Origin of the sequence: Mastigocoleus testarum BC008, assembly GCF_001456025.1 — a bacterium.
GTDB classification, from domain to species: Bacteria; Cyanobacteriota; Cyanobacteriia; order Cyanobacteriales; family Nostocaceae; genus Mastigocoleus; species Mastigocoleus testarum.
Genome location: NZ_LMTZ01000111.1, coordinates 57,672 through 98,881, shown reverse-complemented (window position 1 = coordinate 98,881; position 41,210 = coordinate 57,672). Strand labels below are relative to the sequence as shown.

General features: G+C 37.7%; 25 protein-coding genes and 1 CRISPR repeat array. Of the genes, 13 read left to right on the top strand and 12 right to left on the bottom strand.

Going from position 1 to position 41,210, the window contains the following annotated elements; translation table 11 throughout:
• Window positions 1-212: 212 nt before the first annotated feature.
• Window positions 213-2,219 (top strand): NB-ARC domain-containing protein, encoded by a 2,007-nt coding sequence (locus BC008_RS27795; RefSeq protein ID WP_321170095.1) that lies wholly within the window; start codon window positions 213-215, stop codon window positions 2,217-2,219.
• 323 nt (window positions 2,220-2,542) lie between these two features.
• Here BC008_RS27795 and BC008_RS27790 read toward each other — a convergent pair whose 3' ends face one another.
• Window positions 2,543-4,210 (bottom strand): arginine deiminase family protein, encoded by a 1,668-nt coding sequence (locus tag BC008_RS27790; RefSeq protein WP_027846522.1) that lies wholly within the window; start codon window positions 4,208-4,210, stop codon window positions 2,543-2,545.
• 315 nt (window positions 4,211-4,525) lie between these two features.
• Between BC008_RS27790 and BC008_RS48685 the strand changes: the two genes are divergently transcribed.
• Both BC008_RS48685 and nagZ read left to right on the top strand, forming a co-directional pair.
• Window positions 4,526-4,753: a hypothetical protein gene (locus BC008_RS48685; protein ID WP_161938070.1), complete on the top strand. Its 228-nt coding sequence runs from the start codon at window positions 4,526-4,528 to the stop codon at window positions 4,751-4,753.
• Between the two features lie 282 nt (window positions 4,754-5,035).
• Window positions 5,036-6,154: a beta-N-acetylhexosaminidase gene (gene nagZ / locus BC008_RS27785; RefSeq protein WP_027846315.1), complete on the top strand. Its 1,119-nt coding sequence runs from the start codon at window positions 5,036-5,038 to the stop codon at window positions 6,152-6,154.
• A gap of 282 nt (window positions 6,155-6,436) precedes the next feature.
• Here the strand turns inward: nagZ and BC008_RS27780 are convergent, their stop codons facing one another.
• Window positions 6,437-8,038 carry an iron uptake porin gene (locus BC008_RS27780; RefSeq protein WP_027846316.1) on the bottom strand — a complete coding sequence of 534 codons (1,602 nt, stop codon included), beginning with the start codon at window positions 8,036-8,038 and terminating at the stop codon, window positions 6,437-6,439.
• Window positions 8,039-8,442: 404 nt separating this feature from the next.
• Here BC008_RS27780 and nblS point away from each other — a divergent pair, with 404 nt between their 5' ends.
• Window positions 8,443-10,332: a two-component system sensor histidine kinase NblS gene (gene nblS / locus BC008_RS27775; RefSeq protein ID WP_027846317.1), complete on the top strand. Its 1,890-nt coding sequence runs from the start codon at window positions 8,443-8,445 to the stop codon at window positions 10,330-10,332.
• A 263-nt stretch (window positions 10,333-10,595) separates the two neighbouring features.
• On the opposite strand, the gene BC008_RS46790 is transcribed toward nblS, so the two are convergent.
• On the bottom strand, window positions 10,596-10,784 hold the full coding sequence (locus BC008_RS46790) for a hypothetical protein (protein ID WP_072207688.1): 189 nt from the start codon (window positions 10,782-10,784) through the stop codon (window positions 10,596-10,598).
• Between the two features lie 354 nt (window positions 10,785-11,138).
• On the opposite strand from BC008_RS46790, the gene BC008_RS27770 reads away from it, so the two are divergent.
• On the top strand, window positions 11,139-11,789 hold the full coding sequence (locus BC008_RS27770; protein WP_027844948.1) for a peroxiredoxin-like family protein: 651 nt from the start codon (window positions 11,139-11,141) through the stop codon (window positions 11,787-11,789).
• A gap of 1,080 nt (window positions 11,790-12,869) precedes the next feature.
• Window positions 12,870-13,655: a pentapeptide repeat-containing protein gene (locus BC008_RS27765; protein ID WP_058183217.1), complete on the top strand. Its 786-nt coding sequence runs from the start codon at window positions 12,870-12,872 to the stop codon at window positions 13,653-13,655.
• Between the two features lie 514 nt (window positions 13,656-14,169).
• On the opposite strand, the gene BC008_RS27760 is transcribed toward BC008_RS27765, so the two are convergent.
• From BC008_RS27760 to BC008_RS27745, 4 genes are all read right to left on the bottom strand, one after another.
• Window positions 14,170-14,541 (bottom strand): response regulator, encoded by a 372-nt coding sequence (locus tag BC008_RS27760; RefSeq protein WP_027844949.1) that lies wholly within the window; start codon window positions 14,539-14,541, stop codon window positions 14,170-14,172.
• Window positions 14,542-14,695: 154 nt separating this feature from the next.
• On the bottom strand, window positions 14,696-16,204 hold the full coding sequence (locus BC008_RS27755; RefSeq protein WP_027844950.1) for an ATP-binding response regulator: 1,509 nt from the start codon (window positions 16,202-16,204) through the stop codon (window positions 14,696-14,698).
• A complete protein-coding gene (locus tag BC008_RS27750; protein WP_027844951.1) occupies window positions 16,197-18,797 on the bottom strand; it encodes a GAF domain-containing protein in 2,601 nt (866 codons plus the stop codon). Before BC008_RS27750 ends, BC008_RS27755 begins: the two co-directional genes overlap by 8 nt.
• A gap of 92 nt (window positions 18,798-18,889) precedes the next feature.
• A complete protein-coding gene (locus tag BC008_RS27745) occupies window positions 18,890-21,475 on the bottom strand; it encodes a response regulator (RefSeq protein ID WP_027844952.1) in 2,586 nt (861 codons plus the stop codon).
• A gap of 656 nt (window positions 21,476-22,131) precedes the next feature.
• Between BC008_RS27745 and BC008_RS27740 the strand changes: the two genes are divergently transcribed.
• A complete protein-coding gene (locus BC008_RS27740) occupies window positions 22,132-23,115 on the top strand; it encodes an RpnC/YadD family protein (protein ID WP_027844953.1) in 984 nt (327 codons plus the stop codon).
• Window positions 23,116-23,269: 154 nt separating this feature from the next.
• Window positions 23,270-23,431: a hypothetical protein gene (locus tag BC008_RS51580; RefSeq protein WP_235595792.1), complete on the top strand. Its 162-nt coding sequence runs from the start codon at window positions 23,270-23,272 to the stop codon at window positions 23,429-23,431.
• A gap of 87 nt (window positions 23,432-23,518) precedes the next feature.
• A CRISPR array of direct repeats spans window positions 23,519-23,923; the repeat unit is 38 nt; unit sequence AATTGCAATTAACATTAATCCCTATTAGGGATTGAAAC.
• Between the two features lie 35 nt (window positions 23,924-23,958).
• Here the strand turns inward: BC008_RS51580 and pruA are convergent.
• From pruA to BC008_RS27720, 4 genes are all read right to left on the bottom strand, one after another.
• The gene (gene pruA, locus BC008_RS27735) at window positions 23,959-26,979 is read right to left on the bottom strand and encodes an L-glutamate gamma-semialdehyde dehydrogenase (protein ID WP_058183219.1); all 3,021 of its coding nucleotides are present in this window, start codon (window positions 26,977-26,979) and stop codon (window positions 23,959-23,961) included.
• Window positions 26,980-27,246: 267 nt separating this feature from the next.
• Window positions 27,247-27,567: a hypothetical protein gene (locus BC008_RS27730; protein WP_027845397.1), complete on the bottom strand. Its 321-nt coding sequence runs from the start codon at window positions 27,565-27,567 to the stop codon at window positions 27,247-27,249.
• 589 nt (window positions 27,568-28,156) lie between these two features.
• Window positions 28,157-28,405, bottom strand: coding sequence for a type II toxin-antitoxin system TacA family antitoxin (locus BC008_RS27725; RefSeq protein WP_058183221.1), 249 nt, complete (start codon window positions 28,403-28,405; stop codon window positions 28,157-28,159).
• Between the two features lie 142 nt (window positions 28,406-28,547).
• Window positions 28,548-31,415, bottom strand: coding sequence for a protein kinase domain-containing protein (locus tag BC008_RS27720; protein WP_058183223.1), 2,868 nt, complete (start codon window positions 31,413-31,415; stop codon window positions 28,548-28,550).
• Window positions 31,416-32,403: 988 nt separating this feature from the next.
• On the opposite strand from BC008_RS27720, the gene BC008_RS27715 reads away from it, so the two are divergent.
• From BC008_RS27715 to BC008_RS27700, 5 genes are all read left to right on the top strand, one after another.
• Window positions 32,404-33,201 carry an RNA ligase family protein gene (locus tag BC008_RS27715; protein ID WP_027845396.1) on the top strand — a complete coding sequence of 266 codons (798 nt, stop codon included), beginning with the start codon at window positions 32,404-32,406 and terminating at the stop codon, window positions 33,199-33,201.
• A 94-nt stretch (window positions 33,202-33,295) separates the two neighbouring features.
• The gene (locus BC008_RS27710; protein ID WP_036267302.1) at window positions 33,296-34,429 is read left to right on the top strand and encodes an AAA family ATPase; all 1,134 of its coding nucleotides are present in this window, start codon (window positions 33,296-33,298) and stop codon (window positions 34,427-34,429) included.
• The gene (locus BC008_RS46785; protein ID WP_072207775.1) at window positions 34,398-34,583 is read left to right on the top strand and encodes a hypothetical protein; all 186 of its coding nucleotides are present in this window, start codon (window positions 34,398-34,400) and stop codon (window positions 34,581-34,583) included. The genes BC008_RS27710 and BC008_RS46785 overlap by 32 nt, the downstream gene beginning before the upstream one ends.
• A gap of 104 nt (window positions 34,584-34,687) precedes the next feature.
• A complete protein-coding gene (locus BC008_RS27705) occupies window positions 34,688-37,981 on the top strand; it encodes a poly(A) polymerase (protein WP_058184075.1) in 3,294 nt (1,097 codons plus the stop codon).
• Between the two features lie 87 nt (window positions 37,982-38,068).
• A complete protein-coding gene (locus BC008_RS27700; RefSeq protein WP_058184074.1) occupies window positions 38,069-38,545 on the top strand; it encodes a hypothetical protein in 477 nt (158 codons plus the stop codon).
• 395 nt (window positions 38,546-38,940) lie between these two features.
• On the opposite strand, the gene BC008_RS27695 is transcribed toward BC008_RS27700, so the two are convergent.
• The gene (locus BC008_RS27695; protein WP_027845826.1) at window positions 38,941-40,254 is read right to left on the bottom strand and encodes a sensor histidine kinase; all 1,314 of its coding nucleotides are present in this window, start codon (window positions 40,252-40,254) and stop codon (window positions 38,941-38,943) included.
• Window positions 40,255-41,210 lie beyond the last annotated feature (956 nt).

Genomic DNA, 41,210 nt, shown 5'->3' with positions numbered 1-41,210 from the left:
GTGGTAAAAAGTACTTTTTTACTCTTTTATTATTGATTTATTTAAGTAATTACCGATTGTGACAGTTAGAGTGCGGAAGATGGGTTTTAACAGATACACGCCAAAATCAAGGTCAAGGAAATAACAGTTCCAACTGGACATTCCAACTCAAGTTAAAAGGCAAAGAAGCTCAATTACAAGGTAATTTCGAATATTTTAAAAAAGAATTAGGAATTCCCTCACCCCAAACCCACTTACCTATTGCTGTACAAGAACTTAAAATCTTCCAAGCCCCACCCCTCCCAACTTACTATGTAGATCGTCCCGAATACGCTCAAGAACTTAAAAAACGTCTACTCACAAATTCTTCAGATCCACGGACTTTGGTCGTCACTGCGATTCATGGCTTGGGTTCTATTGGTAAATCAACTCTAGCAACGGCTTTAGCACACGATCGAGAAGTGCAAGAAAAATATTGTGATGGTATCCTTTGGGCGACTTTAGGTCAAAAACCTAATCTATTATCCCTGCTTAGTGGCTGGATACAAGCATTGGGAGACCACAGCTTTAAAGCGACTAGTGTGGAAGCTGCTTCCAATCAATTACGTACGCTACTTTATGATAAAGCTGCGCTGCTAGTAGTTGATGATGCTTGGAATACTTCCGATGCACAAGCTTTTAATGTTGGTGGAACGCGTTGTCAAGTTACGATCACAACCCGCGAAGGTGCGATCGCTGATGCATTAGGGGCTAGTAAATATTCTTTGGATGTAATGAAGTCATCCGAAGCGATGGAACTGCTGACCAAAAAATTAGGACGTAAGCTCACTGACGCAGAAACTAAAAATGCGAAAAAATTAGCGAAAAGCCTTGGTTACTTACCTTTAGCATTAGAATTAGCTGCTGCTCAAGTTGCTGGTGGTACTTCTTGGACGGTTTTATTGCGTGATATGCAGCAAGAGGTGGCTCGGTTAAAATCATTAGATTGCAAGTCAGCCAGAGATGTTAATGATGAAGCAAGTTTAAAAAAACTCAGCTTGAGAGCATCGTTAAATTTGAGCGTACAACAATTATCAGATGAAACGCGATCAAATTTCATTTGGCTAGGGGTATTACCAGAAGATGTAAGCATTACTCCCAAGATGACTGCAACCCTTTGGGATATGGATGATGAGCGGGATGCAGCAGATGAGTTGGGCTACTTGCATTCCAAGTCTCTGCTATTATCCGGTGTTCCTTTGCCGGATAAAACACCAACCTACCGTTTACATGACTTATTTCATGACCTCGCGTGTAATTTATTAACTGCTCCACAAAATCCTAAGCGTAAAGGTAATTTAGCAGGTTTGGGAATAACTCTTCCTCAAGCTCACGCCACATTTTTGGAGAATTACAGAAAATTAACCAGTAACAACCTTTGGCATACCTTACCCGATGATGGTTATATCCATCAACGCTTAGTTTGGCATTTGGAAAAAGCTGAAAAGATAGAAGAGATTCACAAGTTGTTCGCTGAAGAATCAGAAAATGGTGGAAATGGTTGGTATGAAGCTTGTGATCGCTTAGGACAAACAGCAAACTTTGTCACCGGTCTTGCTCGTGCTTGGGAACTTGCAGAAGATGATAAACAGGTCAAGACGAACCGATCTCAAGTTATTGGCTTGCAATGTCGCTATGCTTTAATTACTGCGTCCCTTAATAGTTTAGCAGCTAATCTACCAGTAGAATTGCTGATTGCGTTGCTCCACAAAAAAGTATGGACTCCCGAACAAGCACTAGGTAACGCACTACAAAGCTCAAATCCAAAACAGAAAGCTCATTTGCTTACAGGGCTAGCCAATCATTTGCCGGCGACCTTAAAAAAACTAGCACTCTCCGAAGCTCTGGCTGCCGCTAGGGAGATTCAGTCTGACTATTATCGCGCCTATGCCCTAAGTTCTTTAGCGGACAAACTGCCGTCCGAATTGTTACCAGAAGCTCTGGCTGCCGCTAGGGAGATTCAGGATGACTATTATCGCGCCTATGCCCTAAGTTCTTTAGCAGAAAAAATATCACAAATGCAAAAACCTCAACTTTTCGATCTCTGGCGAGAAAATTTTCACATTTTATCTCGTCGCACTCGCCCAAACTTACTCTCTGATATAGAAGCATTAACTCCCGTTATATTTGCCTTAGGTGGTGCAGAAGCAATTAAAGATACAGCTTGTGCGATCCAATATGTGTCGCGGTGGTGGAAATAGAGCCGCTGCGCGGAAGTCATTAGCGCAAGCGTGTCCGTAGGACATAAGTAAAAAGTCAAAAGTCAAAAGTGAAGACAGACCGTGACTACGAAGGTAGTGACTTGTTCCTTGTCTCCGGCAAGGAATACATTATCGGAGGCTCCGCCTCCAGTCTAGATAGGAGGGGGAGCCTCAAGCAATATGTTATGTCATGTCCGCCAAATTACCCATAGTATGTCGTTGCGAGCGTTCGCCGTAGGCGCGTCAAAAGCGAAGCAATGACGGTTATTTAACCGGACATAATATTACTAGCCTTCTTACTGGTAACAAGAATAAGTTAATCCCTAATTTCTACGAATCGGCATAGTCATACACCTTGCTCCACCACGACCGACTACCAGATCCGAACCGGAAAACTCCATTACACGAATCCCGTTTTCCCTTAAAGCCTGATTAGCTTTAGGATTGCGGTCATAAGCAACTGCTGTATCGGCCTTAATCATGAAAACATTTACAGCATCGTCAAACTGTTCGCAAGGATCTGTCACCTCAATAATATTTTTACCGAACTGACTGCGAAGAACTGTGATAAAATCTTTCTGCAGAGATTCCGGTTCACCTCCAGACCGGAAAGTTCTATCGCTCCAGCATAAAGTATCCCCATAGGCGCTAACAGCTTCGGGATGAACCACCATATGGTTGGGACCAACTACAGAGCAAACAGTATCCAAGTGAATGAAGGCTCGTTTTGCAGGAATCATCGGTTGAAATACCCGCTCTGCACCTCTTCCAATTAACTCTTGAGCCACTTTTCTTACCGCTTGACGGCTAGTTCGTTCGCTCAAAGCAATGGCGAAATTATTTGGGGCTATGACCATGACATCTCCCCCCTCGATAAAGAATTGTTCTCCGGAATCTAAATTCCAATCGATCGCTTGAGATTTAGCGTTCTTCATAAATGGGTGGTAATTTATTACCGTGCGAATAATCGAAGGTTCGCGACGTCGAACTTCCCAATACATTCTGGATAATACCAGCGATTCTCCCAGAGCAAAACCCGGATCGCGCATGAAATATAAATTGGGAACCGGTGGAACAATTTGAGAATCTCGTTGCTTGAACATTGGGTGTCCTGCATCTTTAGCAAGTAAGTCAGCAATATTCAAACCACACATTAACTGGGAAGTTATTTGCTTGAGGTCGCTGCTGCAAATTTCATCGACCTTTTCTTTAAGCAATGGACTTAATTCAAGGTTGTGATTCCCAAACCGGTGTTTCAGACTCTGAAATTCCCGATCAAACAGAATATTTTCTACCACTTGTCGCAGTTGATCGCCTTGGAGAGATTTAATTACGTCATATAACAAAAGCGCAATATCCAAAACGATGGGACGCAAACTATTTTCCTTGATTACTCGAATGAATTCACGGTGTTGCTGCTGTGCTAGGTGCAGTGCGGGACGAGAATCAATCAAATACCAAGGGTCGTTTGGTTCAATTCGATCTATTTCATCAGATGGGGTATGTACCAAAACTGTCTGCAACTGACCATACTCACTTTGGATGTGGGGAGTACACATCTCTACCATATATTGTTCATATTCAGCTTTGATTTTTGCCCTTACTTTGTCAGGATTGGTGAGACAATTACTTTTATTAATCAAAGCCAGCGCTCTGTAAGTTTCTGTATCTCCAAAATCGAAATTTTTAGAAGAAGCTGGATCGAACAATAGGAATATGGGAATGTTTTGATCGATTTGTCTGGCAAAAGTTAGAAATTCCCGTCCACTTTTGGAACCAATTTGATAACCAGATATTATTAGATCGAAATTGCAATCATCCCAAAATTTTTGCTTTGCTTCCTCAATAGTAGTAGCAAAGGTAATAACCCAGTCCGCGTCGGGAAGTAGCTTAGGAAATCGCGACTCCCAAAACGCTGCATTATCTTCTACTACAAGTGCATGTCTGCTGAATCTGCTTGTTTGCGAAAAATTTCTACGAGTAATAATCATTCAAAGTCTCCGTGACTTGACATATTCGTATTGAAAACTTGGGATTTAGCCCAAGCAAATTTCCCAAGCAGTAGAATTATTCGTGCAAGTGAAGACCTTGAAGTATATTCCTCCCTTGGGGGAGGTTAGGAGGGGGTTAGCCTTGGGGGAGGTTAGGAGGGGGTTAGCCTTGGGAGGTTAGGAGGGGGTTAAGACTTGTGGGAGGTGAGGAGGGGGTTACTCCTATCTCTCATGGGTAGGTATTTCGTATTTGGTCATTTTTTGGACGTTTTAGGCGATGTTTAAATCCTGAAACGACCAAACCACCTTAAGCAGTTGAGAAAATTATCAACTATTTCCGCAATACCAAAAAACCTACCCTTGAAAGGTTACTCCTATCCCGGTAGAAGATTACCTAATCGAGTTAGAGGGGGAAGTGTGGGAAGAAAAGGAGAAATTTTTATAGGTAATCTGATAAACGGGAAGGGAGTAGAATCGTTTCTACAAGTCGATAACGAAATCGATCCAATACAGAATTATTTGCTTGAGAACAAAAGCGATTAATTTCTGAAGCGATTATCACAAGGTATTTATAATCATACTTGTAACGCTTAGGACAAGCATCTCAAGCACAAAACATTACGAAGTGTAAAGTTTTGTTACGGTAGTTTTTTTAATTCTATCAGTCTGCCCCATTAATTTTAAAGCGCGTAGTGTGGCGTTAGCGATGGGATTTATTTGTGGTCAGAATCCCCGTAGAAACGTAGCAATGCTAAGTCTCTACAGCTATTGTTATATGATTAATGCCGAAAATTTATTAGGTAGATATTAGGTAAATAAATTACTATGACACCATTACAGAAATTTCATAGCTTCGGAAACCACGTCATCATCGGCGTTTCCGGAACAGTCCTAAACGACGAAGATAAACGCATCCTGAGCAAATTAAAACCAGTGGGAATTATCTTCTTTGCCAAAAATTTCCGCCAAGACACCCACTACGAAGACTGGTTAGACACTTTCAAACAACTAACAGAACAAATCCGGGAATATACCGAACGCAAATCGATGTTAATGAGCATCGATCACGAAGGAGGAAGAGTAGTTCGTACACCTTCACCAATTACTCGATTTCCCTACGCCTTTTTGCAAAGTAAAGCAGCAACAAAAATCGCCAAAGCTACAGCACTCGAACTAAAATCTTTAGGTATAAACCTATCTTGGGCTCCCGTTGCAGATATCTTCTCCAATCCCAATAATCCAATAATTGGACCCCGCGCCTTTAATACTACCCCCGAAACAGCCGCAAAATCCGCTTGTAAATATTTTATTGGACTGAAAGAATCAGAAATCATCGCTTGTGCAAAACATTTTCCCGGACATGGAGATACCAGCACCGACTCTCATTTAGAGCTACCAGTGCTCGATCTAAGTTTAGAACAACTGAGAAACCGAGAACTAATTCCTTTTCAAGCTTTAATTGAAGCAGGAATTCCCACCATTATGACCGCTCATATTCTCTTTCCCCAGATAGATAAAAACCTACCTGCAACCTTATCTCAAAATATCTTACGTCAAACACTTCGAGAAGAACTCGGCTTTGAAGGAGTTGTGGTATCTGATGACCTGGATATGAAAGCAGTCTCAGATATGTATGCAAATAAAAATATTAGTGCAAATAATGCAAATATTAGTACAGTCGCCCAAACATTTAACGCAGGTTGCGACCTATTAATAATATCTGGAAATCTTCCCGCATCATCCCCAGAAAAAATTTATGGTATCGCTGAGGATTTTGTTACCTCTCTGGAAAATGGTAGCTTAAGTGAAACTGTAATTGCAGCAGCGAAAACCAGAATTGATAAATTGCTAGCGATCGCACCCCAATATTCACCCCATATTCTCGATCGCAACACACTTTTGCAACACGCCGAACTCGCAATTTCCTGTGCTTATGGGGGATAAGCGACTAGGGATTAGGGATCGGCGATTAGGAACTTCCAAGAAATAATTTACACCACCATTTGTTTCATGTAGGGACGCACATTGGTGCGCCCTGATGAGTTTTTTGGCGTTGCTGTTAAATGATTTGTTCCTTGTCTCTGGCAAGGAATACTGTATCGGAGGCTCCGCCTCCAGTGTATCTAAGAGGCAGAGCCTCAGGCAACTGGTTACCAGCCGGAGACTGGTAACAAGAACAATCGTCTATCACCAATCCCCAGTCGCTAGTCGCCAATCGCCAATCGCCTAAAAACTCAAAGTAGTTCTCAGGGTTCCAATCACAATATCATCGTTATCGCTATCGTGATCGGGAGCAGTTAACCAAATTACACCAGGAGTAATGCTGATGTTATCGTTAAGCCGATACTGATAAAACGCCTCTAGGTGAAGTGAAGTATCATTATCTTCATCTAAACCATCGATACTAGAATCAGTAACTTTTGGCTCCATACCGACAACGATACCACCTAAGTTACCTTTTTTACCCAAATCAGGGAAACCTGCTGTAACAGCCCAGTTCCAAATATCAACATCGCCGCGATCAGGGAAAGCAGCTGAAGTAGAGAGGTTGCGAGCATTTGTATAGCCAACCCAACCACCTAAAACAATATTCTTGGTCACACCGACGGATGCTTGGAGACCGTAGGAATTACTAGATACTGGTGTATCTATATCCTGGAAACCAACCCCAGGTAATTCGGCACGGAAGTTCGCTGAATTACTACCAGTAGTCAAAAACTGATTGTAAGCATTCACATAAGTCAAACCAACCTTGAAACGATCGCTTGGTTTAAAGGTAACTTGTGCGATCGCACCATAATCCCCATTGAATAAACCACCATCTTCACCAGGATCGCTGGCTGTGGTTCCGATGTATCCCAAACTTACTTCTAACTTTTCACCAAACTCGTGCTTAACTGCTAAGCCAGCACCTTCTTCTACTTGGTAATAGATAGGGTTACGAGTACCGAATGCTGAGATGGAACCACTTCCACCATCACCATCCAAAATATTTACTGTATCAACGAATTCATCAGGCTCAGCTCCAGTTGCGAAAGCATATACATCTGTGCTCTTCCCAAGAGGAAACTCGTAAAATAATGTGCCAATTTCTACATCTGCACTAGGATCGTCCTCTGTCGCAAATGATAAACCCCCTTCAAGAGTACCAATCTCAGGATTGACAGCGTTATTTGCTTCCAATCTGGTAACTAAAGAATCTTTCCCGGTAAAACTGGTAACTAAATCTAAGCGAACTCTGGCTCCAAGGGCTGCATTAGTATCTTCAACATCTTCACCATTAACTTGATCGCTTTCTAACACGCTAGTTAATCCAGCAACAACTTCCCCTTCTAGTTTGGTGGTAGTAGAAAATTGATTTGCTTCTAATTCTGCAGTTCTAGCCTCTAAAGCATCTGTACGACCGCGTAGGGTCGCCAATTCCGCAGAAAATTCTTCCTGCAGCTTTTGTAAAGTCGCTAGATCGTCCTTAGTTACTAAGTCTGATGTTGCGGTTGCAATTAATTCGTTAACTCTATCCAAACAAGCATTTAAACCAGCTGCAAACTCATAGCGGGTCAATGCTCGATTTCCACGATAGGTGCCGTTAGGATATCCGGCAATACAGCCGTAGCGTTCCACTAAAGATTGTAATGCTTGAAATGCCCAACTAGTTGTTTGTACGTCAGATAATTGAGAAACTGAGGTTACCTGCGCCATTTTCTTCTGTGGAGTTGGGGAAGCCATTGCATCCGTTTGCGCAAGAGCAGCTTTTCCACCAACTGATAACGCCCCAAAAGCCAGGGGACTAGCCAAAAGCAATTTCAAAAATATTTTTCTTTTATTCATTTTTCCTCACACTTGTTGTAATACGCACGGCTATACTTTCTTTTACATCAGCCACATCTCAAAATAAGAGCAGCTAATGAGAAGATGTTACTCCACTGGCGTTATTATCAGATATCTTGGTTATTTGTTCCACCAATTAAAAAAAGATTAATTGGGCTTTACAGGCATATTTCTGAATAATCGTGTAAATTACAACTTCTCAAGTTGCTTCGTGGAAAGGCGTGCTTGGATAATAAGAATACACCTGTTACAAGCGATTAAACGGAACAAATATCAAAAATATTGGCCCAAAAAAATAATTAACCATGACAATTGACTGCACAACCGATTTCCGATTTGCGATAATAACTGTTAATTTTTAAGTTGTTGGGGTTGATCGCAAAACTGCTAACAGCTCACTTGAAATGCTTTATATTTTTAAGACAATCCGAGAAGCGATCGCCAATTGGTGGTCGGAATTCACCCTCCAGACAAAATTATTAGCTGCCGCAACTTTAATTGTGTCATTAGTCATGAGCGGTCTAACCTTTTGGGCTGTTAATACAATCCAACAGGATGCACGGCTCAATGATACTCGTTTCGGTCGCGATTTGGCATTATTACTAGCAGCCAATGTCGAACCTTTTATTGCCGATACTAATCTTACAGAGGTAGCAAAATTTTCTCAGCGTTTCTACAGTAGTACTTCTAGTATTCGCTACATGCTCTATGCTGATGAAGCCGGAAAAATTTATTTTGGTATTCCATTTTGGGAACCAGAGGTAGAAAATTCCCTTACCATCCAGCGCAGCATCCAGCTACCTGAAGATTATGCATCCAATACGCGCAAGCCTTTAGTACGCCAACATCAGTCACCGGATGGAGAAGTTACTGATGTATTTATTCCTCTGCGCGCCGATGGTAAATATTTGGGTGTTTTAGCAGTTGGGATCAATCCCAATCCTACAGCAGTTATTTCTACTAATTTTACTCGGGATGTCACCATTGCCGTATTTATTACTATTTGGGTAATGGTAATTTTAGCGGGGGTAATGAATGCTCTAACTATTACTAAGCCGATTAAGGAATTACTTGTAGGTGTAAGGCAAATTGCAGCAGGATATTTTAAACAACGTATCGATCTACCCCATGGGGGCGAACTGGGGGAATTAATTTCCAGTTTTAATGAAATGGCTGAGCGTTTGGAAAGTTATGAAGAGCAAAACATTGAAGAACTTACCGCCGAAAAAGCTAAATTAGAAACTTTAGTTTCAACTATTGCAGATGGTGCAGTATTAATTGATAATGATATGCAGGTGGTTTTGGTCAATCCCACAGCAAAACATATTTTTAACTGGGATGACATTGAAGTTATTGGCAATAATGTTTTGCATCACCTTCCGACAGCGCTACAAACCCAAATTACCCGCCATCTTTACCAAATGGCTGCAGGAGAATGTGAGAGTGCTGAATTTCGCATCCTCCTCAACGAACCGAGCAAACGTACTATTCGCATTCTTCTCACCACGGTTCTCAACCAACCACGGGAAAGTATTAAAGGTATAGCCATTACCGTGCAAGATATTACCCGTGAGGTGGAACTCAACGAAGCGAAAAGTCAATTTATTAGTAACGTATCCCACGAATTGCGGACTCCTTTATTTAACATTAAATCTTTCATCGAAACCTTGCATGAATATGGTGAAGAATTAGGAGCCCAACAACGTCAAGAATTTCTGGAAACTGTCAACCACGAAACCGATCGACTCACCCGCTTAGTTAATGATGTATTGGATTTATCGAAACTAGAATCCGGTCGTACCTATAGTTTAGATGCTGTTGAATTGGGACAAGCGATCGAGCAAACCTTGCGGACTTATCAACTTAACGCCAAAGATAAAGGAATAGAAATTATTCAGGATGTCGCTGCACATCTACCACTAGTTAAAGGTCACTATGATTTATTACTGCAAGTGCTAGCCAATTTGGTAGGTAATTCCTTGAAGTTCACTCAAACAGGTGGTAAGGTTGTTCTCCGTGCTTATCCAGTAACATCAAGTTCTAATCCTCAAACCGCCCCATTGCAAGTTCGGATTGAAATTTCTGATACTGGTATTGGTATTGCACTAGAAGACCAACAAGCCATTTTTGACCGATTCTTCCGGGTAGAAAATCGCGTTCACACCCTTGAAGGTACTGGTTTGGGTCTATCAATTGTGAGAAATATCATTGAAAAGCACCACAGTAAAATGAATTTAGTTAGTGAAGTCGGTGTAGGGACGACGTTTTGGTTCGATCTAGAAGTTTATGGGTGAATTTTAAAGGTAACTGTTAATTAGCCTCTATTTACCAACTAAAATCAAGAGCAAAATTATCATACAATCCCGCAAAACGACGCTAAATAAAAGTAAGGAACGAGAATTTAATAACCTGTAATTCTGAAATTTGGAATGGTGCGTTACGTGATGCTAACAACACCCTAACTTTTGTACTTTATTTCATTCACATTCCTTAAGTAAAGTAGACCTAAAAAATCAAAAACTAAGTGTGAGATTATTACACTCCTGACTCCTACTCCTTACTTCTGACTCCTGACTCCTGACTCCTGACTCCTACTCCTGACTCCTGACTCCTGACTCCTACTCCTTACTCCTGACTCCTGACTCCTACTCCTTACTCCTGACTTCTGACTTCTGACTTCTGACTCCTGACTTCTGACTCCTGACTCCTGACTCCTGACTCCTGACTCCTGACTCCTATCTCTCATATTCTGCGATAAAATCTTTAAATAAATATTTGAACATTAATTCCAAATATCAGTGTACTTAGCGACTGAATTACAAAATACTGAAAATTTATGATGTGAAGTATTGCTCAGAGCTAAAAACAAAGGAGAAGCCAGCCAAAATAAAAATATTCGTGCATTAGTCCACACTTAAGCTCTAATTTACAAGGTTTGCACGTCATTTATAAGATCATCCAAACAAATAAGTCTTGTTGGATGTGACAATGGTAACTCTTTGTGTGCTGAAGTGACTCAATTATTTTTTTGAGTTTTTTTGGAATTATCGTTCAATAATTTTACAGATCGGTTATCTAGTGAATACACAGGAAATATTTTATGAATTTAACAGAAGAGCTACAAAACTATCGCAACCAATTTTTAACCAAAGTTTCTGAAGAAGTCCAAGCCACGATGAGTCAAGCAACTCAAAACTTAGCAAGTTCGGGAATCTCAGATGGTAGTTTAAAAGTTGGAGACAAAGTTCCTGATTTTTCCCTACCTAACGCAACGGGTAAGAGAGTTAATTTACAAAAACAACTTCAATTAGGTCCAGTCGTAATCTCTTTCTACCGAGGTCAATGGTGTCCCTATTGCAACTTAGAACTACGGGCTTTCCAGAAACGTTTACCAGAGATTCAGGCTTTAGGGGCTTCTCTCATCGCAATTTCACCCCAAACTCCCGATAATTCTCTATCTACTGTTGAAAAAAATGAGTTAACCTTTGAAGTTTTAAGCGATGTAGGAAATCACATCGCTAGACAATTTGGTTTAATATTTACTCTTCCAGAAGATTTACGCCCAATTTACGAAACATTTGGAATCGATCTTCCCGCACACAATGGCGATAAAACCTTTGAATTACCTATCCCAGCTACTTACGTTATTGCGTCTGATGGTACAATAGTACTCTCTTTTGTTAATGCTGATTATACTCAGCGCTTGGAACCACAAGAGGTCATCAACACTCTGCAAAAAGTGAATAAATAATGAATTAAAAATAAATAGATTATCCTAAATCTCTCAGCTAACTTTCACTTACTCATCACCATTTCCTTAGAGTCATAAGCAATACTATTAATTAAGAAAATATAAAGAAATAGTTTTCTGCTTATGACTATAATTTTTATTGCTCAATAATTTATAACTGTTATGTCCAGCCAAAATTAAACTTGGATCTTTTCCAGTCTGTAATTTCCAGGAATCAGATTTTTCCAGGAATCAGGTTGTTTTTCCAGGAATTAATTTTTTCAGATATTTGAACTAAACGTAATTTTAATTCATTAAAAGTAATACTATTTTCGTAATACTTAATTTAATTTGCGATTAATACTCTAGAATATTTAAAGAAATATTTAGGAATTTTTTTGTGTATTAACCACATTTCTCAGTTAGACTTTAATAAGTACTTAGACAAAGCTAAATATATATTTGTTGCGATTGAACTAGCGTTAGTGCTTATAAAGAGTGCATGGGGCTTAGGATAAAGCGGTTATTCCTACCATGTGGAGTAAAATATAACCCATCTATACTCTCTGCTTGTAACATCACAGAGACTGCGTAAAAGCCTGACAGTATGACACTTTATAGTAGTAATAAGTTCATATTAATAGTTAGTAATCACGCTAGCATTTGTAACGAAATAAATATTTTTGTCCCCCTACTTAAATACCCAAACTCAATACTATAATGAGTGGAAAGCACAATTCTTTGAACTGTAAAGTGGTGAGATTATTTCAAAGCTGGATAATCACTAGTTTTGTTTGATTGTATCTGATTTACTCAGTAATTAAAGACACACGTAGTTGTTTACTCATTCAGAGAAACCTGTGGCGAACATTTGTCCTAGACAACTACTAAAAAAACAACACAATAAAACTTAGAATAACCATTGCAACCATCAGAAAGGCTTGTTATACTGTTGTTCTATTACGAACTATTATTTCGGCATCTAATTCAATGTGTTGCCTATAGTTAGATGTCTGCAAAATATTAACAGTGTTATATACTTGTATTGTATTGACATCTGCCGCCTAGTTCAATTAGCAAATAAAATTCAGGAGTAATAAAATGAACCGCATTTTAAGTAAAATTTCGTATAAAAAAGATATTGATTTAGAAACAAAGTTTCAATTAGTAAAAGAGATTCTCAAGCGACCAACTGAAGGTAGGAAATTAAGCGGTGTTGACTTGAGCGGAGCCGAACTTAGTGGTGCAGATCTTAGTAGTGCGGACCTTGGTGGTGCTGACTTGAGCGGTGCGAACCTAAGGGGTGCAAACTTAATCCACGCGAACCTTTGGGGCGTGAACTTCAACGGCGTCAGAATTGATTTTGCAACAAAAATCGATAGTAAATGGCGTCTAGTATGGCAAATCGTCAATACTAAAGCTTATGGAAGAGGTCTAGATGGTGAAAACCTGATAGAAGCTAATCTTGCTGGCGCTTATCTTTACTGCGCCGATCTGAGAGGAGCGTTCCTCAATGGTGCAAATCTTGCAAAAACCAATCTCCAAGAAGCAAAGCTTAGAGGCGCAACTCTTACAGATGTCAACCTCAACAATGCGGATCTTAGGTATGCCGATTTGAGGAATACAAACCTAAGTCGGGTAGATTTTAAGGGAGCAGATCTCAGAGGTGCGGACTTAACCGGAGCTAATATGACAGGGGTAAGCCTTGATTGTGCGTCTGTTGAAAATGCAAGATTTGGTAACAATCAAGGAATGTCTCAAGAAATGAGATATGACTTAATTGCTCACAAAGCAATATTTGTGATGCAAGGTAACGACGGAGAAGATATTTTCCATCGTTCTACTCCCTTGGAGGTAAAGTCTGAAGTTCCTGTTGCTGTTGGCTAAAAGGTCTTCTGTACCGAGATAAAAAATGTGTACTGTTTAAGGCGGTATGATTAATCTTTAAACCCAAAATTGCGAGACAAAAAACTCCAAAGTCTCTCGATTTTGGGTTATTTAGAGGCAATATGGAAGAAGTAAGGAGTAATAAGTAATAAGTAATAAGTAATAAGTAATAAGTAATTAATAAGTTAATAGTTATAAGCAATAGATAACAGTTAATGATTATTAATACTCACAGATAATAAATTTATTTTAAAGTTGCTAAACTTCTTAATGTCGCACTGCGTAATTAGATTCGGATATTACATGAGCCTAAATTTCTTGTTATGGACGAAAGAGGCTAATGCTAACGCCGCAGGCTCAGTCAGGTTCCAGAACATGCTTATTTGTTTCAAAAATTCTTAACCGAACTGTATTGACTCATAACCGTTAATTCACCCCTCACTCATTACTGTGCGCTATCGCGCCCCGCTATAGCTGCGCTACCTACGGATCCGCTAACATTACTCATTACTCATTACTCCCCGATCACATCGATAATTTGCTGTGAAAGATTAAGGGGTCGAAGGGGTTTAGTAAAAATTGCTGCGACATCCAATCCTGCAAAACTTTCTTCTACAGAATATTTAGACTTAGCAGTCATCATAATTACGGGAATATTTTCGGTCTTGGGGTTAGATTTTAACTTTTGTAGCGTTGCTTTACCATCCATATCTGGCATCATTAGATCTAATAAAATGACCTCAGGTTGTTGACTTTCAGCTACATCAATAGCTTCTATTCCAGAGGTTGCATTAATAACATTCCAACCTCCATTCATTTCCAAGCCTAACTGAATTAGCGCCCGGACATCTTCTTCATCATCAACTACTAAAATAGATTTTGTCATGGTGATTAGGGATTTACGATTGGGGATTAGGGATTGGGGACTAGGGATTGGGGACTAGGGATTAGGGACTGATAACTGTTAACTGATAACTGATAACTGTTAACTGATAACTGTTAACTGATAACTGTTAACTGATAACTTCATCACCCAGTCGCTAGTCCCCAGTCCCCAATCCCTCATCAACCGGTAACCGAACATAAAAAGTACTTCCTTCACCTAGAGAACTTTCAACCCAGATACGTCCGTTGTGTTGCTCGACTATGGTACGACAAATGGGAAGTCCCAAACCCGTACCTCCTTTAGCGCGAGAGTCGGAAGCGTCTACCTGTTGGAAACGCTCAAAGATTAGTTGTAATTTGTCTTGGGGAATTCCCCGTCCTCGATCCTGAACTTCAATTTGTAGATACTCACAATTCAAACTACTACGCAACGAAACAGTTTCTCCTGGTTCGGAAAACTTAATTGCATTGCTTAACAGGTTTGTTAGGGTTTGCAATATCCGATCTGGATCTGCATGAATTTGAACTGGGGTAGGCTCCACCGAAAGGTTTACTTGGGCAGAATCTGCCATTGCTTGCATTGCTTGTGTTGCCTCAATCAACAACTTATCTGCTTGACATTCAACATAGCGCATGGCTATTTTACCCGATTTAATTCGCTCTAGATCGAGAATGTCATTGACTAAACGAATCAAACGTTCCATATTATTGGTCGCAATATTGATGGTTTGCTGACCTAGCTCAGTTAAAGTTCCCAATTTTTGGGTTCCTAACAGGTCTAATGCACCAATAATAGAATTCATCGGCGTGCGTAGTTCATGACTAACGAGGGAGATAAATTCATCTTCCATCCGTTTGCGCTCGGTAATATCATTAATGATGCTTAAAGTACATTGAACGCCAGCAAGTTCAATTAATTCGGTAGAAACCAAAACCACTCTGGGTTGACCTTCCTTGGTATAGATTTCATATTCTTTGTTATGTAAAGAACCATTTTCGAGTAAATATTGAACTGCGCTATCGTATATCTCTGGAGTAAGAGAAGGATTTAACTCGGTGATCGTTCTACCAATAACTTCGGTTTGGGAATAACCGGTTAACTTCGAAAAACAGGGGTTTATATCTAAAAAGCGACCCTCTGTGAGAGTTGCGATCGCAATTGGATTGGGACTAGAACGAAAAATAATTCCAAATTTTTCCTCTGCGGCGGTACGTTCTACAATTTCTTGCTGTAATTGCTTATTTTGAGCCTGGAGTTGTTTTTGGAGATTACAAATAGTTAGGTGTGTTTCTAAACGAGCTAAAACCTCTTCTACTTGAAATGGTTTAGTAATATAATCTACGCCGCCAACCTCAAAGGCTGTAACTTTGTCTAGAAGTTCTCCTAATGCGCTAATAAAAATAATCGGGATATCGTGGGTACGTTGGTCGGCTTTGAGACGTTTACAGACTTCATAACCGTCCATTTCCGGCATTTTAACGTCTAGCAAAATTAAATCCGGGGGTGCGGCTTGAGCACCTCGTAAACCCGTGGAAGGCTTGGTTACACTACGAACTTTATACCCTTTATCTTTAAGGATTTGTGACAGCAGCGCCAAATTTTCTGGAGTATCATCAATTACTAAAATATCCGCTTTGGGGGTAGCAATTGGAGAGTTAGACATTTTCATGACCCCCGCTCAGTTCAAGAATTGCATCAAAGTCATAGTTTTGGAGCAAATTTGTTAACTCTTTAGCCAAGGCTACATATTCTTGGGGAATTTGTCTAATCAGGCGAGAAATTAAGTCAGCATCAGCTTCAATCCCTGCTTGATATAGAGCTGCAATCCATTCTGGGGGCATAATTTTCAGGCTATTATTGGTCAAAGATTGGGATTTATAAACCTTTGATAGTTGACTGTTCGTCCGATCGGTAGACTGATTGTTTGGAGTATTATCGAGGGAATCAAATTCAATAAAAAAGCAAAAAATACTACCAGAATTTAGAGTACTACTTACCTCTAAGTCTCCCCCCATTAATTGAACGAATTGTTTGCTAATTGCTAGTCCCATACCCGCACCTCCTCCTGCTTTAAGACCACAACTAGTTTGAACGAAGGGTTGGAATAGTTTATTCATTTCTTCCCTTGCAATTCCTAAACCGGTATCGGAAATTTCAAAATGTAGATAATGGGGAAAATGGGGAAATGAAGAATATAAAGTAGATTTGAGAGTAGAATTCCCTGAGGAGATCGGAAATATTTCTGATGTTAGTCGAGCACCATTAATCGGTAACTGACAACTATTAGCTGTTAATTGTTTACTAGCTGGTGACTGTGAAGGTGAAGTGCTTGTCATGAATTGACAACTAACCTTTAATTTAACAATCCCGGAATGGGTAAATTTGATCGCATTATCTAATAGATGAATTAAAACTTGGCGAAGTTTAGTTTCATCGGCGATGATGTGTTGGGGTAAGTTAGAGGCTAAGTCAAATTGAAGAGACAAATGTTTGACTTTTGCTTTTGCTTGGAAGGATTCCCATAAATCTTTCAGTAATTGATGAAAATCAAAAGGAATTGGCTGCAATACAGTTTCTTGGGTTTCGATTTTAGAGATTTCCAACACTTCTTCAACTGATTTTAATAGGCGTTTGCCACTACGGTTAACGATCGCCAAAGCTTCTTTTTGCTGAGTATTGAGAGTTGGATCCTGTCCCATCAACTCGGAAAAACCAAGAATTGCATTGAGAGGTGTGCGCAATTCATGGCTCATATTGGCTAAGAATCTGCTTTTAGCAAGATTTGCAGCTTCTGCTTTATTTTTTGCTGCTTGTAATAGAGATAATTGTTGTTTTTCCTGCTCTAAAAGTTCAGCTTGACCTAAAGCTATACCGACTTGAGCTGCAACTGCTTCTAAAAATTTGATTTCTTCTCCTGTCCAATGACGAATGTGATCGCACTGATGTAAAACAATAACTCCGTTAGCTTTCCCCTGATAAGATGTACGAACAACCAGAAGAGATTTTAGTTGTAACTGGCGACAAATATCTTCAACTGGTTGTAAAAGCGGTTCTTGGTAAACATCATCAGTATAAACCGCTGTATCTTGCACCAAAACTTTTTGGACGTGGGGGTTACCATCAATGGGAATTTCTATTCCTAACATGGATGAGTAATCATCCAAACGATATTCAGCAACTAAAGGTACCTTTGGTTCTGGAGAATTAATATAAGTATGAATATGACAGCGACTAACGTTAAAAATTTTCCCAACTTGATTGACTGTTGTTTGAAAAATTTGCAGACTGTCTAAATTATTACGAATTTTTTGAGTAATTTCATTTAATAAAGCATAACGTTCAACTTGTTTTGCTAAAGCAGTTTCTACATTTTTGCGTTCTAGCTCTGCTCCTGCTCTAGCAGCAAAAATTTTTAATATTAATTCTTCTGTATTATTATTTTCTGATAATGGTTTTATATCTACTACCCCAATGTGACCGATAATTTTTCCCTGCTGGTCAAATACAGGTGTAGCAATATAGCTTTCAGCATTTAAGGCTTGTAAAACAGGAACATCTGGACAGTAAGTTTGTACTGAGTGGGGGTACCTGAGGGTTTCACCATTCAGAACTCTTTCGCAGGGGGTTCCAGGGATATCGTATTCAAAGTTTTCCGCAAAATCTTCTCCACCCCAAACAGCTAAGGTACGTACTTTATCTTTACTATCTGGAGAAAACTCAGCAATTAAAGCATAACGAGCTTGGAGTACTTCGGCTAAACAACGAACGCAGGAGCGGAAAAATTCGCTACCGATTTGAGTACTCGTTCCTTCAACAATGAACTGTAATGCTTCTTCCCGTTGTTTGCGTCCTGTGACATCTCGAAAATTCCAAATTCTTCCGTAGTATTCTCCTGTCTCTGACTTCACTGGACTGGAATAACGGTCGAAAATTCTGCCATCTTTTAAATAAATTTCATCCTGACTGATTTCATTGGGGTGTTCATACAGGTAATTTACTTTACTCAAAAACCTTTCTGGCTCGGAAACTTGAGATACTGCGTAGGTAAGTACATGGGGAGAATTACCTTCATCAACAATTTCTTCTGGTATTTGCCATAGTTCGCAAAAACGTCGATTATGGGAAACTATTTGGCGGTTTTCATCTACAACCAAAATTCCATCAATTGAAGCCTCTTGTTGTGCTTTTAGTAAAGCAATATTACGCTTCAGAAGTGCAGCACATTTATTATTCTGATTTTTTTGTTCATCATTCATACTTAATAAAATGTATAAAATTAATCTTAAAGTTTTAAGGTGTTAATTTAAGTATCTTGAACCTAAATATTTTGAACCTAAATATCTTGAATTTAAATTGATCGCTTGAGAGTTTGATACAGTGAGTGTATCGTGTGACCATCTCTGGGATATTCCGCAACCGACCAATTACACGGAACTTGAAATCTATTTCCATCTGGTGATGTAAATATCTGTTGTCGCAGCACAGCAAGGATTTCGCCAAGTCTTTCTGTAGCTTGTATTTTATTTAACCCTGGCATCCCAACTATAAATTCTCCATTACCCCAGTATCCTAAAACTTCTCGGCTGCGAAAAACTGATTTAATTAGGCGTCCCCATTTTTGTAATACTTGACTGCTAATAGGGTGACCGTATTGAAAATTTAGTCGATTTAGCTCGGCGATACTCAACATTGCCAGACACATGCTATTTCCATTGTGGGTAAATCTTGCAAATAAGTGATTTAATTCTTGAGTTGATTCAGTATAATTACTAATGCCTGTTTGGGGATCTTTAGTGGAAAGAGTTTGTAATAACCGACTTCTTTCTAAACGATTATTAATTCTAGTTAAGAGTTCTGGTCCTATAACTGGCTTATTAATAAAATCATCAGCCCCTGCAGCAAATACTTGACGAACTGTTTCCGGCTCTGAATGAGAAGTAAGAAATAAAACAGGTAATCCTTGCCAATGCGGATCTGTGCGTACTGCTTGACAAAGCTCTATACCTCCAACTTCTGGCATTTCTACATCTAAAATCAGTAAATCGGGAGATATATACTCAAGGGTGTTCCAAAAGTTTTGGGGATTTTCCAATCCTGCAATTTCCATTCCCCAAGGTTCCAAGAGGGATTTTACGGTTGATAAAAATATAGGATCGTCATCTACAACTAAAATTTTAATTGTGGAAGAATGATTACTAGATAATAATTGATACGCAACTTCCCAAATTTGATTTGCTTCTGTTGGTTTAACTAAAAAACCACATCCGCCAGCTTGAGCAACGCTCACTCGGTTTTCTAAGCTATCAATTGCACTGATGACTATTGTCGATACGGAGGGAGTGCGCTTTGCTAAAGCTCCGATTAATGCTAAGCTTTCACGCCACTGATTTACCGTATCTATGGTTAATACAACCAATTCTGGGGAATAAGTTTTTAACCATTCATTTGCAACTTGAATATCTTTAAAATGGTAACAACTTGTACCAGTGGAATGAGCTAATTGTATGAGTTGAGAGCCGAGTTGCACATCTGGATCGATGAGAAGCAAACGTGCTTGCTCGCTTGCGGAAGAAGTAAAAGATAAATTAGTTTCAGAAAGCTTTGAATCTGTAGTCTTGGAACTCTTATTGGTTGAGCTATTATTTGTTGAGCTAATATTTGTTGAGTTATTATCTCTGAAACTATGATTTTTCGAGCTTTTAAGTTCTGAACTGGTAGCTGTTGATTCAGATAAAGCCAAAATTTCCCCTAATTCTCGTATCAAGGATGGTAGCGTATGTTGAGTTGGGGAATTTTGTTCGAGCAAAAGTAGCTCAATTTCTTTAGCTAACTTACTTCCATCAAATCGCTCAAACATACCCAAAACTCCTGCGAGTTTATGAGCTTCTCGTTTTGCTGATTGTCGTAAATCCTCTGAAAGGTTTTCTTCTTCAATTGCTGTTGCTGCTGTTTGCAATACTGAGAGTCTCTTAACCATTAAACCTTGGTATTGCTCCCACATATTTTCTACAGCCCCTTGATATTTTGCTTCTAAGGTTTTGTCTTCTAAAGATCGAGAATCCTGTTGGGGAAAAGCAACGGTTTGAGAGTTTTCAAAGTTTGTTGTTTTGGAAGTATCGATTTGGAAGTTATTGACCTGAGAATTTATTGCTTCGGAAGTATTGACTTGAGAGTTAGTTATTGTGGGGCTAGTTTTTTGAGAGCTAGTTTCTTGAGAGTTAATTTCTTGAGAGCTAATTTCTGGGGAAGTAGGTGACGAAACAATGTCTGGGTTAAGTCTATATCCCAGACCATAAATATTTTCAATCCAATTTTTAGCACCTGATTTTTTTAACTTTTGGCGCAAACCTTTAATATGTGCTTTTACGCTATCTTCCAAAGGGGGGTCGTCAAAAGTCCAAAGGTGCTCTACTATCTGGGAGCGGCTATAAACCCGAGATGGATTGCGTAAAAATAATTCTAATAAGTTGTATTCCTTGGGTGTTAATCTTACAAGCTTACCAGCATATGTGACTTGGCAACTATTAGGATCTAAACATAGTTCTCCGATTTCTAAAACCGAACTGGGTGTGACCTCTCCTCGTCTTAACAAAGCCCTGATTCTAGCGTGAAGCTCGCTTAATTCGAAAGGTTTGGTTAAGTAATCATCAGCACCTGCATCCAAACCACGAATTCTATCTGCGATCGCATGTTTTGCGGTCATCAAAAGAATGGGTACGGAACAACTTTCAGATCGCAACTGCTGACATAGGGTAATACCATCAAGTGAGGGTAATCCCACATCCATCAATATCAGTTCGTAGTTTCCAGCTTGGGCATACTCTAAACCACTTTGCCCATCATAAACTGCGTCTACAACATATTTATGGTGAGTTAAAGACTTTAACAACACATCCGCTAAAACTTCGTCATCTTCAAGTAATAGAATTCGCATTGTTACATCGCCCGTTTCTGAACTAAATATTACTTTTCAAATCAAGGAAGATTACCGCTATGCGGAAGTTAAAAGTTAAAAGTCAAAAAGTCATTAGCATAGCGTGTCCGTAGGACATAACAGACCGCGTCCTTACGGACGTTAACGCAGTGGGGCGTTAGCACAACAAAAAGTTTGCAGATTAAGCTTTTTAACTATTTAGAATGGTCGGTCTTTTTATTTAAGCTTTAGTTTACTAGAGATTTGGTTCCAATCTTACTGCGATTTGCTCATAGTTTGACTTTGATAGGAGTTAACTTTGAAAACAACAGTAAAGTAAAAGAAGAAAGTAAAAGGGTTAAGTTAATCCCTTTTATCTTTCTTAGATACCCTAAATAACTGGAAAAAATCTAATCTATCTTTAAATTATTGGATAATCGAGAAGAAATAGAGAAGAATTAATCGTTATAGAAAAGAAAAATAGCACACTTTGTTCCATGTACTTCAATTTTACAGATGTAGAAGAAATATTAGAAAAAACTTATCTAAATCAGAAAATAGTGTGACTAAGTCTGACAAGCAACAAAAGTGACTTTGAAAATATATATGTGAAACTATTTGAGTCATTGTATCTGTCTGGGATAATCAACTGGAAAAAACTATAAAAATCGATTTGAATGACCAATCCTCAAACTGAATTTGACTCGCCTTGGAAAGAAATTTTACAACTATATTTTGAAGAATTCATGTTATTCTTCTTCCCTGAGGCACATAGGGAAATTGATTGGTCGCGAGAACCAGAATTTTTAGACCAAGAACTACAGCAAGTTATTCGAGATGCGGAGTTAGGAAAACGACTGGTTGATAAGTTGGTAAAAATTTATCGCGTTGGTGGAGAAGAATCTTGGATATTGATACATCTGGAAGTCCAAGCACAGGAAGAATCTGATTTTGCCAAACGGATGTACAGTTATAACTACCGCATATTTGATAGGTATAATCGCCCGGTAGCATCGATCGCTGTTTTGGGAGATGAAGGTATTAACTGGCGACCAAAGCAATTTGGCTATGATTTGTTTGGTTGTCGAGTTGATTTTCAGTTTCCAATTGTTAAATTGTTAGAATATAAACACAGACAAGCTGATTTGGAAGTAAGTCGTAACCCTTTCGCAACAGTAGTCATGGCTCATCTAGTTGCTTTAGAAACTCGTAGCGACCGCTTGAAACGCAAAGAGCAAAAGTTAGCTTTGGTCAGAAAGTTGTACGAACAGGGTTTTCGACGGGAAGAGGTAATTAATTTACTGGCTTTTATCGATTGGATGTTGACGTTACCATCTGAGTTAGAACGAGAATTTCAGTACGAAGTGGAACAGTTAGAGGTGGAAAGAAAAATGCGTTACGTTACCAGCTTTGAGCGACTTGGAATTGAGAAAGGAATTGAAAAAGGAATTGAGAAAGGGATTGAGAAAGGGATTGAAAAAGGATTAATCAAAGGAATTGCTTTAGGATTAAAACTTAAATTTGGAGAATCGGGTCAAAGTTTGTTACCGGAAATCGAGTCAATTCAGGACGTTGAAAAGTTATCTGCTGTTTTAGAAGCGATAGAAACTGTAGATTCGCTAGAGGAACTGAGGAAGGTTTATCAGTCAGCAAGCGAGTAGTTCCAGTTACAAATTTTTATGGACTTCCAAAATTAGGATTTCCAAAATTAGAATTTCTAAAATTAAATATTCAATTTGCTAGAGTAGGGTGTGTTAGGCGTTAGCCGTAACGCACCGAAAAAAATATAATCTTGTTATCTGAAATTTACGATTTTTGCGCCAACCTGTGGGTGTTGAAAATGAGTTGCTAAATTTAGTGGCTGAAACGCTTGCTCTGTATGGCTTTGAGCTATTTTTGCTTGGTTTGAGGTTGGCGCAACGCTCGAAAGCTTTTATTTGTAAAGGTTGTAGCGATTTTTCTGGAGGTCGTACTTGACAAGCAATCGGCTGAAACAGTATTTTATATTTGATTGGCGCAAATGTACCTTGAAAACTGCATATAGCAAGGCTTCTATTTTGAGCGAATTGCAATTAACATTAATCCCTATTAGGGATTGAAACAGAATATTTCTTATTTAATTGCATGCGATCGCGAAATTGCAATTAACATTAATCCCTATTAGGGATTGAAACGCTTCCCACTTGGTCTATGTTGCCACTACCAACCCAAAATTGCAATTAACATTAATCCCTATTAGGGATTGAAACCCTTCGTTGACCCATATTGCAAAATCGTTAGCCAATTGCAATTAACATTAATCCCTATTAGGGATTGAAACCTTTCATTTCACAATCAAATATTTTGGCTAATCTCTTAAATTGCAATTAACATTAATCCCTATTAGGGATTGAAACAGGAATAATTATCGAGAAGAGAAAGACAGCGTAGTTATTGCAATTAACATTAATCCCTATTAGGGATTGAAAAGTCCCCCAAAATTGGGGGATTGAGGGGGCTAATAACTAATCTGCTCCCTCAATAGGCGCAAAACCTTGACGCTGAATATTCTCCGTAATCGTACGCGGTTCGAGGAATTGTAACAAATAATCTGGACCGCCAGCTTTAAAACCGACACCAGAAAGTTTAAAACCACCGAAGGGTTGTCGCGATACTATCGCCCCAGTAGTATTACGGTTAATATACAAATTACCTACTTCAAAATCTTCCTCCGCTTGCTCAATATGGGAAGGAGTACGAGAATAAAGCCCGCCAGTTAAAGCATAATTAGTATTATTTGCAACTTCTAATCCTTGCTGAAAATCTTTAACTTTAATTACTGCTACCACCGGACCAAAAATTTCTTCCTGAGCTATGACCGCGTCGGGTGTAACATCTGCAAAGATTACCGGACCAACAAAATAACCACCTTCCGGTGCTGACATTTCCAAAGCAACTCGTGCTTCGGCTTTACCCTTAGCAATATATTCGCGGATTCGAGATTGGGCTGTAGCATCAATTACTGGTACAACTTGAGTTGAAGGTAAATCCGATTTACCAATATTTAAGGATTTTGTTGCTTCAACAAACCTTTGCAAAAAACTGTCGTAAACACTTTCTAAAACTACCACTCGGGAACATGCAGAACATTTTTGTCCGCTATAACCAAAGGCTGACATAACAATTCCGGCGACAGCTTGATCTAAATCGGCACTTTCATCGACTATGACTGCATTTTTACCACCCATCTCCGCAATTACCCGCTTTAAGTGCTTTTGTTCTGATCGCAAAATAGCCGCATTTGCATAAATTCGACAACCAACTTCCTGGGAACCTGTAAAAGCAATAATATGGGTTTCGGGATGATTCACTAAATAGGAACCAACTACCGAACCTTTTCCGGGTACATATTGAAATACACCTTGAGGAATTCCTGCTTCTACCAAAACTTCTGCAATTTTGGCTGCAATAACTGAAGATGTTTCCGCAGGTTTAAGTAAGGTACAGTTACCAGTAACTAAAGCTGCAACCGTCATTCCTGTCGCGATCGCAATTGGATAATTCCAAGGTGAAATTACAACTGCAATTCCCCGTGGTTGGTAAACACAACGATTTGTCTCACCGGAAATATCATAGTTATAACCCCGATCTAAACGCTCCATTTCGTCAGCATAGTAACGACAAAAGTCGATCGCTTCGCTAACTTCTGCATCTGCTTCCTTGAGGGCTTTTCCTACTTCAAAAACTACCCAAGCAGCCAATTCGGCGCGACGTTGTTCCATTAAATCTGCAGCTTTGCGTAAAATTCCCGCACGTTCTTTGACAGGGGTTTTCCGCCAAGCAGGAAAGGCTGTTTTTGCAGCTTGAATGGCGGTTTCGGCTTGTTCGACACTAATAAGTCCGATTTTACCTACCACCTCAGTATAATTTGAAGGGTTCAGGGAATTTACAAAATTCTCAGTATTAACATATTCACCATTAATCAAAGGTAAATATGTTTTACCAAGTTGTTGATGAATACTTGCAATTGTATTTTCAGCAAGATTTCTTGCGTGTTCTCCAGCATAATCTGTATCAGCAGCACCGGGGAAACCTCCTGTAATGGGAGCAGCAACACTAGAATTACCATTCTCATTTGCTTTTCCGTTACTTTCCCTGATTTCTCCCTCCTGTTTGGGAACCGGTGGAGCTAATAACTCCTCAGGGGGACGATCCTCCATATTTTGCCGCAAGAAGGAACTATTAGCAGTATTTTCTAATAGACGACGAATTAAATACGCCATTCCCGGTAACAATTTACCGTAAGGACAGTAAACCCTTGTCCGATAACCCTTATCAGCTAGAGTCGCAGCAATTTTATCCCCCATACCATAGAGAACTTGCATTTCAAACGAGCGAGGGGGAACATTTAAACTTTCAGCAATTGCGATCGCTCGGGAAAGGGATCTAATATTATGACTACCAATTGCAGCATAAACATATTGATGATTTTCTAACAATAATTGAGTTATAAATTCAAAATTAAGATCTGTTGCAGCCTTATCGTTATAAACAGGTATATCCCAATGTTTTTGTGTTGCTTTGATAGTTTCTTGATCCCAATACGCACCTTTAACCAAACGAATAGTAATTGGATAACCCCGTTCTTTAGCCCAATTAATTAAGTCTCGAGCATCCTCTTTACTGTCATGCAAATAGGCTTGCACGGTCATCCCAATATCGGTACGTTGTCTAAACTCATCCTCCATTAATAGTTTTTTCAAAATCTTGAAAGTAATATCTTTGTAGATATACTGTTCCATATCAAAATGGACTGCAACTCCTAATTCTTGAGCACGATTTAGTAAAGTGCGAATGCGTGAGGTAACCTTTTCTTCGCTTCCTTTTTCATCGAGGGGATCGAACTGGGAATAAAAAGCTGTTAATTTAACTGAAACTTGAACTTTTGGTAATTGTTCTCCATTAGCTTCATCAATTAATGGTACAGTTTTCCAACTCTTAGCAGCTTCTGCTAACTGTTCCATTAACTTCAAATAGCTATCTAAATAAGCTTGAGCTTCGATTTCAGTAATGACCGCTTCACCGAGTAAATCCACGGTAAAAGCCATTTTATCCTTGCGTAATCTTTCAATTGTTTTGAGAGCTTGTTTAATATTTTCTCCAGAAATATATTTTTGAGCCAAAGTTTCTACCGCTTTAGAAACAGTTGTAGCTGTAATTTGTCCTGGAGGTGATTCGGGGCTAGCAAAATTGAGCATTCCTTTAAGTGCTGAGGGTAACTCCACAGACTCATCACTCAGATACTCTTGTATATGTCTTGCAATTTCCGGTTTACTTTGTAGAGCTGGAAGGGTATCAATAAAACGAAATAACTGTACCCGCAATCCGGGATTACTCATAGCCCATGCAAGGATTTTATCGTCCCAACGCATGCGATCGCGCAAAGAAGAAAATATTGAACCGCCTTCTCTTTGTGCAATTAAAAGTTGTCTAGCTATTTCCTGGGTTTTAGCTTCGTAGATCTCTTGATTTGCTCGTACAACCACTGGTGGTAGACTCCTTATAAAATATCAAGTTTTCCTGAGAAAACCTATGTATCTATTGTGGCGCTTGGATTCTATTACCACCATATTCGTCAGGAAATTTTATGATGTTTTGGGGATTTGCGACTGAGGATTGGAGATTGGGGACTTGCGACTGGGGATTAGGGATTTGCGACTGGGGGATTAGTAACTGACAACTGTTAACTGATAACTGATAACTGATAACTGAAAAACAATAGATTAGCACCCATCAAAACTTATATAAAAAATTTATTCATTAACTTGCTTGAGCAAAGCCATCCACATATCCGCAGGTTCAGAATAATAATCGATTTCTTCAACTTCATACTTCTGAGTCCCCGAAGCATTAGCTAAAATTATACAGTCGCCACATTTAATATTTTTCCATCTAGCACTCATACAACCTCGAGTGCAGTCATTATCAAGGACTTCAAATACATAATCGCGCCCAGCAACTAAACCAGTGTAATCGTAGGTCTGATTTCGCTGAAACTTAAAAGTTGTTAATACTTCGTGGGATAACCAACCCAAAAAAGTATTTAGACTAACACCTGAGGAAATTAAAAACATAAGTGGGATTAAAGAAGATAAATTTCAAGTAATCTCGCACAGGTTATAAATATCACGAAAATCCTGCACTTAATACTTAGGTATTCTAACCCGTATCTCCTAAAATAATTTCATAAAACGATAGAAATAATCAATTTTTTACATATTTATAAAGATATCGATAAAGCTAATAAAACTGTAATGTTTGATTCTTATTACTTATTTCACAACTGGCAGAAATTCAAACAAAGTTGATCCAAATTAGGCATTTATCGTACTTAAATTTAACTCTTATTTAATTTTTATTAAACAAGTACATACATATAAAATATTTTATACAGATTTTAGTGATCTAAGTCATAGACATTTAACATTTAATTCGATCTCAAAAATATGTATTTTACAAAGCGTAGAATGGGAATATTTATTTTGTTAAACTACCAATAGCCAAAATATTAAATTGTATAATTTACATTATATTAAAATTTTTATCCGAAAATATTTACTTAGCAGTTCCAATAATACTTATTATTTTATTTATCCAATTAAATACATTTTAATTAATTAAATACTGTAGCCTTTTAGACCATAAAAAAAGATGTAATTTTAATTAAAAATTATTTTCATTGATTTCTGTTGGACCTTCTAATAAGGAAAGAAAAATTTCCCATTCCCCTTCAGAAAGTAAAGTAGATTGTGGTTGTATAGTTTCTTCCTTCGCTGCAATTAAAGCAATTTCCCGCAGATATTCACTTAAACTTAAAGACCTGTTAGCAGCAGCTGTTTGCAATGTTTGCTTTTCTTCTTCGCTAAGTTGAATTTCAACAATAGTACTTCTGGTTTCGGGAGATGTGGACATGGAAACATCGATTGGGAGTATATTTGATTATGTAAAATCTTAACACCCCATCCTATGATAAGTCTCTATATACCGACAAAACTATGTAATATATAATTTCTTGTATAAAAATAAATCAAATTTCTGTTTTCTGTATTTATAGTTACATTCGAGCAAAATATTCTAAAAGTAATCTGTGAATAAAAATATAACCACCACCAACTTTTTGTAAGAAAATTCGTTCTGTAGCGTAGTCCAAAAAAGCAGCATAATTCCAAGGAATAGAACCTCTCTGGAATAGAAGTATGCGTATAATAAGATGTTTTACGCAGGTATCAACACCACCAGCAACTATACCGAAACTGAACCCAAAAATTGTCCATCCATTGACGCTCCAACCTAACATAGTTGCTGTAAAACGAAGTATTGAGGCTCCAATGATTCCGAATAATAATGAATTTTTGGCTGATTTTCTAATTCCTTGACCTGGATTAGTAATCTTTTGAATTTTCGGTCCCGTAAAACCACGAATTATGACAAAAAATAATCCCATACTCAAGCCAAAAATAATTCCCCTCAACGCCCGCATCCATACAGAAAAATCAAAGCTGATAATACCTAGAAATACTTTGTCTAATTCTAGTTCGGTAACATTTAGTTTAAGTAGTATACCTAAAGCTAATCCATAAATCATTCCTTTAACTAGATTTTTTCTTGCATTTTTCCACGACCATTGCAGCGTTTCTACAGGATTAATTCGATTTAAGCCAAAATATAGCCAGAAAAATACAATGGTGAGTGAAAGGGATATTATTGCTTTCTCTGGAGGTATTGTTTTAATTACATGTATCGCAACTAACCATCCAATACCAGTAAATGTAAGCAAAGAACACAGTATGTAAAGTCGGTATAAATTTTTAGGTAAAAGATCTGGCTGCATTCTTTCAATTAAAAATACTGTTTGCGATCGCTCTTTTAGTTTTCGTGCTAACCAACTCAACCAGTAAATAGATTGATTTTTAGAGTAGCTGTGTTTAGCAACCCGTCTCTCAAACATTCTTTGGACGTACTTATTAAATAAATGTTGACGATGTTCCTCCAAAGTCATTCCTGGTAATTCTGTAATCGATATACCCTGATAGGCTAAGGTCATAATATTTAGCATTAAGGGCGATTTTGCTAATTCCTGTAATGTTTTATTGGTTTGAAGCGCTTGTTTGAGAGCATAAAGTTCTGTACCCAGATTTTGAAGATATTGATATACCTGTTCTAAAGTTAAGGGTTGAATATAGATTGCAGTTTGAAAATGGAGCCGATGAGATAAATTTTGGTAATCTTTGATTCGACTACAAACTATAATTTCTGTTTCCCCATAATTTTGGCAAAATTGATTAATTGCTGCGACACAAGCATCTCTCAAACTAGAATTTACTTCATCTAACCCGTCTAAAAGTAATAATAATTGTTGATTATCTATCCATTTTTGAGCAATTTCTTTCGAGACTTGATAACTAGTATTAAGTTCTTTAACTAGCCATTGTTCGATACTTATTTTGGAATTAGTCCAAGTGGAAAGATTTAATACTACTGGAATTGGTTGGTTGATATTTTGCTGAGCAATTCTGATTAAATCGCGAGTTATTTCTAGTAATGTTGTAGTTTTACCTGAACCCGGTTCGCCTAATATCAACAAGGAACGACCAGTTCCCATTTGTAAAAATAGATCGATAGCTTTGCTATTTTGACTTATTTCCTGTCGCGTTTGTTCGCTAGTTTCCCATAGCATTCCCCAAGGATGAGCTAAAACATCTAGGCGATTTTCTAAACCTAATTCAATTAAAGCTACTCCATGTAAAGAAGTTTCTAAAACACCTTTTACCCAATAGTTTTTTACCTTGTTGATTAATATTTGGCGGTTGCGGTAACTTTGCTGACTATATTGGGTACCAAATGGTGTATTTAAATTGACTTCAGACAAACCGGGTGGTTGAGTTGGAACCTGGTTAATATTATCTTGACTAATATTATTTTGCTTAATATTCTCAGGTTCGAGTCGCTTCCAATTTTCTCTCTCTTCGGGTAAAGCTTTATCTTGAGAATATCTATTTTGAGAATCTCGATTATTTAGACTTTGAAATTTCGAAATTTGAGTTTCTGGGGACTGAACGGATAAATCTTGTTGTGATAAAGCCCGATCTGAGAAAAATTGATCTTGTGGTTGCAAAGCTGCTAACATCGCTTTTGCATTTGGAAAGCGATCGCCGGAATTGATTTTTGTCGCCCGATTTAAAATATTTTTTAGAAAACTACTAATATCGCTTCTCGATTCCCAAATTGTCTCGCCAGTTTGAGGATGATTCTGTAAATATTCCGGAGATACTCCAGTTAATAAAGAAATTGCTGTCATTCCCAAACTGTAAATATCGCTAGCAAAGATTGGTTTACCTACGGCTTGTTCTGGTGGCATAAAACCAGGAGTACCAGTTACTATTGTGTTAGTAATTTCACCCCCTAGTTCTATAGTAGGGTCAACAATTTCTTTCGCAATTCCAAAATCAATTAAAACTGGCTTAGAATCTTTTTCCCGATAAATAATATTTCCCGGTTTAATATCTCTATGGATAATTCCTTTGGAATGAATATAATCTAAAACAGGTAAAATATCTATTAAAATATTTTGAACTAAATCCTCGCTAAAAAATCCTTCTTGTCGTAACTTTTGACTTAATGTTAAACCGTCAATGAGTTCTTGAACTAAATAAAACTGTTCGTTTTCGACAAAATAGGCATATAGTTTTGGTATTTGATTATTCTCTTTACCCAATTCTTCTAAAATTGCAGCTTCCCGTGCAAACCTTTCCTGCATAAGCTGATAGACATGCGGCTTCTCTACTACAGGTTTTAATTGTTTGATGACACAAATAGGTTGGGAAGGAAGATGGGTATCTTCCGCTAGAAAAGTTTTGCCAAAACCACCTTTCCCCAACGTTCTAATGATGCGATAACGATTATTTAACACCGCTGGTATCATTTGATTTTGTTTGGCAGGAGCTTGTCTTAATATTAATTATGTCGATTTATCTCAAGATATGCATTTATTATCATTAGATAATCTTTAACATTTTAAAATATAATGTCACTTTATTTACTCTTATTTATAAATGATTACCCTAAGGAATAAATTCTCTATTTATAGCGTTAGGCGTAAGTAAAAACAGACCGCGTCCTTACGGGCGACCAAAAGCTTACAATTCATAGCCTTCAGCACTTACTAATATCCCAATCTTGTTACGTAGTGCTGTATAACAGTTGGCTAAATATGACATTAGCCATAAGTTTATTAAAATATTCTGGGAAATATTGCTTTTTAAAGATAATTGTTATACGCCATTTATCAAAAAAAGCTATTACAACTAACTACAAATCAGTAAGTAAAGTCAACCTAAAAAGCTAAAAACCTGCTTTAAAGAGTATTTTACTTCTCCTTTGTTTCTCCTGACCCCTTCATTCTCACAGTATTATCCTTCAAGAGATTCCCAGACATTAGTAGTGAGCGATTTGAGTGAATTCAGTAAAATTTGCATAAAAATCTGGAAAACAAATCCTCTATCCTGAAGTACATGTTATGATGTATTATCATCCTTGATAAGTACTCCAATTCAGCGCGAAAAATAAGGGATAGAGCAATGTAGTACTCAATTTCAATCGGGTTTGTAAACACGTGAATTTAAGTAACTGTAATTCACTTAGTTACTTGATAGTAGAAAGTTCGCGAATAAATCTGATGATTTGAATTTGTAAATTAAATCTATGGTTTAAATCAATAACGGTATTTCAAAGTTTAAGTAGGCTGATTCTTTAGCAGCTATTGTGTAGAGATGTAACATAGTAATTCTCTACAAAACTGTTAATGTTTTACTTCAGCGTAGTGAAACATAGCTTTGAAAAATCCTTAATTTTCCATGGATTTAAATTTGTGGGTTCAATCTGTCGATTGAAATTGCTAAGGATTAAAAGTAATGAGACAAATATATAAGTATCCCCGTACCCGTCATATTCAGGGTTCGAGAATTCAACCTGGGGATGGGAACTTAAATAATATTCCGTTTGGGGAAATTCAACACAAATATGTAGTTGTTGAAGAAAAGGTTGATGGAGCAAATGCAGCTATTAGCTTTAGTGCTGATGGGAAGTTGCTTCTGCAAAGTAGGGGTCACTATCTAACCGGAGGAGCAAGGGAAAGACACTTTAATTTATTCAAACAATGGGCTAATACCCACGTTACTGCTCTTTGGGAAGTTTTGGGTAGTCGTTATATTTTGTTTGGAGAATGGATGTATGCAAAACATACGGTCTTTTATGATGCTCTACCCCATTATTTCCTGGAATATGATGTCTGGGATTTAGAAAAACTAGTATTTCTCAGTACGAGGGAAAGAAAAAATTTATTAAATGGTTTGAATTTAGTTTCCGTACCAGTGTTATTTACTGGTGAGTTGAAATCATATCAGCAACTATTAAATTTTTTGGGTAAGTCCAATTATCAGACCTCAAAGCATTTAGAGCGTTTTCAAGAGATTTGTCTAGCACAAGGACTTGATGTTGAGCGATCGCTAAAACAAACTGACCAAAGTTCCTTGATGGAAGGTTTGTATATCAAGGTTGAGTCGGACGATGTAGTAGAAGCTCGATATAAATATGTGCGTTCTAGTTTCTTGACTACAATTCAAAATTCCGACGGTCATTGGTTGAATCGTCCGATTATTCCCAATGTTCTGCGCTCTGATGTGGATTTGTTTTCCAGCAAAACCCTGTAGAGACGTACCAGAGGCTACGCCGACGCCGAAGGCTCTGGTACGTCTCTACCACCAGTCAACATTAATTAAAACTACATAAATAAGGAATAAGAAAATGACTTGGATATTTCCCCATTGTCCGACTGGGGATAGTTTATCGATTGATTGGTCTGTTTTGGAAAGGGAATTTGACTGCTTAGCACAACTTGCTGATTGTCCTCAAGACAAGCGTTTTCACGCAGAAGGTGACGTTTTAACCCATACAAGGTTAGTCTGCGAAGCTTTGGTAAATTTATCTGAATGGCAGATGTTACCAGAGCAAAAAAGAAGTATTTTATTTGCTGCTGCTTTATTGCACGATATTGGAAAACCTTCCACCACCGAGATAGAAGAGGATGGAACTATTTCATCGAAAGGACATGTTTTACAGGGTGTAAGAATGACACAACAGATCCTCTGGGATTTGGGAGTTCCTTTTCACTGTCGGGAAGAAGTTGTCAATTTGGTGAGGTACGGTAGTCTACCTTTGTGGTTTTGGGATAAACCGAATCCAGAGAAAGCTGTAATTCAAGTTAGTCAGTTTGTCGGTTGCGATATGCTCGCAATGTTAGCTGAAGCTGATGTTAAAGGAAGATGTTGTAGCGATCGCGATGTTCTATTGGAACGAATTGATTTTTTTCGCGAATTTTGTCGAGAAAATGATTGTTTCGACCAACCGAGAAGTTTTTTATCTCCCCACAGTAGATTTGTTTACTTTCATAAAGAAAATGCTGACCCCAATTATCACGCTTATGACGATACTCATTTTCAAGTAACGATGATGTCGGGTTTACCAGGTTCGGGAAAAGATACTTGGATTAAAGAAAATTGTTCCGACCTCAAAGTGATTTCCCTCGACGAACTACGACGTTCTATGGGTGTAGAACCAACTGAAAATCAAGGAATAGTTGCAAATCGAGCCAAAGCGATCGCAAAAGAATATATGCGCAATGGGGAGTCTTTTGTCTGGAATGCAACTAATATCAATCGACAGTTAAGGGATATATTAATTCGTTTATTTACTTCTTATCAAGCAAGGATACGTATTGTTTATCTAGAAACTGCTTGGGAAGAGTTATTACAACGAAATAAAACTCGCGTTCATAAGGTACCAGAAAAAGTACTTTACAAAATGAGAAATCGCTTAGATGTACCGAGAATAACAGAAGCTCACGAGGTTGAGTGGGTTATTAGCGCTACGCGCAAGTAAGGAGTCAGGAGTCAGGAGTCAGGAGTCAGGAGTCAGGAGTAAGGAGTCAGGAGTCAGGAGTCAGGAGTCAGGAGTCAGGAGTCAGGAGTCAGGAGTCAGGAGTCAGGAGTCAGGAGTCAGGAGTAAGGAGTCAGGAGTAAGGAGTCAGGAGTAAGGAGTCAGGAGTCAGGAGTCAGGAGTCAGGAGTCAGGAGTCAGGAGTAAGGAGTAAGGAGTAAGGAGTAAGGAGTAAGGAGTCAGGAGTCAGGAGTCATGACTAGTGACTGAGCAATTTATCAATTATCAATTACCCATTACCAATTACCCATTACCAATTACCCATTACCAATTACCAATTACCAATTACCAATTACCAATTACCAAAATGTTACCTATTCAAGAAGTCTATAACCGCATCATTTGGGATGCGCGACTCGATAAAAGGAATTTTATTATCGGTTACCACGAACGGAACTCAGATACCGGAATCCAAGAAATGCACGTACTTCAGTGGTCTGCAAATGGAGATATACCTTGGCATCGTATTCGATATATACGTTGTAAGGATACAATTGTTTGGGATAGAGATCGACATTTAGATTTGTTCGCTGCTAAGCAATTACCGGAAAATGCTTGGAACGATCAAGATAATTCCTATTCTCAGAAATCAATGAGTTATAAAAAATCATTGAACTCGCAAAAATCATTAGAAACTGATATTGTAAAGTTCGTTCATAAGAGCATTTACAAATATAATCAGTCGGTTTGGGAAGAGGTTAATCAAGATCCAGAGTCAGTAAGATTGAAAAGTTTGAACGTTGTTAGCTTCAATGTTCTCCACGACCAGTATGAAGCAGAGAAAATTCAAACAGCGAAACGAATACCAGCAATTTTCCAGCATTTGAGGAAATCTGATGCAGACATCATCGCGATTCAAGAAGCTACACCAAATTTTCTAAAGTTACTTTTATCGGAAACTTGGGTACGTAATGATTATTATGTTTCTGAGTCAATTGATGGGGAAAATGTCAAACCATCAGGTAACTTGTTGATGTCCCGTCTACCATTTACCTTGGTAGAACATCGATTCTCCATCCATAAAAGGTTGATGGTCGGTACTTACAAAATTAATGGTGAAATATTACAAGTTGGAGTGGTACATTTAACTAGTGACCGCGCCCAAAATGCAGCGGAGAAAAGAAAATATCAGCTAAATACCTTGCTGAAATATCTTCAAAATCAACCGGGAGATAGTTTAATTGTTGGTGATTTTAACACTAGAGGTAAACAACTACAGGAGATATTAGATCTCTATGATTTTACCGACCTATGGGAAGAATTACATCCCGAACAATTAGGATATACTTTCGACCCTCAACACAACCCTTTAGCGGAGTTGATGAGTCTGGAAGGAGAAGCAGCAAGGTTTGATCGGATTTTATTACACTCGGTGGATCGTAAATTTTCTGCACATTCAATCAATTTATTTGCTTGCGAACCTATCACAGGTACTAATATTTATCCCTCCGACCACTTTGGTATGCGTGCAGAAATCGATATTAATAGTTGCTTGCTAGATGAAAAGAAACAAGATTTAAAATCTATTTCTCCAAAGTCTAATTCTTTAAAGTCTATTTCACCGACTTACAGAAGCGCTATAGTCATAATTCCACCTGAGGAGGTTCTAGCTGAAATTCAAAATGTTAGATATTTTCATGATCCAAGATATAAACGATGGATGTCGCATATCAACTTAATTTACGGTTTTTTACCAGAGTTATATTTTGTAGATGCTGGAGAAATAATTGCTCCCATAGTTGCTAATTTAGAACCTTTTACAGTTACTTTAGATAGTTTCCAAACATTTACCCATCGTAAAAGTTGTACCGCTTGGTTACGTCCCCAAACTCGACCCAAGGAAGCATTACAGGAATTACAGACAGCATTGCAAACTTTGTTTCCCCAATGTGACGAACAAAGCAAAAAATCAAAAACTGGTTTCACCCCACATCTGAGCGTGGGACAGTTTTCTAATTCAGCGGAAGCGTTTGCGAAATTACCGGAATGGGAATCAATAAGCTTTACGGTATCGTCCATCGCATTAATTAGTCGTCGGAATGATGAACCTTTTGAAGTCAGACAGATTATTCCTTTAGGAACCAAATCTATTCAAAAAGCTTCTCAAAATTCTAATTTTCCTAGCGATAGACGCAAGCACCGACGCGGAGCGTATCGCACCGATTCCGAACTGATTAAATTAGTAAATCATCTGGAACCAGAAATCACATCAGCACAAAAAGTACAGCGTCAGACCATTATTGAAATAGTTGAGCAAGCTTGTACGGAATGCTTGGGTTTTGAAGCAAATTTACATTTACTTGGATCGGAACGCTTGGGAGTCGCAACTTTTAAAAGTGACTTAGATGCTGTATGTGAAATTCCTACTTATTTAACTGGAGAAACTTTTCTCAAAAACCTAGAGCAACGTTTACAAGATTTATGCGAGCGAACTCAATTAGTAACAGAAGCAAGAGTTCCCTTATTGCGTTTGAGATTGGAAGGGATATCCATAGATTTACTGTATGCTCAAGTCAAATCTGTAGAAAATCATTCTGGGTCTGATTCTGAATCTAAACTTGAAGATGAAAGCACAAACATTGTAATAGTAGAAAGCAATCCCAAACAATTTGAAGTAAAACTAGATTCCCCCAGCTTTAAAGCAATAGTTGGATCTTGGGAAGCAGATACAATTATCCAAACCGTAATAAGACATGTACCACTTACATCTTTCCGTCTATTATTGAGAACCGTCAGAGCTTGGGCTAAATCTCGTTGGATATACAGCAATACTTGTGGCTTCTTGGGTGGTTTTTCTTGGGCTTTATTAACTGCTTGGAGTTGTCAGAATTATCACACTAATTATGGGAATAACGATATTTCCCTAGATAAATCACTCTCTAACTTTTTTAACCTACTTGCTCAACATGATTGGAGTAAGCCTATTTCTTTAACAGATGCGCGTCTTGAGTATAAAGTAAGATTACCTCAAGACTGGATGCCGATAATTACCTCCATCTCACCTTGTCAAAATACAGCACGTAATGTGACAAAATCGACGCTAGATATATTACGCAGTGAATTTATTAGAGGTGCAGATCTAAGCAAGCAAGCATTAATCCATAATGAAAACTGGAATCTGTTATTTGATTCACCCGATTTTAATTCAGGATTCAAACATTCAGAATCTGATGTATTAGAATTCAATACATTAATTAAATTAGAAATATGCGATCGCGATCGGGAAAATCTAGAAAATAGTTTTAGTCTGATAGAAAGTCACATTATCGGTTTAGTTATTCAGTTGGAGCAGTTAGGTATTTTTGTTAGACCCCATACCCAAAGAGAAATACTTCAAAATATTGAACTGCAAAATATTGGATGTATCAAACTGAGTTTAAATATTCCTTCTGATTGCAATCTAAGTTTAGTAGAAGAAATCTGCGATCGCTTTGTTAGTAAATTTTATGGTTCAGGTGTAAATTATAAACTAGCCGGTATTACTGTTTCAGGTTAAAACTATATTCCTGGTGGATAATAAATATTCATAGAATAAGGAAGAGAAATTATTGTAGCAATCGATCAGAAAAGGAATCGCGAGGAGATGAATATACGACCGAAAACAGTATTATCAGGAAAATTTTGGCAGTATGTTACGGTCTATATAATTACTAGTTTTTTAGCATTTTTGCTATCTACAAGTGGTTATATGTGGGTATTATATCTGTTATACATTGGTCCATTTTATCTTGGTATTTGGATTTTACTCACATTGATTTGCATTGCTTCAAGAACTGTAATCTACTCTGCAATTATTTCCTATATCACCTTAGGAATCCAAACTATTGCGATTATCTTCAATGTTAGTGATGCTGGTTATTATGGGTTTGCTTGTGGTCAAAACTTTTTCCAGAGATTTTTATTTTTTAATCAACGCTCTTCTTGCAGTGGTTTATTGATAAGTTGGGACACTTATCAATGGATTTTGCTTTCATATTTGGCGTTTGTAGTAATTTTTTTCATCGATATTCTACGGCGAAAATTCTTTACCCGCGAACATGACAGACCACCAAATCCTTAAGTATTTACAGGTGTAAATTTTAACGAGCTTTGAACACATTTACCCCATGTGATCAAAATGTTCTTGGAGTAAAGTATGAAGAAAAGCAAACCGACCACCTACTTTATCCACTTAAGAAATTACAGGCTTCCCTGTAGATACCACCTGTTCAACAATATCAATGGCTCGACTCACCCCTCCAGCACGTTTAATCGCCTCTTGCAGCCTAACTGCGTTGATTAATTTGCGACCGCTAGCATAGCTGAGAAAGCGATCGTATTTCCAAGGTATTTATTGATTGATCTATTTTTCCAGAGGATGAAGTGATAATAAAGTCTTGAATAGCATGTAAAGCAGTTTAGATAATAAATGCTAATATTAATTAGCAAGTACTGCAGAGCGTCAAGACTTTCTATTTACAATGTTCTGCAAATTGGAATCTCAATAAAAAATTCTGTCCCTTGTTTATCAGTTGATTCACAAAATAATTTTCCATCATGTTTATCCACTATAATTTGGTAGCTAAGAGATAATCCCAAACCTGTACCTTTACCTACTTTTTTTGTTGTAAAGAAAGGGTCGAATATTTTAGGACGAATTTCTGATGATATTCCAGGTCCATTGTCAGTAATATGGATTAAAACTAAATTATTTGAAACTCTTTTAGTCGAAATTTTAATAAGATTAGGTTTATTTTTTACTCCATTTGAATTGTTCTGTGAATTATCTGAATCAAAGGCATCAATGGCATTAACTAAAATATTTAGAAATACTTGATTTAAATATCCAGGATAGCACTCTACAAAGGGAATTTGACCGTATTCTTTAATTATTTGAATTTTAGACTTCTCCGATCTACCTTTTAAGCGATTTTCCAGAATTATTAGAGTGCTATCAAGACCTTCATGAATATCTACTTGTTTAAACTCTGCTTCATCAAGACGGGAAAAGTTACGTAATGACAAAACAATATCACAAATACGACTAGCTCCTATTTTCATAGAGTCAAGCAAATTTATAAAGTCTTGCTTGAGGAAATCTAGTTCAATGGCTGTAATTTTATTCTTAATTTCTTCAGGTGGCTGAAAATAGTGTCTTCCATACATTTCCACTAATTCTATTAAATCTCGAGCATATTCATTCGCATAAGTTATATTCCCATAAATAAAACTAACAGGATTATTGATTTCATGAGCCACTCCTGCAACCATCTGTCCCAAACTAGACATTTTTTCATTTTGAATCATTTGGGCTTGGGTAGATTGAAGTTTTTCTAATGCTTCTTCCAGTTCTTGGGTTTGAATTTGTAATTTCGCTTCTATTTTTTTGCGTTCACTAATTTCTTTCGCTAAAACGGTGTTGAGTGCTTCCAATTTAGGAACATTAGGAATAGCCAGAAGTTTAGGCAGCAAATAGAATAATAATAAAGCAGTAGATAAAGATATAGCCGCAGTACAAGCTTTTAAACATCCCGATATCCAGTAGTTGGGATACCAAAGCGTCCAAACTTCCATCAGATGAGTGATACCACAAAAAATAATGAAAGCTCCAAAACAAAGAAAAATCCAGTCAAAAGGGATATCTTCTCGCTTGTCTACTAAATATACAAGCATGATTGGTATTATAAAATAGGCAATTGCAATTAGGAGATCGGAACTCAGATGTAACAAAACCAATCCATTTTTCCAAAGATAACAATGTCCATGGGGAATAAAAATAGTAGATAACATACTTAATAATTACTGTTTCCTTTTAAGGCGACTCTGCAGAGATACAAAAACTCCGCTAAACATTGTAAACAATTATTACAATAATTAATTTATAGATTTACAAGATTAGTTATAAATGACGTTAAGACACTAAAAAGTTACATTATGAAATTGCGCATAAGTATCATCTAAACCTATTACTGGGTTAGGCTTAAAAGTTTTATTGTGTGAAGATTGTATTGAGGATTACAATTGGTGAACTTTTTAGCTATTAGTCAGCTGTTTAATAATAAAGTAAAGGTTTGAGTATCGTAAGTTATTTTTACTATTCATACAATAATGCTTAACTTGGTTTTCCGCTCCAATGATACTAATACACCTATTAAGAAATAGAAATACTACCTAACGGACTCAATTATGATTTATCTCTAAACCAAGACAGGGAATCTGCTTCGCTGGCGATAAAAGTATAGAAAATGGCTCAGTAGATTGATAAAAAGTTATCATCATTATTTGATGTGGCTACCTACCTTTTGATATATATCATTTATTTCTGGTTACATATTTAACATATTGTTTTAGGCTAGCAAGTATATGCACTTGTATTACTTAATAGCTTTACTAATCCTTCTAAAGGTATAGATTTTATTGATCCAAAAGATTATATTTTGACTTTCAAAAGACTGAATTTAAGTTGAAAGAAAAAATAATACTTTTTTTATTGCATAAAAATCTGGTATTGATTAGTTAGTGATTTTCAAGCCTTCTACTTAGCCAGCTGTAAGGTTCCACTTGTTTGACCGCATCCTTTTTTAGCTACTATCACTAATTTAAAGTAAATTAGATAACAATGATTTTCAAATTGAAACAGGTATTAAAAATTGTTATTACTTTTGTCCTGTATAAAATTCTTCGGCTTGAAACAGAACAATCCCGACTAAACCATTACTACAAGAGTAGGATTGATACAAAAACAG

Bases quoted from the DNA above. Each gene is read 5' to 3' on its own strand.
- BC008_RS27750 (WP_027844951.1), bottom strand. From the start codon at position 18,797: ATGAATGATGAACAAAAAAATCAGAATAATAAATGTGCTGCACTTCTG.
- BC008_RS46790 (WP_072207688.1), bottom strand. From the start codon at position 10,784: ATGAGAGATAGGAGTCAGGAGTCAGGAGTCAGGAGTCAGGAGTCAGGA.
- BC008_RS27755 (WP_027844950.1), bottom strand. From the start codon at position 16,204: ATGTCTAACTCTCCAATTGCTACCCCCAAAGCGGATATTTTAGTAATT.
- nagZ (WP_027846315.1), top strand. From the start codon at position 5,036: ATGACACCATTACAGAAATTTCATAGCTTCGGAAACCACGTCATCATC.
- BC008_RS27765 (WP_058183217.1), top strand. From the start codon at position 12,870: ATGAACCGCATTTTAAGTAAAATTTCGTATAAAAAAGATATTGATTTA.
- BC008_RS27730 (WP_027845397.1), bottom strand. From the start codon at position 27,567: ATGTTTTTAATTTCCTCAGGTGTTAGTCTAAATACTTTTTTGGGTTGG.
- BC008_RS27790 (WP_027846522.1), bottom strand. From the start codon at position 4,210: ATGATTATTACTCGTAGAAATTTTTCGCAAACAAGCAGATTCAGCAGA.
- nblS (WP_027846317.1), top strand. From the start codon at position 8,443: ATGCTTTATATTTTTAAGACAATCCGAGAAGCGATCGCCAATTGGTGG.
- BC008_RS27720 (WP_058183223.1), bottom strand. From the start codon at position 31,415: ATGATACCAGCGGTGTTAAATAATCGTTATCGCATCATTAGAACGTTG.
- BC008_RS27725 (WP_058183221.1), bottom strand. From the start codon at position 28,405: ATGTCCACATCTCCCGAAACCAGAAGTACTATTGTTGAAATTCAACTT.
- BC008_RS27770 (WP_027844948.1), top strand. From the start codon at position 11,139: ATGAATTTAACAGAAGAGCTACAAAACTATCGCAACCAATTTTTAACC.
- BC008_RS27740 (WP_027844953.1), top strand. From the start codon at position 22,132: ATGACCAATCCTCAAACTGAATTTGACTCGCCTTGGAAAGAAATTTTA.
- BC008_RS27715 (WP_027845396.1), top strand. From the start codon at position 32,404: ATGAGACAAATATATAAGTATCCCCGTACCCGTCATATTCAGGGTTCG.
- BC008_RS27760 (WP_027844949.1), bottom strand. From the start codon at position 14,541: ATGACAAAATCTATTTTAGTAGTTGATGATGAAGAAGATGTCCGGGCG.
- BC008_RS27745 (WP_027844952.1), bottom strand. From the start codon at position 21,475: ATGCGAATTCTATTACTTGAAGATGACGAAGTTTTAGCGGATGTGTTG.
- BC008_RS27780 (WP_027846316.1), bottom strand. From the start codon at position 8,038: ATGAATAAAAGAAAAATATTTTTGAAATTGCTTTTGGCTAGTCCCCTG.
- BC008_RS27710 (WP_036267302.1), top strand. From the start codon at position 33,296: ATGACTTGGATATTTCCCCATTGTCCGACTGGGGATAGTTTATCGATT.
- BC008_RS27695 (WP_027845826.1), bottom strand. From the start codon at position 40,254: ATGTTATCTACTATTTTTATTCCCCATGGACATTGTTATCTTTGGAAA.
- BC008_RS27700 (WP_058184074.1), top strand. From the start codon at position 38,069: ATGAATATACGACCGAAAACAGTATTATCAGGAAAATTTTGGCAGTAT.